Source organism: Rickettsia montanensis str. OSU 85-930 (genome assembly GCF_000284175.1).
Taxonomy (GTDB): Bacteria; Pseudomonadota; Alphaproteobacteria; order Rickettsiales; family Rickettsiaceae; genus Rickettsia; species Rickettsia rickettsii.
This window is the reverse complement of the sequence record NC_017043.1, coordinates 115,343-172,660: the sequence shown is the minus strand read 5'-3', so window position 1 is coordinate 172,660 and position 57,318 is coordinate 115,343. Positions and strand designations below refer to the sequence as shown.

Below are 57,318 nucleotides of genomic sequence, written 5' to 3'. Positions count from 1 at the left end.
AAAAGCAAAAGGTACACCGATCAATACAACAATTTTTTTTATTATATCAACCATTTTACCCTAAGTTGATTTTTGTAGTAATGATATGTAAATATAATATTTTATGCAATAAAAAAAGTTAAAAAATTAAGGTTATTATACCGAAATCATAAATTTAAGCTTACGATCATGAGATTCAATCAGAAAACTATCTATTAATTGTTCTTTTAAACAAACTCCGGCGGTTAATATATTTCGGTTATTATTAAGATATCGGTCAAAATGTCCTTTGCCGTATCCAAGTCTATAACCCTCCTTACTAAACGCAAGTCCTGGGATAATAACTAACTCAGGAATAAAAAAATCATTATTTATAGGTTCATAGGTTTTAAAAGCCCCTAAAGCCAATTGATTGTTATAATGATAAGGACAATATTTTATCTCATTTTTTATGATTTTCGGTAGGAAGAATCGTATTTCAGGATGTAAGTTTGTTATTTCAAGTAAGTTAATTTCGTATTTTAGAGGAAAGTAAAGTCCTACTGTCTTTACTTTTAACTCCTGTAATAACCGGTTAATTTTATTGATTAGAGAGTTTTTGACTAAATCGGAATTAATCTTATCTTGGTTTTTTATTAAAAATTCTTTGAAATAAAGACGCAGCTCTTGTTTGGTCATAAATATTCTTAAATTCGTCATTGCGAGCGACTGAAGGCCTTGTGGCATGGTTCGCTTCATCTCTGTCATCCCGTGACTTGTTCGTGGGATCTAGTTAAAAATACTAATATTATTAGTATTTTTAGTGGTTTTACTGGATACCGTGGTCAAGCCACGGTATGACACCAAACTGGTTTTTTAAGCCATGTAACAACGCCGCGACTGCAAGGAGCGTGGCAATCTCATAAAGCAGGACTCCTGAGATTGCTTCGTCAAAACTTACAGTTTTGCCTCGCAATGACGTAGAAATATATCACATATTAATAGTCCTCTTATCTATACTAAGCGCTGCCTCTTTTATAGCCTCGCTTAAAGTTGGGTGAGCGTAGCAGGTTCTTGCTATATCTTCTGAAGCTGCTCCGAACTCCATATAAGCCGTAAGCGCGGCAATTAATGTACCTGCATCAGCTCCTATAATATGAGCTCCTAAAACCCTATCGGTTTTACTATCGGCAAGGATCTTAACCATCCCTGCCGTACTACCGATTGTTCTTGCTCTACTATTTGCTAAAAACGGAAACTTACCGACTTTATAATTAATGCCTTTTTCTTTTAGCTGTTCTTCCGTTTCACCGACGCTTGCTACTTCAGGATAAGTATATATTACGCTTGGAATTAAGTTATAGTTAACATGTCCTGCCTGCCCTGCCATAATTTCCACGGCAGCTACAGCCTCTTCCTCGGCTTTATGAGCAAGCATAGCTCCTTTTACCACATCACCGACTGCGTAAATATTTGAAATTGCTGTTTGGAACCGGTTATTAATCTCAATGCTACCTTGCTTATCCGTAATAATACCGACAGACTCAAGTCCTAGATTTTGCGTATAGGCTTTTCTGCCCACCGCCATCAACACAACATCGCTTGTTACTACCGAACTCTTACCGCCCTCCTCTATTGTCAGATTTACTTTTCCTGACTTTACTTCAGCAGATAGCACTTTAGTATTCAGTTTAAACTCTATACCTTGTTTTTGCTGTAGTTTCATAAATTGTGTAGCAATTTCTTTATCAAGCATAGGTACAATGCTCGGTGCATACTCAATAACCGTTACTTTAGCTCCCAAACGACGCCAAACTGAACCAAGTTCTAAGCCTATATACCCTCCGCCGACTACTATTAAGTTCTCAGGTACTTTAGAAAGTTTCAAAGCACCGGTAGATGAAACAATAAATTCTTCGTCTATTTTGATATTCGGTATTTCTATGAAGCTGGAACCTGTAGTAATTAGGATATTTTTGGCTTTAATTTGCTCTTTATTTACTTCAACGATATTACTAGAGATAATTTTAGCTTCACCCTTTATCCTAGTAACTTTGTTTTTGGCAAATAGACTTTCTATACCTTTTGTAAGATCAAGAACTACTTTATCTTTATTAGCTAGCATTTTTTGTAAGTCTAGTTTTACATCTGCAGTAATACCTATATTCTCAAAATGTTTTAGAGCTTCTTCGTATTTTTCAGAAGAATTAAGTAAAACTTTCGATGGTATGCATCCTATATTTAAACAAGTGCCGCCAAGAGTATCGCTTTTCTCAATACACGCTACTTTCATACCAAGCTGAGCAGCCCTAATACTGCCTGTATAACCGGCTGGACCGCTACCTATTACTACTAAATCAAATTCTTGCATATTTGTTTGACCTTAATAAATTGTTGGATCGTCATTGCGAGCAGCCATAGGCTGCGTGGCAATCTTGTCAAATATCCTGAGATTGCTTCGTCAATTCCTTACATAATTTCCTCGCAATGACGTAATACTGCTAAAAATACATCACTATCATCTTTATAACAACTTTAATCTTGTACTATTCTTATTTGGTGAAGCAATAAAACTAATTAAATTAATATTATCTTCAAAGCCGTTTGTATAATTTTGTAGTAAAGAAAACATCTTTTTAGAAATAGCGTAATTATGACTAGTATCTAGTGAATTTGCCTCACCTATATTTTTTATTTCTCTCATTAAAGCTAAAGGATTATCAAATTTTAGCTCTATATTTTCATAGTCAACAATTACTTCGGCAAATCTTGCTTGCGAAAATAAAATCGGAACATGATCAAAATGAATAAAAGGAGCAATATGAGGAGAGTGCTTAAAATCGCTTGCTATTTCGGCATCTATTAAGGATTTACGTAAATTCTTTAAGCTATTTCCTCCGACAAAATTACCGATAAAAATACCGTCAGACTTTAAAAACATTCTTATATTAGATAAAAAGCGTTGTACATCATTTATCCAGTGTAACCCTAATGAATAAATAATTAAATCAAAAGAGTCTTTTGGCAATTCTAAATCTTCATCATCGATTAATAATTTATGATTATGCTCAAAAGAATCAAGCAATAAAGGCGACATATCTGTTACGGTGATATCGGCACTTCGATAAGCATTTTTTAGTAAGCTCGTAAGATAACCGCATTTAGCCGATATTTCTAGAATATCCGAAAAATCCTTATCAATCATCCCTAATCGACTTATTATATCATTAGCTGCATGCTTGATAAATAAGCTGTTACTTATCCCCTCTACTGTATTATTTCGGTGATTTTTTAGCTTTAGTCTGTTGAATATATAATCCTCTCCTATCTTGAATTTTTTCTCCTAAAATTGTTGGTGGCGGTCGAGAAATAAAACCCCCTAAAAAATCTCTTAGCAAACTATTTGGAACAAGTTCTCTCTGTCTTGCAGTGCGAATATCATCCCCTTTAACTCTATCTAGCCCTTCAAAATTCTCCTGAACATCTACAACTACAGGTTTCGTATTGTTATTATTAGGCGATAAAGGTTCTAAACTCAACAGGCTTTTTTCTGCAGGATTTAAATCCGAAGTTAGATCCAAATGCTCTAAGTAGACAGGTTTTAGTTGTTTATCATTACTAGAAACTTTATATAAATTTCTTTAACATAAATAACCCTGTATATTATTACAGTTAATATAAATTAAATAATATATGAATCAAGTACTGAAATAAATTAAGGGAATTATATACTTGTATAACCTATATTTTCTTTTTATTTACCCAAGATGTAAATTCAGACATACTAAACACTTCTATTAAATTACTGCCAACTTGATCCTTGAGCCATTTCAAGGCTTCTTTTTTATATCCATCACCATCAATTATTATTATAGTATCATAAATATCCTTGTTTTTTTATGTTTAGCACAAGATAAGGATATTTTTCATCAACCAATACTCCTGCTTGTTGTCACTTAGATTCTATAACTAGGCAATTGGGGTGACGTTCTGGATGATATAATATAAAATCGCATTTCCATTTAGTATCATAAATATTTTTGCCAACTTCAAACTGTCTAGTATAAATAGGCTGCTTAAGGATCCTAGCTGCACTAAATCTTTTGTTAGGTACAAAACAATACCATTCTCTTTTTAGTCGATCATGTATAAAAATCTCAAGTTCATTTCCAGTTTTATTAGCTTGTAAAATTGCAATTTGTTTTACCATTGTACTAATAATTTCTTATTAAAACTTCATTAGCGCCTTGCCTACTGTCGGATTTGCAATTTATGCTTCTTGGTGCATTTACTATATCTATACTAAAAGACTTGTATAAGTTCTTTATAAAATCGCTATCTGAATTTGAAAGCATAAAATATACACCTTTCTTATTTAATGCTCTGCATTTTTCATAAAGCTTAACCTGATCTGCCTCTGTAAAGCCAAGCTTTGTATATTTTGTAAATGAAGTATTATTAATAGGTTGATATGGTGGGTCTATATAAACAAAATCTTTAGGCTGAAATCCTGATATATTATTTCAGCATTTTGTAAAGCTTTACTACACGCAAGTATGTTATCCTTATCAAGAATATTAGGATTCATATAAGCTCCCATCGGGACATTGCACTCTCCTTTGCTATTTACTCTATAAAGACCATTATAACAAGTCTTGTTAAGGTATATGAAACGTGTTGCTATTTCAATAGGGTTATCGCTATTTGCGTTCTTTCTAACAGCATAGTAATAATCTTGAGAGTGATTAGCTTTATGCTTAGCTAATAGCTCAATTAATGCTCGAGCCTCATCCTTAACTGCCTTGTATATAATAATCAAATCTAAGTTTATATCTGATATAATAGCTTTGTCTGGAACGAGTGCAAAAAAAGTGCTCCTCCTCCTATAAAAGGCTCATAATAATTATTGTAACTGGCAGGTAAGCGTAAGCACAACTCTTTGATAAGGCTTCTTTTTCTCCTGCCCATTTTATAAATGGTTTAGGGATTTCGTCTTCTTCAACCTCTGGAGAATTAATTTTTAACGGAGCTTGACCTATCATTGCTAAAGCCTCGTTAAAAGATAATTCTCCGTTTTTAACTACTTTGAGTTTCATACCGACCTACCAAGGCTTTATAAGATAAATAATTACCTGTATTTAAAAAGTATAGCATTAAACATATTGCTTACATTATAGTTTTTATGGTTGCACCTAAATATCTCTCTATGTGTTTTTTGCTAATAGAATAAGATACGACTATACCACGCTTAAACACCGCCCAAAGGCTTTCTATCGTGTTTGTGGACACAGACTCTCTTATATATTTACCTAAGTCGTGATTTATATATTCATGATTATATAACTTTTCTAATACCTTGTAAGCTCCCCATTCATCAGATAAAATAGCTGACCCTATTAGAATATTATTTATTATTGCAATTTTTTCTATGGTCTTTGAATTAACCTTTGTTATAACTTGAGCCTTAGCGTTACCGTTTCTCTATATCATGCCGATTACAACGGTTTTTGTCTTTGTGCTACGACCTTGTGTACCTTTAGTTTTTTTATTTTGATGTTTGTTCTTTTCTTTACCACCAATATACGTCTCATCTATTTCTACAGTGCTTTTTAAAGGAATACTAAAACTTTCTAGTTTAGTCACTTCTCTAATCCTACGAAGCATAAACCATGCAGTTTTTTGGGTAACATTAATATCTCTTGAAAACTGTAACGATGATAAACTTTTTTTTGGCGTAGTAACTTGCAAAATTGCTGTAAACCATTTCTTTAAAGAAATCTTACTATTTTCAAAAATTGTGTCGACTTTGATGCTAAAACGCTTTTTACATGCCGAACATTTGTGATTCGTTCCATCCGCATAATGAAAAATCTTTTGGTTGCCGTAATACGGACAATAAGCTCCGTTAGCCCAACGTATATCAGTAAAATAATCTATGCACTTTTGTTCAGTAGGTAATCTTTCGAATAAATCAACAACACTTTTAAAATCTAACACTTAACTATACTAACACAATTTTATATAAAATTATTATATCGAAACAATTTAGGTTATACAAGATATATAGTTGCCTTAATTAATTATTTCTAAAGATATTATCTTCGTATTTTTTTCTATAATATATTTTGTAATTCTCATTTCTTATATCATTAAACAATTGGTCTTGTTGTTTTTTAATATAATAATTTAGGGAATTAGATTTACTTTTACTAGTTTGAAAATTATCTTCACAAAATTTTAAAAAACCTGATATTAAAGTTTCTACTCCACTAGTCTCAGATTTTTTCTCAAGAAATTGCATAGAAAAATTAGTAGGATTATTATGTTTTAAATAAAATTGTTTATATTTCTCATGAATTTTATTTTCTTTTTTTATTTGTTGTTCTGAAAAAGATAATTTTTCCTCTAATAATTTATGAATTTCGGTACAATCGCTCCAAGGTAATCCTGTTGTTAGTTGCTCTTCCTGATAAAAATTATCTTGAATATTGTTAAAATCGGCATTTACTTTTACCGCACTGACTAATATTAAAAAACATGTAATTAATTTAATATTCATAGAATTAATTAATCTTAGCAGGAACCGGTATCATAATACTACTTCTGTATCTTTTATTGCCACTAAAAAGTGATTTTTTTTGAACCTTGTTATTATTTACTGGAATTGTATCTTCTAAAGCTCCTTCATTATTATTTAGATAACTATGTAAGGATGCTTTATAAAGAGCCATATTATTTGCTATTTTAACTACGTCTTGTTTATATTTAAACCCTAAAGAATGTGTAGCCGAATGATAATGAGCTATCGCCTTGTGCCAACTCCTTAGTTGATCATATTTTGAACGCAAAAATTCTGCACCGTAACGAATGTTATTATTTGGATCAAATGCCTGTTCAAGGGAATTAAAAGCCCCTAAATGATGCCTTAAGTTAATCTGCATGCATCCGACATCAATACTCTCTCGCCCTTTTATAAGCTCTATTCTAACAAAACTTATGGCTTCTCTTTTTGTGTTAAAATAATAGCCTTTTCCTTCAACATTTACCGTCCAAGGCCATACTACTCTAATTTTATGGGTTGTATGTTTTTTTCCCGATTCTTTTAAAGCTATTGAATGTAACGTATTAGATGGGATATTAAATTTTTTTTCAAAGTAAGGAAAAAGTTTTGAACATTTAAAGGATTCAGCTATTTCAGGATCGGCAATAGCCGGCTTAGAGAAGAGGATAAAGGATAATAATAGGAGTAGTATGATTTTAACGTCATTGCGAGGAAAATTACGTAGTAATTGACTAAGCAGTCCAGTAAAAAATTCTGATTTACAGAATTTTTTTATTGTTTTGCTGGATTGCCACGCTCCTTGTAGTTGCTTGCAATGACAATTTTGGCATAATTCCCAAACCATACCGGCAACGCTAAAATAACTTGAGTTACAATAAGATAAACTAGTCTACCATAACTCATCTTATGAAGCAAGGGAAGTTATAGCATTTAAGAGGTAAGGATTTAATCTAAATCCCAAGCAGCATCATTAGTGTTTTGAGGATTACCTAATATATCGGGTATCATGTCCAACAAATTATTAATATCGTCTCCTGTCGCTTGCAAAAGATTACTTACTTGTATTACAAAGTCTTCAACAGTGCTACCTTGAGCATCTTGAGGATTAGTAGTCCCATCTAAAGCTTGCACTCCGGCATTAATTAATGCTACTAAATCCTTAGCTTGCATACCTAAAATAGTATCTTCTGTACCGCTCTCTCCTCTATTAGAACTAGTAGAAGATTGTATATGTGGTATTTCCTCTCTGTTAGTGTGAGCAGTTGCTTGATGAACCAAAGCTGCAAGTTGTTGATCGTTAAGATTATTTTGTTCCTTTGACATTTCTGGAGATATAGTAGAATCACCCTCAGATAGATCAATTAGATCTTCTTCTCGCAATATAGAGCTTGTATCCACACTATAGCTTAAAGCTTGTAACATTGAAAAATCATCATCTTTAATTACGCTTTCATACCATTTTTTATGTTCGTTAGCTGCATGTTTTGCATTTTCATTATTTTTATAATTATTTGGAATAGTGTATAAGCCGTATTCTCCTTTATCTGCTTCGTCTATTATGATTTTAGCTATCTTCAGCTCACCTATACTTAAGTCAATATTTTGTTTAACTTTGTTTAAAAGAAGTTTCAGTATCTGATCGCCTTGTGCTGCCTCTTTATTATTTTCCTAGCCTCTTATTAACCTACAATAATCTATACCTGATGTTTTAGCATGCTCTCATACTGCTTTTATAGCTTTCCATTGATTATTAGCTTTGTTTAAACTCCATTCTCTTCCATTTTGCTTGATTTCATTTATAGTTTCTTGAGTAAAGTTATATATGGTACTTTTTAAAAAAAAATGCTTTAAATTGTTAGGTCCTGTACACTTTTGATTAATGATTATAATTTGCAGCTAAAAATGGCCATAATTATGATTATTCTATTACAAGAGTACAGAACCTAATTGACTGATTAAATAAAAATGTTTATTATCAATCCAAATTGAATGTAAAAGTATATTTTATGAAAGTTGTTAGCTCATTAAAATCGTTAAAAAAACGTGATAAAGATTGTCAGATCGTTAAAAGAAGAAGCAAAATTTTTGTAATAAATAAAAAGAATAAAAGATTTAAAGCAAAACAAGGTTAATTAATCGTTTTTGGAGAAAAAAATATACTCGATGAACTTGAAAAATTAGCTACGTCGTCTTTGTAAGTCCTCGGATGCTGAGTGTTTATTATATGCTCCGCTCCTCGGTTTGCAGACTCCTTGCTCTTTTTCAAGTTGATCTTCGTATATTACTTTTCATTTTACTTCAGAGTATAACTACTTTTGAAAGAAAAGAAATAAATATGGCCGGTCATTCAAAGTTCAAAAATATTCAGCATCGTAAGGGGGCTCAAGATAAAAAAAGAGCAAAAGTTTTCACTAAATTAATTCGTGAAATAGTTACTGCAGCTAAAACCGGTTCTTCTAATAACCCTGAAAATAATCCACGTCTTAGAAATGCTTTAACCGCCGCACGTAGTCAAAATCTCCCTAAAGAAAGAATAGATAAAGCTATTAATAGTGCTAATGATTCTTCTAATACCGAAAATTATACGGAAATTAGATATGAAGGTTATGCACCGAATGGTATTGCTATAATAGTTGAAGCTTTAACCGATAATAAAAACCGCACTGTTGCAGAAGTACGCTCTAGTTTTACTAAATATGGTGGGAGTTTAGGCGAAACCGGTAGTGTCAATTATTTATTCAACCATTGCGGAGTTATTCAGTATCCAATAAATATAGCATCTAATGAAGATGTTTTAGAGGCAGCCATAGAAGCCGGGGGGAATGATATTATATCCGATGATACCACCCATACAATCTATACGGATATTGAAAATTTCTCTAAAGTTCTAGAATTTTTAACTGGCAAATACGGCATACCTGAAGATTCGTATATAGGCTGGATCCCATTAAATACAATAATTATAGATGATAAGGAAAAAGCTGAAAAATTACTAAAGCTTGTGGAAGTTTTAGAAGAAAGCGATGATGTGCAAAGAGTTTTTGGGAATTATGAGTTATCTGATGATGTTTACGAAATAATACAAGGAGAACCATGACTTATAACGATGCAAATTATCAAATAATTATTTTAGCAGCCGGTAAAGGTACTAGAATGGAGTCCGATTTACCGAAAGTAATGCATAAAGTCGGTGGAGTTCCAATGCTTGAAACGGTATTAAAGAATTCGCTTAACGTCACAAATGATGTAATTATAGTTTATTCAGAAGAACTTAAAAAACATTTAACGCCCTATGAAAATATGTGTCGCTTTGTACTGCAAGAAGAACCTAAAGGCACAGCTCATGCTACTTATGCAGCAATAGATTTAATTAATAAAAATAAAACAATATTAGTTTTATACGCTGATCATCCTCTTATTACTCCAAAACTTATGCATGAATTAATAGCTTATTTAAGCCTTACTAATTCTGCATTAGTGGCTTTAAGCTTTGAGAGAGCAAATCCGATGCAATATGGAAGAATAGCTACTGATAAAAATGGTGAATTTTTAGAGATAATCGAACATAAAAATGCAAGCGAAGAAGAGAAAAACATAAAGCTTTGTAATTCAGGTATTATGGCTTTCAGTAGCGAAATTTTAAATAAATACTTACCTTTATTTGCTACTAATACTAACGGTCATAAGGAAGTTTATTTAACTGAAATAGTAAAAATATGTAAAAATCACGGTGAAAAAGTTTCATATTTATTATCTACTGATCATGATTTAATGGTTGGTGTTAATACTAAAAATGAGCTAGAAAAAGCTAATAATATTTTTTCTCAGAATAAGTCTTAGCTTTGTCGTATGGATACCTGAGTCGTCATTGCAAGCGACTAAAGGCTTTGTGGCATAGATCGTTTGATGTCATTCCCGCGAAAGCGGGAATCCAGTAAAACCTACAAAAAACTTGTTTTTATAGGTTTATTTTTTTGGATCCTCGCTTTCGCTGGGATGATATCGAGTAGGCTTTTTACTCTATGCAACAACATCAATGCCTTGTGAGAATGACATAGGAAGCCATACAGGCAATGCTAAAAATTTTGGAGAGATGGCCGAGCGGTTTAAGGCGCACGCCTGGAGAGCGTGTTCACGGCAACGTGTCGGGGGTTCGAATCCCCCTCTCTCCGCCAGTTCAGTTTATGGTATACTCAAATGATTTCAAGAATTGAATTTGTTATTAAATGGTGAGTGTGTACAGCTTATACTTAATAAGTGAGTACGTGAATTCATGAAGATAACAAAGAGCAATTCTTAAAAGTAGAAGAGTATGTTATGCTCGTTTATTTTCTTTATAATACTTAGTATATTTATCTAGTAAAATCCTAATCATTTTTTGATAAGGAACATGTGCAGTTGCTGCTTCTGATTTAAAAAATTCTACGCTCTCTTTACTTAAAGAAATGGTTACTTTTACTGAATCATCTTTTAATAACAGTTCTCTAGGATGTGGTAAGCAATCTTTTACTATTTTTACTTCCCCTATTTCCCCATCAGTGTATTTTATTCTCTTGCTCATAAATTCTCTTACCTTTACGCCAGTATCCTGCTCTAAAAATTCTTATATGATTATCTCGGAATGTAAAACGGACTGTTAAAATATTACCATCAACTGTACCTAAACAAAAATATCTTTTTTCTGTAATACTAACGTACCACGCTCTAGTCTGGACAGTTAGCCAATTTTTGTAGTTTATTGAACCGGAAAGCCAAATAGTAATCAAGGTTTCCACTGTCGAGTATTTAAAAGTTTCATATGCATTTGTTATTACATTTATAAAGTCTAAAAGCTTTTTACGAAGCTTATCGTCTACTAATTACCTCATATTGATAGTCTTTTAATTGCTATTTTTACTTTTATAATAAAAATAGTTGTATATTTATATTGTTTTTTCTATTACAGCTATAATTTTATAAGTTACAATTATATACCTAATAATCAATTAATTTATATTAAGTTATGGCTCATAAAGATTTATCACATTTAACAGAAGAACAAATCAAAGATTTAATAAAACGTTATTATAACTATGAGAAAATAGCTAATTTATTAGAAGAATTTAATGTTAACGTATCGCCCAATAGTTTAGTTAGTTTATTTCCGCTTGTTACGCATCATAAATTATTCTGTAAATACTGCCGAGATACAAATTTAGTTATTAAGCTAAAGAGTAGAAATTATTATAGCTATGTTTATGGAGAAACAAGTTTTGCTCTATTGGGCCCTATATGTAATCATAACAATAACTTTAGTTGTTCATGTGATAATTGTAAGAAAGCTATAAAACAGCAAAAACAAACTGAAGAAGAAGCAAAAAGCCGTATTTTAATAGATACATTTTTGTATAAAAATATTAAAGCTCCGCCAATTGAAGAATTGACTCTAAAAGATGCTTTATATTTATTAAGTGTAGTAGAACATTCTGCTTCTGAAGGTCTTGAATTTGTAAAGCCATATTTAAAAGGACATTCTGTACCGAGTTTAGCACCGGACGAAGATTTAAATGATCATATTGTAGGACATCTAGGTCGTAGAGGTTTTGTATTAATTAATCCTTTAACAAGCAGTCTTGATGCCTTAAAATTCAATCAAGAAAAAGCATTAACAGACTATTATCCAAACTTATAAATCGTGAGGGGTATGGTGTTGCTTTAGCTAGTTTAGATAATAAAATAGTTGGATTTATTGCTTGGTCTAAATCGCTGTTTTTCGTCTCAGATAAAACTAGAATTTATATTGAAGCTTTAGTTATTGATGAGAATTATCGGGGAAAGCAAATAGGTAAAAAGCTTATGGAATATTTAGAAGAAATAGCAAAAAAATATAGCCCCGTAATCGTTGATCTTACTTCTGGTTATCGACGTGCTAAAGACAGTACGCATATATTTTATGAAGTGCTAGGTTATCATAATTCCTGAGAAATGGCTAAAGAAAAGAGTTATGAAGAATGAATCTGTAAAGAATATACGTTTAACCACTGCAACCGTTGCTGATTACCCTCTAATCCAAAATATGGCACGGTTTTATATATTTTTATATATATATGGTATATCGCGTTATTGTGGGGGTTTGAATCAGATGAATATGATTGGACATTGCCACGAGATGGTTTATATGAAGCTGATGATTACAAAAAATATTTTATAGAAACGGATAGGAAAGCCTATTGACTTAAAGTAAATGACGAAATAGCAGGTTTTATATTGCTTAATAAGGTTGGAACGCATTATAAAATCGATTGGAATATGGGGGAATTTTTTATTATAGCAAGATTTCAAAATAAAGGAGTTGGTATGCAATTAGCTAAGCAAATTTGGCAAATGCATAAAGGATTATGGGAAGTTGCAGTTATTCCTGAAAATAAACCGGCATTAATATTTTGGCGGAAAGTCATTAACGAATTTACCAAAGGTAATTATCTTGAAGAAGTTAAACTTGTTCAAATGAGTGATTATAAGGCCGAAAGAGTTATTTTTGAATTTGGTGCCAATATATTATGAATATAAATTTTACTACAACCTAATCTCTGCTTTTGCTAAATCTTTTAAAGTGTGTGATCCGGTGCATAGCATGGTAATTTTAAGTTGCTCGATTATCAATTGTATCTCTTCGGAAAGCAAGCTTTCAGAAGTATCTGCTGCTTTTAAAAATTGACCGGCAAGTCCAAAAATATTAGCTCCTATACGAATTGCTTTTGCACCGTCAATGCCGGATTTTAACCCGCCACTGGTAATAATCGTAATATCTTTTGAAACTTCCCGCACCATTTTTAGAGAATCTAAAGTCGGGATTCCCCAGTTAATAAAGCTACTAGCTATACGGTTTTGTAACGAATTTGTAGCACGATAAGCCTCCACTTGACTCCAAGATGTCCCACCGCTCCCTGCAATATCAAGAACCTTAACCCCTGCGTCAATAAGACTCTCAGCAACTTTTTTAGATAAACCGTATCCTACTTCCTTAACAATTACTGGAATAGAAAGGTAATTCACCACTTCTCTTATCTTAGGTAACAGCTTTTCCCAGTTTCTATTACCTTCCGGCTGAGTCAGTTCCTGTAACACGTTTAAGTGTAAAATTAAGGCATCGGCTTTAATAGCATCCACTAAATACTGACATTCTTTAGGTGTCACTCCGTAATTAAGCTGTACTGCACCGATATTGGCTAGTAAAGGGATATCGGGAGCTATATGCCTTACTGCAAATGTCTTGATTGTATCCGGTTCCGTTAACAAAACCCGCATAGAGCCAAGCCCCATAGCAATACCGGCTTTTTGAGCGACCTGTGCAAGTCTATAGTTAATATCTCTAGCTTTAGTCGTGCCTCCGGTCATACTAGAAATTAGGATAGGTGCTTGTAAAGATTTTCCGAGGAAAGTAGTAGTTGTATTTACGCTATCGTAGTTAATTTCCGGTAATGCATTGTGAATAAATTGAATAGATTCAAAACCGCTTTTGAGTGTAGATTCAACGTTTTTTGTAAGATTAATTTCAATATGGTCTTGCTTTCTTGCTATATCTAAATTCTTATCTTTTAGCATTTTCTCACTAATTCTTTTTACACTTAATCTATATTAATATATCTAGGTTCTGTGAAGATTTCTAATTGATTTTTTATTTTGAAGTATTTTTTAGCGAAAATTAATAAGATTTTTGAAGGAATAGTTCTTCATATTTCAAAAAAAATCTTATAATTTGCAGCAAAAAAGAGTCATAATTATGATTATTCTATTAAATGTTCACAGAACCTAAGCATTAAAGAAATAATCAAGTGCTGCAAGTTTTGAAGGTAAGTTTATTAATGGGTCTGAACGCTCAAAATCATAAGCATTGTAAATTTGGATGTATCCTATAGGAGTACGGTCTGCTTCTATAATGTAAGTGTGTATATTTTTAGGCTCATTATTTTCTAGCTTATACCCTCTAACATAGCTTAAGTATTTTTGTTCGATCAATTCTAAACTCCATTCTATATCTTTATCCCACTATAGTTTTATATGTGGCATTTCTAGCCATTTTAAAAAAAGCAAAAAATGAGAAGTAGAAAGTGGGGTAAAGCTTATGTTAATATATTTCTTATCATTAAATAACTTATATTACCTTTAAATGCCCCGCTTTGAGCTTTATATTCTCCGACCTGTTTAAAGCCGGCTTTACTATAAACATGCATAGCTTGTGGATTATTTTCATCAGGATCAATAAAGAAAGTATCGCTTAGTAGATCAATATATTTGTGGTAGAATTTTATAAAAGCTGCTAAAGTAGAGCTAGCAAGCCCTTGGCCTAAGAAGTTTTTATTACCTATACCGAAATCAAGAGTTATCATATGACCTGATTTAGACAAATATTTTCGTTGAATATCAGATAAATTGTGGTCTTTTTCAAGGCTACCCGATAATATAAAACAAAACGGTTCATTATTTATAAAACCAATCCAATAATTAGTTGTCCCGTAAAAATAATGCTGTTTTCTGCCGGTAATAAAATTAAAATGTCATTCTTATGTTCTTGACTATTGTCCCAAAATTCTTTTATATGAGGCTCTTCTAACCAATTAAAAATAATTTCTTTATGAGTTAAATTAGCTTTCTCGAAATGTATATTCATATATAATCTATAATATGGATAGATTTAGAAATAATATAATTAGTATATATAAAGAGCAAGGGGAAATCTGGCTTGAAAAATTACCTGAAATTGTAGCAGAATTAGCTAGAGAATGGAACCTATCTAAGCTTAAACCTATAGATAATTTATCTTTCAATTATGTTCTATCAGGGTATCAAAATAATAAGCCTATTATATTGAAACTAAGCTGTGTTGCTAAAGACCTAACAAACGCAGCGGAAGCTTTAAAAGTTTTTTCAGGGTTTGATGCTGCAACTATTCTAGCCCAAAAAGATAATGCTTTATTACTTGAGAGAGCGGTATCCGGTATTTCCTTAAAAGAATATTCATCAGATAACAAAATTGCTATAGCTTGTTCTGTTATGAGCAAGCTGCACAGAGCATCTATACCAAAAATGCACCAATTCCCTAATATCAAGGATCAGCTGAAAGCTTTGGATAAAGAATGGGATTTGCCTAAAACTTACTTACAAAAGGCAAGAAAATTGAGAGATAAACTTCTTCAAAATCCTGAACCTCAAATTTTACTTCATGGTGATTTACATCATGAGAATATATTACAAAATGATAAGCAATGGGTAGTCATGACCCTAAAGGAGTAATTGGATATCCTATAAATGAAGTATGGATTTTTGCCATGAATACTGAGCAAGACACAGAATTTGCAGCAAATTATTTTGGCTTTAAATTACAAGAGGTTAGAAGTTGGTATTTTGTCCAGCTTATTTTAGCTATCTGTTGGAATCTTGAGGATGGAATAGAAAATGAGTTATTTTTAAAACTTGCCGATAAAGCATATAGCCTAGTTTAATTTAATGTCAATATAAATATCAACTATTGCATTATGTGGATCACTACTTCTTGCATCATATATTTCAAAGTCAGCTATGTAAGCTCTTTCCCCTCCTAACATTGCCGCATCCATATGCCATATTTTTTGCCACATATCAATAACAACTTTAGGCATTTGATCAGGATCGGATGTAAATTTTACATAAATTTGTACTGGAAAAGTAACTTCTTCTCCAAGAAAGTACAGAAAAACTCCGAAAAAACTTTTTTCGGAGTTTTTCTATTTAGGATTTTGTCTTGTAGCTTGTCTGCAAAAAATCGCTGCATTGTTATTCCTATTTTTGCAGTATCAGCGTTCATTTCTGCAGCGTTTGAGGTGCGGGCTGTAATACCAATTAATTTAACTTCTGATAATTGTGTAATTACTTTATGCATTTTATAGCCTCTTATTAATTCACTAAGTAAGTTAAAACTAATCTAAAAAGGAATTATGATAAGATTGAATATTATCTAACTTTTTTTGAAAAGCAAAAAGTCCTTAGTTTATAATATGTTTACTGTGTAAAGTATTTATAAATTGAAATAGCAATAAGACATGGTGGAGCCAGGGGGAGTCGAACCCCCGACCTTTTGAATGCCATTCAAACACTCTACCAACTGAGCTATGACCCCAATATAGTCAATTGATTTGGATGCGCCTGCATCGTCACTCGTCGTTCTCCTATTAGTTAGGCTTAACTCCTCGCTCCTGGTGTGCAAATCCCACTGACTTGACTATAACAAGTTAATTCTCTTATACTATAATAATAAAACTAAATCTATAAGATTTTTTTATAAAATTTAATCTTTATTTTGCTAACAATGCCATAGTATCTCTAGAAGAAATTATATTATCTACTAATCCAAATTTTTTTGCTTCTTCCGGTGACATGAAATTATCACGTTCCATACTTTTTTCGATATGTTTTAACTCTTGTCCCGTATGTTTACTATACAATTCGTTAAGTAACCTTTTGATTTTTAGGGTTTCTTGAGCGTGGATTTCTATATCGGTAGCTTGCCCTTTATAACCTCCTGATGGTTGATGGATCATAATACGACTGTGAGGTAAACTATAACGCATCCCCTTCTCGCCCCCGCACAGTAAAAGTGAACCCATAGAACAAGCTTGACCTATGCATAATGTAGCCACTTTAGGTTTTATATATTGCATTGTGTCATAAATCGCAAGACCTGCGGTTACAACTCCTCCGGGGGAATTGATATACATATATATATCTTTTTTAGGATTTGCTGCCTCAAGAAACAATAATTGTGCAACAATTAAGTTTGCCATATGATCTTCAACAGTACTACATACAAAGATTATACGTTCTTTTAGCAATCTTGAATATATATCATAAGCACGTTCACCGCGTGATGTTGATTCAATTACTATTGGTACATACGACATTAATATTTTCTCCTAAAATTGATGAATTAAATAGTTTTTCGTCATTACGAGGAGGTTGTTTTAATAACCGACGTGGCAATCCCGTGAAGTAGCATAGAACTCCTGAGATTGCTTCATTGAAACTTACAGTTTCTCCTCGCAATGACTTATAATTATTACTTCTTATCTTCTAAAGCATTAGCAAGTATATCTCCCATATTGGTAGTATTATCACTAGAACCATATTCTTTGAGAGCTTTTTGACGTTCTGCTATTTTATGAGCTTTTACCGATAATAAAATTCTACCGGTTGATTTCTCGATAGAAACAACTTTTGCTTCTATTTCTTCGTCTATTTGAAACATTTCAGGCTTCTGCTCGTCTTTTTCATCCGATAGTTCAGTTCTTTTAATAAAACCTGCTACTTTATTGTTTAATAATACTTCGAGTCCCTCATCTTTAACTTCTGTTATAAGGGCTTTAACTATTGTACCTTTTTTATATTCATCACTGATTTCTTGATATGGATTCGGCGACAATTGTTTTATACCTAAACTAACTTGTTCTTTTTCAATATTAATGGCTAGAACTTTGCATTCTATTTCGTCACCTTTTTTGTATGATTTTAATAGATCCGTTCCTTTATCTTCCCAGCTAATATCACCTTCATGAATCATGCCGTCCATATTATTACCGAGTGCAACAAAAATACCGAAATCCGTAATATTTCTAATCGGTGCTTTAATTATAGTACCGACAGGATTATTTTCAGCGAACTTTGTTAAAGGATTTTCTTGGCATTGTTTAATACTTAAAGAAACACGATGCTTTTCAGTATCGACCTCTAAAACTACGAATTCTACTTCTTGCCCTATAGTTAGCGTTTTTCTAGGATTTTGATTAGATTTTAACCAACTAACTTCGCTTGAATGAACAAGTCCCTCAAGCCCATCTTTTAATTCTATAAATACGCCGTAATCAGCAAAATTTGTAACTTTACCGGTCATTTGTTTACCGACGGGGAATTCTTTTTTAATTGCTTCCCATGGGTTAGAATCAAGTTGTTTTATACCGAGTGATATTCTTTTGGTTTTTTCATCAAACTTAATAACCATTACTTTAACCTTTTGGTTAAATTCTAACACTTCTGAAGGATGGTTAACTCTTCCCCAAGAAATATCGGTTAAATGTAATAAACCGTCAACACTTCCAAGATCGATAAACGCACCGTAATCAGTAATATTTTTTACGGTTCCTTCTAATACCATGCCTTCTTTAATTTTAGATAGCATCTCATCTCTAGCTTCGGAACGTGATTCTTCTAAAATAGCTCTTCTTGAAACTACTATATTACCAAGCTTTTTATCCATACTTAAAATTTTAAATGGTTGCTTGATATTCATTATAGAAGTAGGATCTTTAATAGGTCTAACGTCAACTTGGCTTCCCGGTAAGAATGCTACTACACCGGATAAATCCACGGTAAAGCCTCCTTTTACACGACCGAAAATCGTACCGTCGACAAATTCGCCCTTGGAACACATGATTTCTAGTTGCCCCCATAATTCTTCTTTAATTGCTTTTTCACGGCTCAATATCGTTCTGCCGTTACGTCCTTCAATTTTCTCGATGAAAACTTCAACTACGTCCCCAACTTCAGGTAAAGCTAAAAATTCAGACTTAGGTATTCTACCTTCATTTTTTAATCCAACGTCAACAATAATCATATCATTTTTTATTTCGATTACTTGACCTTTAACTACCGTTTTTTCTTTTATATGACTTGTATCAACGGTTTCAAGCATTTTAGAGAAATCTTCTTCAAATTCGTGATTAATTGCTGCAAGTTGTGGAACAAATCGTCGTTTTAGTTTTATTGACATATTCTTCTCGTAATATTAGCTAAAGTGCCTAGGCTAATAAAATTTTTTTGAAAGGTTAATAAAATTGGATGCTCTTGCATGGCTAAAAAAAAAGCGTTCTATGTCATTCCCGCGTAGGCGGGAATCCAGAAAAGCGAAACTATTTGAGCTTTTAATATTAAAAATTCAGTGCGTTTTTACCTTGTAGTTACTGAATTCCCGCCTACGCGGGAATGACATAGAACGCTTTTTTTTAGCCATGCAACAACGCCATAAAATCGAATAAAATAACCTAGCACTTTTTCAAGTTATTTTATTCTTTACATAATTTGTTACTTCTTCTACGACTTCCATAGCCGAAAGCTTTGAAGTATCGATAATTAAAGCATCTGAAGCCGGTAACAACGGTGCAGCTTTTCGCTCTTTATCTCTTTTATCTCGCAAAATTATTTGCCGTAAAATCTCATCGAGTATACATGTTTTTCCTTTTGCTTGCAACTGCTTATATCGTCTTTCAGCCCTAATTTGAGGATTTGCGGTTATAAAAATCTTTAAATCGGCGTCAGGTGCAACAACGGTGCCTATATCCCTACCCTCCATAATCATTCTAGGTGTTGTTTTTATTAGATTAATCAGGTATTTGTTTAGATTATTTCTAATTTCACTTATTACGGCAATTTGCGATGCTATATTTCCTATATTCTCATTCTCTAAGTCAAAATTATTGTCGAGTTTTAATTCTTTAGATAAAGCAATTACCGCATCTATATCAGTGACATCTATTTTTTGACTAATACAGTCAAACGCAAGCTGCCTATAAACAATACTTGACTGAAAATATTTAAGAGAAAATTTCTTGGCCAGTATTAAACCGATAGTCCCTTTACCTGAAGCAGCAGGACCGTCAAGAGAAATAGTGAAATTTTGAGAAATATCAAAGGCTTTAGTTTTTAAATCCACCATAAAATTATAGACTAAATAATAAAATATTATAAATAATGGAAATAAAGCTTGAAATCTAGTACATTAATGAATTTTTTAAAAAAACAAGGGTTAAAAACTACATATAGATTTAGTAGTACACCCCTATGGGGTAATCAACAAATCAATTTTTTGATTTACAGCTTTAGCGTATTTTTGAAGGCTTAAGAAATTAGGAATATGATGTCCGCTTTCCATTCTTGCTATTTGAGCTTGAGAAGTAGACATTTTTTTAGCAACATCCGCCTGAGTCATATTAGATGCAAGATGAGCCTTTATTAAGGTGCTTGCTATCTCGAATTCCATTTTTCGTTCTTCATAAGCTTTTTTTTTACTTCAGGGTTTGATAATAACTCTTTTTTAAATTCATCAAAGTTTTTCATTAAAACCTTCCTTTAATCTTAAGTTTTAGCCATTGAAATAGCTGTTTTAGGAGTTTTTTCTGTTTTTTTAATAAATGTATGTAATATAACTATTTTTTTATCCATAGCTAAATAATAGTTCCCAAAGTTTGCCTTCTATATTTTTTGTGTGGAGCATCCCTACGTTATGTGAACTAAACTCAATAAGCAGTTCACATAGATGTAAAAAATCAGCTTGTAGATCATAAGTAAGCTTCTGTACTTTTTTCTCTGCAGCATTATTGATAAATTTTATAACCCACTTTGTCATATGTATAATATATCAAATTTGATATATTATACAACTATTTTCTATCAATATAATCTTTTTAACATATAACTTGAACTAATCAATTGACACTTATCTTAATTGTAAATATTATAAGGTCCATAATTCGATAAAGCCGAAACTACATAAAGATTAAAAAAATTATAAGGGTGATTAGCTCAGTTGGTTAGAGCATTACGTTGACATCGTAAAGGTCAGAGGTTCAACCCCTCTATCGCCCACCAGCATACAGTCAAGCTTTTTGTAATCTACTAATTTTACCTCCCTACTCCATATGCTCACTATATGCTCATTGCGTTTTTAAAAATGGTACTCTAATTCTCTTACTACCTTGACTAAACCTGATGTTTAAGTTGAGGTCTTATGCACACTATATGCTCATCACATTTTACTAATGATTGTGTAACACATGATCATGGTAATCAAAATTCAATCATTTTCTACAATTTTGTTGGTAATTTTATTCCTCCTGAATGGAGTAACCTATCCTCTAGTAATGGTAAAATTTTAAGTAAAACCTCAAGACAACTCCTATCTCTAATAGTCTTCCGCTTGCAAATCTACTATAACAATAGTATCGACGAACTTCAGGAAACCTATCATTTCTTTGAAGAACACTTAGGAGTTTGTCAAGAACGTGTCAGACAGTGCCTAATTGAATTAGAAAAGAGTGGTTTCATTAAGTTTTATAAAGCAACTATTATTAAATATGGTATTAAATGCCGCAATACTCCTTGTATTAAGCTGGCTAGAAATTTCCAGCCATTTTCTCAAAAAATTCTCAATGAAAATGAAAAAAATTTGGGCTTAACTCAAAATAAATTTGGGGTGAAACCCAAAGAAATTTTGCCTCAACCCCAAAAAAGTTTGGACCAGTACATATATATAGATAATAATAAAAATATATCTAATAAATCTAGATATAGCAAATCTATAATTTTTCAAAATGAACAAAATGAAACTGTTCAAAATCAACAATTACTACAATATTCACAACAACAAAAGCTTGCACAAGAGTTAAAATTCGCAACAACAAGATCGGCTAATAATCAGCAAGAGAGTGAAAATACCAAAACAGCCAAAAGTGATTTTATCGTTGGTCCATTACAGATTAATAAGGCATTGCAAGCAGTGCTTGATAAGGTGGATAAGGCAAGATGTAAGCAAATAGCATCACCAGCTAATAATGATTCAGCAGTAGAATCTGTAAAGAATAAAGGCTGGTTCAAAAGAAAAAAATTAATAGATTTCCATCCCTTAACTCAAGAAGAGGCCGATTTATTACAGGTAAAATCAAATCGAGAATTTAATCTTAATTTCATCAATAAGCTCTTATTGAAGCTAGCAGAACAATATCCAGAATATCATTTTGGTCATAAGAAAGTCCTACTGAACTATATGGCTAAAGCTTTAGCTCATGAGCTCAGAGAAACTACTAAAGCCAACAGCACTACATTTCAGTTTAAATCTAGCGATGTAAACAAAGCCAAAGACCGACATCTAGATAAGATAGAAAGTAGCCTTGATACTAGCAAGCAAGCTCAGCTAAAACGTAAAATTGTTGGTAGTTTTGATCCTGATACAGCTTATGAATTACTAAGTTCTTGCTACTTTATTGGGGTAGTAGGTAATAGCTATCAAATAAAATTGCTTAAAAACATTACGCTTTCAGAACATAGCCAAGATAAAATACTACAGCAAGTACGAATGATCTATGGCAGTAATATTGGGCAATTACAAATCATACCATTTGCTGAGCTTGAAGCTAAGCATAATAATACTGAAGATGAAAAACAAAATTACCTATTGCAGCTTAGCAAGCAATTAAATCCTAATTCAATATGGTACAGGGCACGGAAATTTCTTATTGAACGTTATAACCAATATATTGATTTTGGGGTATTAAGTAAATTAGTAGTGGTAGAGGAAGATATAGTCAACAACAAGGTAATCCTTAAATCAACAACGGCTTTTAATGATTACTATGTTAGAAATCGTCATATGCAAGATCTAGAAGAAGCTTTTAAGACTCAAGATTATTGCTTTGAATTAATCAAGTTTGAATATAACTAAGCTATTGTGGTAATTGATAATTTGTAATAACTACTTCATCAGATATTTTATTGTGCTCAGGCATAGAATATTTAACCTTAATAGTACTAATATTAAAATTTTTGTATAAGTTTCTAATAAAGGGAGTATTACTATTAGAAACCATTATTTTAACATTTTTATCATTGAGTTCTGTAGCAAAATCTTTAAGTCTCGTTTGCTCATTTTCATCAAAGGGTAATCTGGTATAAAACTTCTCACCTGATTTATGATAAGGAGGATCAAAATAAACAAAATCATCTTGTTGTGGTTCAATGAAAGAAAAATCCATAGCACAAATAGATGTGTCAGCTAAAAGCTGACTACACTGTTTTAATCGAGAAGCAATATCAGATTTACTATAGTTTCTACCAGAGAAAGTTTGAGCTGGCTTCCCATCAATATTAATCCGGTAAATGCCTTTAAATGAATATCTATTAAGATAGATAAATCTTGCAGTAATTTTTGCTGGGTCATTACTATCATTATTACTTCTAACTTGGTAATAATGCTCTTTGGAATGTTTTTCTTTATGAGAGTCTAATAGTTTACTGACCTTATCTGGATTCTTCTTTATTGCGTTATAGCTAGTTACTAGCTCTAGATTAATATCAGATAAATAGCATTGTTTAAATTTATCTCTAATTTGAAAAAATAAAGCCCCACCACCAAGGAATGGTTCATAGTAGTTATTCAGTGTTGATGGAAGAAACTTAATTAATTGATCGGCAATTTTTCTTTTACCACCAACCCATTGTAGGAATGGTTGTGATTTATCTGAGTTCTTTACTGACATGAAATTATTATTAAAATATTTATACTAAATTATAGTATAAAATAGGTTTAAATGCCAGCAAAATACTGTATTACAAGGGATTTTCAAGGAATTCTTGATGTTTTCTGTAACATCATTAATACTAGTTTTGATTTGTATGTAATAGACAAAGATCTGAGCTAACAAATAATAGTAATTTAGCTGTGTCTCATTTATGCAGCTCTTTATTAAATTGTGTAGAAATCTGTCAAAAAAGCTCTTAAATCCTCTGTACTTCATGGAATAGTTAGGATATCTGTCCTTGTTAAGAGCAGCCGTGGTGCAGTTCTAGTTCAGAGGTTAAATTAAAAACTACAAAATTTTAGCACTTTAACCTCTGAGCTGTTTTCTGAACTTTAACAGCAAGGAGATGCTATGACAATTAATAATCAAAATCAACCAAAAGATAATCATAATATTACTAAAACAAATTGGAATCTTCAATTATCTCCCATATCTGTCACATTAATACCATATCAGCAAGAAGAGAATATCATTAACTCGACGATCACAAATTATACTGATATAATTAAATATAAATTAGAGTTACAAGAAGCAAATAATAAATTGAAAGAATCTGAGTTATTTAAAAGAGATGTGGTGCAAAATATGGTACATGGATTAAAGATTCCATGTAATGGGATTTTTTCATTAGTAACAGCCCTTTATGAAATAGAGGATCATCCTGAAAAAAAGGATTATTTAGCTAGTGTGGTAAATTGTGCTGAAGAATTACTGGATTATTATAACAATATACTTAGTTATTTACAGAATAATTCAGGATTACCTCCTATAGTTTTTAATAAGTTTGATCCAAAACAGTTGGTAAATAAGATTATTGATAAAGCGATGCCAATAGCTCAACGTAAGGGATTAAATTTATCTTGTAATTTTCAGTATGATTTAACAAATGCTATAATTAGTGATACTTATCGAATAGGGGCAATATTAGAGCAGTTAATAGATAATTCTATTAACTTTACTAAAGAAGGTAAAGTTGTGGTAACAGTGAACATGTTTGCTATTAGTCCAGCCGTTTCAGAATCAGAACAACAAAACAGAGAAATGGTATTCCAATTTATGGTGCATGATAGTGGTGTTGGTTTGTCTAAAGAAATCAGGCAACATCTTCATGAAAAGATTGATAAATTTGATGTTGCTATGCAATATAATGGACTTGGATCAGGATTAAGTTTTGTAAAGCGTCTAATTAGTGAGCTAAATGGAGAGATTGAAGTAACAAGTGAAAAAGGTAAAAGTACTACTATTGTCTGTAATATACCAATTAAGTTACCTCTTCTTGATGATCTGATTTATGATACATAATGTTGATATTGATAAGGTTTTGATGATTATGTATTAACTAATAATGATGATTTTCTTGATTATTGTACTTCACTTGCTACACTTAAGTAAATTATAGTAAGGAAGGATATATGGCAAGAAGTCAAGAAAATCATCAAAAAACTATAGATCCTATTACAGGAAAGTTAAATTTACCTAAAGGTATAGATCTTGAGCTAGACAAAATAAAAATTACAGATCTATCAAATTGCCGATATAGTAAAAGGCTATTAACGAAGATCATGCTTATTAATAAGATGTCTAAGAACATGGTTGATCTTAATAAAATTAAAAAAGCAATTTATTTTGCTAAAAAGTATCATGGCAGGCAAAAGAGAGAAACAGGAGAATTCTATTACTCACATCCTTTAGAAGTAGCATACATGGTTTCTGATTATTTATTTAGAACAGATATCATAGTAACTAGCATATTGCACGATTGTATTGAAGATACATTACTTACTAAAGAAATGATAGTAAAAGAGTTTGGCTATAAAATCGCAGGTCAAGTTGAAGATTTAACACGAGTTAAAAAGGATAAAAAAATTAGTGCAGCAGAAGTGGTTAAAATATTATATCAGCAGAAGAAAAAAGAGTTGCTATTAATTAAGTTATTTGATCGGCTACATAATGTACAAACAATAGGAGCTAAAACCCATAAAAAAGAACAGAAAACAATTTTAGAAACTTTACAGGTCTTCTTAGCTCTTGCTACTTATCTCAAAATACCAAAAGTTGCAAGACAATTACACACACATTGTTTAAATATAACTACAAATTACAAAAAATTAAATTTATATAATAACACAGTCCCATTCTCTCCTCTTACTCCACAATAACGGTAAATTGTTATTATGCAATAAATATCTTTAATAGTCCGTCCGCCAAAACTCTACAAGCCTTGTAGGCAATAGGGTTGTAAGGCAAAAAGTAATAGTAAAATCCATAAAAAAATGAAGGGTTTTATATCAAAAGCTTATGGAAATAAGAAAAAATCGCAATGGGAAAATTGAGTGCGTTTTGGAAAATATGGTGTTTTTTTGATACAAAAATTTGAAATCAGCCATCAAAATCATAGTAATTTGCTCTAAAATCGCACTATTTTTGGGAATTAGTGCCTAAAGCGATATTTTCTTAAGTTTTAGCGGACGGACTTAATACTCTTTATTATACCTAATTGAATTTACTTAACTATAGAATGCTATTCAATTTTATTGCAGTGATGCTTTAATAGTTTTCTCTTGATTGTTAAGATAATTTAATTTATTGTTAAGATGTAATTTCTCTGCTTGTTGTTTAGCTTTACCACAATATTCCAAAGCTTTGTTGAAATCGCCTTTGCTAAAATAAGCATCTGAATAAGTTATATAAAAAAGCATTTTTATCATGTAATCAGATGTTTGCTCAATTAAGTTATTGTATTTATTAAACTCTATTATTACTTTATCCACTTGGTTAGTTAAAATAAGTAGTTGTCCATACAATCTAATTGATAATAAAAAACCTTTAGTTCTATTAGCTGCCTTAAATAAAATCATTGATTCTTGAATTGATTTAATAGCATTCTCTATTTCTAGTGTATTTATATTAGTTTTATCTGTTTTTTTACTTTTCTCTAAGACAAGATTGGCTTTATGATACACTAATCTTGCCTTCAATATTTTCATATCATTGTCTTTTTCTGAATTATTTATTTTTATATTATTGTACTCATCAAATGCTTTATTTAGTTTTTCTTCAGCCTCATGATAATTACCGATTTTATAAAAATATGCTGAATATAAGGCTAGCATTTCACATTTTAACATTTCTAAGCCGTCAATTTTCTGCAAATATGCATTAACCTGATCAAGTATCTTTAGAAAATCTTTATACTTTTCTTGATAATAGTAGATTGTAGCCACCATCAAATCCATTGTCACAAGATTTTCATTATATTTATCCTGAAATTGAGTTTTAAAGTGCTGACTAGTTTCAATAATTTGTTGAAAAGAATTAGTTAGTTTAAATTCTTGCTCATTATCTATAAAAAATTGTAATAGGGATTCAAACCACCTGAAATTTAAGGTAGGATACATATTATTGTTTTGATTTAGTATCTGATTGAACTGATGACGTAAAACTGTTTGTACTAGACGATGGACGGAAATATTATTATCGTCATCATAATTGATCATGGAATATTGCCATAATAGAGCAATATGTTTATTTAATGTTAATTCTGGCGATGATAAATCAGGATGAGCAGTTTGCAGCCATGTAAGCAATAGTTTTCGAGAGATTTTGTCTGGTGCTAAGTAAGCACATACTATTAAAAGTTCAATAGCTATTGGTGGTTCATTGTTAATTCTAGTATCTCTAACAATTTCATCTAAGGTAATGTTCCAGGTTACTGCCACTGGGTAACTATAATTATTTGTCTCTTCTAAAAAAGAATTATCTGATAATAATTCTGATTCATACTTCTTGTAAAGGCCTAAATATTCTGGAATAGTAATATGTTTTTGCTTAATATAAGCACTAGCTTGTACTAGTGCTAAGGGTAAATATCCTAAAATTTCTACTAATTCCCTTATAGCATTTTCTTCTTCTAATGCCACATTTCGCTGTATTAAAGTCTTTATTGTTTTAATAGATTCTTCTTCTGTCATGACGTCAATGGGCAATATTGAAAATTTTGTTGGCCAATGACGTTGACGAGTTGTTAAAATTACATGTCCCCCAGTTTCTGGTAAAAATGGTGCAATTTCACGATAGTTATTTACGTTATCATAAATTAAAAGCCATCCTGGATTATCAACTAGCCATTGTTTAACATAAGCGATAATGTTTTCTTTTGTATAGATGTTTTCTGTATATCCTAATAGCTTAGCGAATTCAATATATTTATTATACAAATCATCAATGTTCTCTGCAGGAAACCAAGCTTTAAATGTATACGGATGTTTTGTGTGCGTGACATATTGCAAAGTTAATTGTGTTTTTCCAATTCCTCCAAGTCCAGCACATGCACTAATTGCCACATTACTTATTCCTTCTGGTGTATGATTCTGACGTAATTTATTGTGTAAATTATTCAATAATTTTTCTCTACCAACAAAAACGTTATCTTGTCTAGGTATATTCCAAGTAGTCACATTCTTAGGAAATATTATTGATTCTTGTGGTTTAAGGTAAGGCATTTCTGCTTTTTGACTTTTAACCGTTGTTCTAACAGCTGGGTCAAATATTAAAAGATAAGTACCACAAATAATCAAAACCAATACACCAACTATTGGTAAATAAATATTCCTAACTTTAGCTTGAATATTTTTGTCTGTCAAATAGGAGTGAGGGGCAACTAAACTAGTCTGATTTGACATAATATTATTATATCTTTCCCTGAACTTAACAATAATATTCTCTACATTTGTATTAGAAAAAACTTTTGTGATAATTTCTAAAAAAATAAAATGATATTGTTTGGATAGAGAAAGATTAATATATTCAAAATTAGTTCGCTTAGGTAAAAATTCTAAACCTTGTTTTTCCTGTGTTGTAAGGAAAAATACTTTAGATATATCCTGATCATTAGACATAACAATAGATTGTCGTTTAGGTATATTAGTTTTATTTACAGATAAAACATAGATAGTACATTGCTTTTTATCTTCGCCATGTGTCCCCTTATGCATGAGAACTATAGGAACATTATCAGAATATTCTCGCAGTTCTATAAAAACTGTTATGCCTACAAGTTGTAAATCCCTACGTATCTTATAAATCATCCAGTTTAAATCATTGTTTCCTAGCATCTGCAAAACAATAAAAAAAGATATATTATAAGGCTTTGTTAATATTAAAATTTCCTTTAAGTTTTTTTTAAATTCTTGTTGAATTAATAAACTTAAATAGTAACTTTGTATTAGTTTATATTTATCGGACTTTTCCATAAAGTTTATAATGCCCTCTCGAACATTTGTTCCTATTTTCCGTTTGATGTTAGAAATATGACTTTCAATAGTTCTTGTCTCAACCTGTTTATCCTCATTTGATAAAAAATTAGCTACTCCTTTTATGTTCTTCCCATGCATAATGCATGCTATTACATCTATTTCTCTTGATGTAAATCTAATATTGTTAATTACACGTAAATGTTTTTCATATATTTCTTGCGGACACATAGTCTTTATCTTCCATAAAATCTAATTTATTTAAACTATTATTATTCTATAAGGTTAAAAGACATCGTCATATATGGATCAGTCAAAAATGCCTTCTCTCACATGATCGCTTCTCTTATCAATTACCAGTTACTACCTAACAAACCGTCTATCGACTCTTTCCTTAATTCTTGACTTATTTTAATTCGCTATTCACGTTAAATTATATAATTGTCCTAATAGGATACATTTAAATAACAATCACTCGCTATAACCAATCCTGCCTAAGAGGCTGTCTTGAAAGTGGATTGATAACAACAATAATACACTAATTCATAACAAACAGTTTAAAATCTATATAAAAAACAGTAATTTTGCTAAAACATGTAAATTTTTTAGACATAAAATAGTACTAAAAAAGTAACATGTTGAAGTACTATGTAATTAGATAATTAGTCTTTCAAGACAGGTTCTAAGTCAGATCTCAGTTTACTGTTCTTTAAATAATTACTTACTTGATTCCAGTTAATTATTTGTTCTAACTTAAGTACATTATCTTTACTTAATCTGTCTCTTCCAACAACTGTAAATATATCCATTCTAATAATTCTTAATGATTATAATCTCTTCATTAATATCTCTTTCTTATTATTGACTACTTAATTCAGTTATTTTCAGAGGTCTTTAATAGATAAATTTTTACATTAATATCTACGTGTTTTTTACTTATGTATAATACTTACTGTTTTTTTAAGAGTTGTAATAATTCTAATTTAAGTTTTAATACATTCTACCAAATTAGTAAGGTCAGGGAGTTAAATATTGTACTTAAGTTACTGTAAAATAATCAGCTTTTTCCCTCCATAAATTTAAAAGTAAAGTTCCAAGAGTTATATCTCTTTATGGAGTTTAGTGTACTAATGTGGAGTTAATAGTTAATTACAGGGATCAAAAGCTGATTATTTTATAACAAACGTATTATAATTTATTATAAATGTTAATTATGCAAGGTATAAATACTAATGATTTACATAATATCATAGCTGCTATTAGCACTAAACTATATAAAGCTAATATAGCTGCTGAAATACATTACAGATTAAAATCTCCTTGTTCTGTTTTAAAGAAGATATTTAAAAAAGCTACCACTGTGAAAGAATTGAAGGACCTAATTGCTTTTAGGATTATAGTTAATAAAAAAGAAGACTGTTATAAAGTATTAGATATTATTTACAATATTTATTCTGTTGATGTAAAGAAGTTTAAAGACTATATTACTAATCCTAAGGATAATGGCTACCGTTCCTTACATGTCATAATTAATATCTATAAACGTAATATAGAAATACAAATACGTAGCAGAGAGATGCATAATATAGCAGAATTTGGTACAGCAAACCACGATGAATATAAAAAGACACAGGAAACAAGATTAAGAAAGTTACTCTCTAATTATAGGTTTAATACAGCTTATATTAATATTAACATCAATAATGCCTATAATATTTTGAGTCGATTTAATTGGACTATGTCACAACTCCTTGCATATGAGCAGATACTTGAGAATCTTTGTCATCATTTGGATTGCCGTAACGGAACATGCGAAAAGCGAAAAGTGGACTATCCATCGGATGGCTTTTAGCTGATACGCAATTTTGCTAAATGCGAAACTCCTGAAAGTGTTATGTGTATTAATATCAGCGAACTGTTGAAAAAGTATTTTTGTAGTCATTTTGTTTGTATAAACCACTGTAGTTTTGATAAATAAGCATATATAGTATAACTTTTAATTTATTTTACTATAATGTATTTAAATTACTTAAAACTTTTTCAACAGTCCCATTAAGATAATGGACGTTAATTATTTAATTTTTGATCAAAAATATTTTTGCCGATTTTAGTCCAGTGATCTTGGATATTAGGATTTTGTATTAATTTTTCTTTTAAAGAAACAAAAGCTCCTAGTAAACTGTTAGTGGGTAAATCATCAAGTTTAGCTTTAACAACTAAGCCGCCGATTTCAATTAAACGACGAGTACGAGCTTTTCTTTCTTGAATTTTAAGTCTTGCTTCTTCAGTAATAATTTGAGTTTTTTTTTGTTCTAATTTCAATCTACGTTTTATGACATTATCCATATAGATAGTTTTCATTTTTTATTGTTATAATCATCATGAATCATCAATAAATTGTGGAAGTCAACTTCATAATTATAAGTGCTACAGAAATTCTACAAATTTTTTTCTAAAACAGACTAATGTTGGATACAACTCTAAGATTGCATAGTCTAAGATTAGTGATGGAATAAAAAAGCCATTCAAGATCAAGATAATCCCCATACCTAACCGAACCAGCAAAACTAAGATCAATAAAGACAAATATTTAGTTAAGGAACGTAAGCAACAAAGGTTTCAAAACTTACGCTATGTTATAGCAAATATGCTAAAAACTCTTATTACACAGCAATGTTTTATAGTGAAGCACTTCATAATATCCCTTAATTCATGGGCATTATATCAAACATAGCGTAAGTTTTGGTTTAACAAAGCTCTTTAGAGCGAGGTTAACGCAATATATAAACCTGAAGGTTTATTATTTGCTTATTTGTGCTGATTCAATGGATGATGAAAAACATTCATGCTAATGTAATGCAGGATTGTAATAATCATAAGAAGAATCATGGCAATACAGTTTGCAAGAATAGAAATAGTGAGTAGGAGTTCAGGAGGAAATGCTTGCCTGAAAGCTGCCTATAATGCCAGGCTGATTATTAAAGATGAGAGAACTAACGTTACTTATAATTTTAGCAAAAAAGGCGATAATGTTTACCATGCAGTATTATTGCCTAATTATGTAGATAAAAGATTTAAAGACCCAAGGGTCTTGATGAATGAAGTAGAACGTCTAGAGACAAGAAAAAATAGTCAATTATTAAAAGATATAGTTATAGCACTGCCTGATGATAAAGAGCTAGATTTAAATGATAGGATAGCCATTACTCATGAAATAATCGAAGAGATGGGGTGGGTAAAGAATGGTCTAGGAGTTCAAATTGATATTCATCAGCCACATGATGGAGATAAGAATTGGCATGCCCATTTGCTTGTTACTACCAGAAGATTCACAGAAGATGGTAAATCTTTAGGAGCTAAGGCAGTAGATTTAAATCCTAAATTTGCCAAAGTTAAGGGCAAAGCATTCATTATCCCAGAGGAGGAAATAATACATAAGAGAGTTAAAGAAGTAATCAATAAATATTTTGCTAAGTTAGGTTTAGAAATCCAAGTAGACCCGATAAGTTTTATGCCTCAGCAGCATGTTGGTCCTACTAGAATGCGAAGTATTATCAATGAAATAGCTGAGCAAAATAAAATATGTAAATTAGCTCATCTGGAAATTATTAAAAATAGTGATGGAGTGTTAAATCGTATTATTCGTCATCAAGCTATTTTTACTAAATTGGATATAGAAAAAGCAATAAAAGAGATTCCAGAAGAAGTAGAAAAGTCAAAACTAATAAGGGAGGTATTAAATTCAGATAGGCTGGTAAAACTATATAATGAAGATGGCACGGATACTAAATACTATACTACTAAAGACATAAGGGATGAAGAATTAAGGTTACTTAGAATAGCATATAAGGTAAATAACCAGATTCATTTTAATAATATTATTAAGCTTAAAAGTGCTATCGATAATCTTGCAAGTGTTAATGAAGCACAAAGAGAAAGTCTACAGCATATTTTAATTAATAATCAAGGGATTAGGATTTTACAAGGTAGAGCCGGTACCGGTAAGTCACAAGTACTTGTGCAGGCTTATAAAATTGCCACTAATCATGGGCAAAATATTATAGGGCTTAGTCCTACTCATAAAGCAGCATCAGAGCTTAAAAGTAAAGGTTACCGGCAATGTTATACAGTAAAAGGATTTTTATTTAAATTATATAATGGCAAAGCTGATCTACCAAGAAATAGCCTGCTAGTAGTAGATGAAGCAGGGATGGTAGGTAATAGTGATTATTTAGAATTACTAAAAGTAGCAAGGAGTAACAATTGTAATCTAATACTGGCTGGAGATGAGAGACAACTCACTTCCGTTGAGCGAGGAGGAATGTTTGCAGTATTGGCTAGTAAATTTGGCTCATATGAGTTAAGTAGAATTAGAAGACAGAGTAAAGCATGGGCAAGAGAAATGGCTTCATGCTTTGCAAGATCAGATATTACTGGTGGCTTGCGTTTACTTGCACAACATGATGGTTTAAAGATTGATCATACGCTAGAAGAATCAATGGCAAGATTAATTAATGATTGGAGCAACAGCAAATTTGCTCTAAATGAGCGTTTAATAATTACCATGCGTAATGCTGAAGTAGATAGTATTAATCAAGGCATCAGGGAGTTACTAAAAGCTAGAGGCTTACTTACCGGTAAAGAATATAGACGTTATCTATCATCTGAAAAGCATGAAGATTATATGGCAGGAGATCGTATTTTGTTTAAAAGTACAAATAAAGATTTACAAATAGAAAATGGTGAATTTGCAACGATAACTTCAGTAAGTAATGATAAATTTATTGCTAAAACAGATAGCGGGAAAGAAATAGAATTTAATCCTCAAGATGTAAGCTTTAAACATGGCTATGCTTCTACAGTGTATAAAGCACAAGGAGCCTCAATTAAAAATGTCTATGTATTACATAATTTAGCAGGAAATAGCAGAAATTCTTATGTAGCCATGACTAGACATATAGAAGAGGTAAAACTTTACTATAATAGGAAGGCTACCAGGAATATGGCCAGTTTAATATCGCAACTTAGCAAAATAGATAATAGGCTATCTAGCATTAATTTTAAAACTTTAGAAGAATTAGTAGCGATTCAAGATCAAGAAAATAAGAGTCCTAATATTATAGATAAAGTAGGTGATTGGTTTAAAGGGGTAGTAGAAGATATTAAGGATAGATTACACAGTAATGATAACTATTACCACTTAAGAGTGAGATCAAGATCATCTGCTAAGGTAGCAGAAATCCTAAGAAGCACTAGCACAAATTTTGCCACAAGCCATAAAGCCCAAGAAGAGCGAAAAAGCTCTTCTTATAACCTTACGAATTGTAATAAACAAGATACAACAATAAGTGTTAAATTACAAGAGGATATTATGGCAAAGAATAAAATAGATTATAATGCTATTAATAAACAAAAAGCAGTAGAATTAAAGCAACGATTATCATTTAAAGCGGAAGAAATAGGTAGAAATTTGCTAGGCAGTCCAAATAACCACTTATCGAGTAGTCACATATTACGCTGGGGAAAAGATGGTAAGATAGCGATGAAGATAAATGGCAGTAAAGCTGGCAGATGGTATGATTTTAGTAAAGGAGAGGGAGGAGATTTATTTACCTTAGTACAAAGAGAAAAAAATTGTGATTTTGTAGAAGCTAAGAAATATTTACAAGATATGGTTGGTATATCAAACAATAGCAAGTTATTAGAAGATAAGATAAAAGAGCAATTTGACCAAAAAGTTAAGAATCAAGATCAACAAGCGAAATATGCTGAAATATCTAAGATAAAGAGAGCTGAAGAATTATATGAAAAATCAGATTCTATAATCTATACGACGCCAAATAATATAGCAAAAAAATATTTATTAGAACATCGTGGAATTAAAAAAATATTAACAGGATATCAACTAAATAATGATCTTAGAACCAATATGATGTGGGACAGTAATAGCAAACAATATTATCCTGCATTAATTGCTTTTGCTAGAAATAAAGATGGTAATATTACCGGTGGACAATCAATTTATTTAAACAAAGAAACAAATAATAAAGCTGATATTGAGGTTAATAAACGTTCATTTGGTAGAATCAGAGGTTCTTTTGTTGAGATTAATAAAACTAACGAACAGCAGAACGTACAAAGCAGGAACGTACAAAGCAGTAAAGATGGCAATAATTCAGTTAGTAATATAACGATTATAGCAGAAGGGGTAGAGACCGCTTTAAGTATTAGGGAAGCTGGTATTAAAGGCAAAATTCTTTGTAGTTTAGGTGTAAGTAACATTAGGAACTATGAGCCTATCAAAGGAGAAAGAATAATAATTGCTGCCGATAATGACGGCAAAGACGCAGTATCAGTTAATACTGTAATTAAAGCACAGGAAGAATTAATTAGGCAAGGAGCGACGGTAGCAATAATACGACCACCAGAAAAAGGCGATTTTAATGATATGTTAAAATCCCAAGGAGCAGAATCTATAAACAAGCTTATAGAAGCTGAAATAGCAAAATTAACAGCAGCTAGCAAAGTAACAGAACTTAAATCATCCTTAAAAGCAAGTGATGATAGAAAATCACAAATTAAATCTATAGAATTATTATTTTCAAAATTTGCAAATAACGATAATAACGGACTAAATAATTTGCAGCAACAGCAAATAAAAGCTCTAGCAAAGTTTGGCACAGCAGAAAATATCGATACTGCTTTACAAATCTACAGAGAAAAAGGTATAGATTCTTGTACTGCTTATAGTAACAAGATTTGCATAGCAGCAATAGAGCAGAAGATACAGAAAGATTTACAAATTATGCAGAATAAATTTGATCCTAATTATAATCTTGGTGATAAAAAATTTTGTGATATAGTAGTACATGATTTTCAAGGCAAAAGCCATCTCGTCCCTGAAGATTACTTAAATGCCATAGGAAGAGATAAACAAGTAATGCAATATATAAGTCCAAGCTCAGAAATAGGTAAAGAAATAAGAAGTGCGGTAAAGCAAGTATCTGAGATCAAGCTAAATCAAGGAATAAGAGTTTAGAGTGTAGTGTAATAATATTTTATCAAGTTAAAAAATATAAATATATGAGTGAACAAGGAAACCTGCTGGGTGATCCAGATAAGGATAAGAAGAAAGCTAAGCATGATAAGATATTTCGTAAGGCACTAGAGAATCCTCTAGTTGCCCATGAATTCTTTAATGCACATTTGCCCCCAAATATTAAAAGTTTAATAGATTTTCCTAGTTTAGCAATGGAAAATACCACTTTTGTAGAAAGCTCTTTAAAAGATTCTATCTCTGATGTTTTATTCTCATGCAAATTTGATAAACAAGACGGATACTTATTTTTGCTTGTCGAGCATCAATCAAAAGCAGATCATTTTATGGCTTTTAGGTTATTTAAATATATGATTAATATTTGTGAGCGATATTTAATACAAAATCCTAAAGCTAAGACTTTACCATTAATATACCCGATGATATTTTTCAATGGTCAGGAAAAATATAATGTTGCAAGGAATTTGTGGGATTTATTTACTAATAACAAATTAGCAAAAGAATTATGGATTAATGATTACCAGTTAGTGAACGTCCATGAAATTCCTGATGAAGAGTTTAAACAAAGGATATGGTCAGGGATATTAGAATTTTTTCTCAAACATATACATGAGAGAGAGTTGTTAAAAAGATGGCAAGAAATATCAGATATATTACCGGAATTAACCAAAATAACGATAGGTTATGATTATCTAGAAATGATATTATATTATACATTGACGAAGATAGAGCAAGCTGATAAAATAAAGCTAAAGAATTTATTATCAACAAAGTTAAATCCGGAAATAGGGACAAGGCTTATGAGAAGTTTAGCAGAGCATTGGCAACAAGAAGGGAAAGAAATAGGTATTCTTGAAGGCTTACAAGTTGGTGAGGCTAAAGGTATCCAAATTGGTGAAGCTAAAGGTATCCAAATTGGAAAAGCTGAAGGTATCCAAATTGGAAAAGCTGAAGGTAAAGCTGAAGGTAAAGCTGAAGGGGAATATAATAAAGCAGTAGAGGTAGCAAAGAAAATGTTAACTCAAGGTTGTAATGTTTCTTTAATTTCTAGTGTAACCGGTCTTGATGAAGCTTTTATTAGTTCTTTAGAGTAAACATATTTCTTGTAAAATTTACTCTGCTGTTTGAAAAATAATTTATAAAAAATTCTGAAATGACAAAAAAGTTTTTTATACACAGCTTACCTCTAAAACTCGTATACTAAATTAGTCCGTCCGCCAAAACTCAAAAAAATATCACTTGTGGCACTAATTTCCAAAAACAGGGCAATTTTAGAGCAAATTACTATGATTTTGAGGGCTAATTTTAAATTTTTGTATCAAAAAACACACTATGTCCCAAAACGTACTCAATTTTCTCGTTGCCATTTTTTTGTATTTCCATAAGCTTTTGATATAAAACCTTTCATTTTCTTATGGATTTTACTATTACTTTTTGCCTTAAAACCTAGTATCTATAAGGTCTGTAGAGTTTTGGCGGACGGACTAAATTAGCGATTTAAAGGGGCATTATAGTAGGATTTTTCTTTATAAGGTAATCCCCTATCAAACAATTGAAATCTTTTAAAAATACCATTAAAATGGTTTCTATATTTTTGCATTTAAATCAAGTTTGTAAATTCATTTGTAATTTAGTAATTGGGATGTTACCCGCAAGTTTTACATAACAGGTAAGATCTTCTAGATTCATAATTTCAGATGGCATTACTAATAATTTTCTTTTCTCTAAGCTATGCATATTTACTCCATCACGCATGGAGTTAGCACCATAAGAGAGATTCTCTTGAGTTTCAATAATTTCTTGCTCACCAAGCATTAAAGCTGATTTATGTGCTGTTTGTTGATCACTTACCCGAAAAATAAATTTGCTACCAAATAAATCAAGCATTGAAGCTGTTCCAGCAGAACCATATATCTCCTCTAATTGATGAATGTTTTGCATACCTGCAACAACGCAGCCACCATATTTCCTGCTTTCAGCCAAAGCTATAGGGAGTGAAGATATCTTTTGTAAAGCTGGCAGCTCATCAATCACAAACCACATATTACTATGAGTATTATTGATGTTCCTATTCATTAATGCTTTTATCGCTATGCTAATCCATGCAGCAATAAGTGGTCGAAGCATTACTCTTTGATTAGGAGTACTAGTTATAAATAACCAACCTTTGTCCGCAGTAAACCACTTTCTAATACTAAACTCACCTTTAGGCTTTAAATGTTGCAACACTTCAATATTTTTACTAACAGTTGCTTGAATACCTGAAGAAGTCTCAGGGGCACTACTGCTAATTATACCAGATACTGCACTATTTTTAAAACTTTTTGCAAATTCTTTATTATTTGCATAAAGAATAGTATTTATTAGCTTTTTGATGTCTTTACTATCCTGATATAATCTTAATCCTTCAGCGAGTACCAACTCAGCACTTTTAGCAAAAAAATCATCTAATTTGGGATTATAGTTACTAAAGTTACTTGCCATATCATTATAATCCCAAATTTCATGACAATCATTCCAAGGCAACCAATGCTCTGTATTCTCTTGCAAAGGATTAAGTAGCTTATCACATTTGGGATCAAAAAATCGATCAGTAAAGCTACCTGTTAAATCAACAATAATTGCTCTACCTTGCTCTTTTCTAATCTGAGGTAATAGCTCATTTAACATATTAGTTTTACCACTACCAGTAGTACCGGTAATAAGAATATGCCTCCTTTCGCTATTTTTAACTAATGGCAATCCAGAAAAACAAATATTAGCAGCTTGTTTGTTTTTATGAAGCATTCTCGCTAAAGTTTTTGCTTCCACCAAATCTGCTCCCCTGATCTTATCTTGTATAACAGCTTTTTTACCTCGATACATAAAAAAGATGATGGCAGTAAACATGCTAATAGTAAAAACAATAATACCTTCTGGCCAAGCTGAATGCAATAAGAATTGCCCAAATTGATTGATATTATGCGAATGCGGTGTAACATGCCAAAATTTATGCACAAATTCTTCAGCATTACGATAAACCCAAGCTTTTTGTTCTAAATAATAGAATTTAATACCTATTTGGCTTATAGGGTAAAAATACTCTCCTATGGCAAGTTTTAATTGTGCGTATCGCTCTATGATAAAATAATATAAGCTTACTAAGGACAATTTCTGATATGTACGCCACATTAGCCAAACTACAGTAAATATTAATCCAATAGTTAAAGCATTAATACTGCCTTGCCCAAGCATTCTCATCTGATGAGCAAAAATCTGTGAACCACGAGTAAAATTATTTTGATTTTGTTGCATCAAATTACAAATTATCTTGCATTATCTTTAATTTTTCTTCAAACTCGTCAGCCCTTAATAGGATTGCCACTCGTGAGTACTAATTTTCCTATTTTTGATTTAGCCCACTTAACTTGCTGCTCATCATCACCATCAATAAATATTAAAGCTTTTCCCCAGCTTATTTTCTCCAAAGGATTTACATTTGTGCCAACTTTTACTATGATGTTTCCTGCTTGATCTTTTACATCTGTCTTTTGTATAAAGCTCGGATCATAGTGCCAATTTCGGTTTATGCTTGCTTTTGCTAGAGCCAATACCGGAGTTGGTCTTGATATTTTTTGCTGTACCTTATTTTTAAATTCTTCCTGCATTTTCTCTAAAACGCCATTTTGTTTTGCTATTTGAAGTTTAGCCATAATGACCTCTAGTAATGACTCTTCAATAATTGGAAATACATGACCTTGGACTTCATAATCTCTAATTTCTATTTTAGAATTATTATCTATGCTTATAGCCAAATTATTATTGTGTGCATTTACATAACTTACCTTCAACATAATAACAAATAAAACAAAGGAACTTATAATAATAATTTTTAGATCTAAATACCCTGTCATATTTTGCCACGTTTTTAAGCTGTTAGCAACGGAAGTAAAATGATACAGAACAACGGATAAAAATTGATACAGTATTATCATTCAAAATTTATGCTATGTTGCTCCAAGATGATTTTAACCCCTATAAAAGTATATTTTGATAAGGAATAACTGTAATAATATCTCAATATTAAGCAATTAATTATTCAACATAGCATAGTGTGTGCTGTATTAATTTTCAACCATTGTAATATTAGAAATCTGTATCATTTTTCAGCCGGTATTGACAAAAAAAACTCTCTCATCCAGTATATTATTGATGGCATCTGTAACGCTCATTCCTGCGATCATTCTATCTTCTATGGCTTGGTAATCCCTAGCATTAGTAGATGTTAGCATCAGAGTAAATGGGTCTAACATTAACCTTGCTACAACTCCGTTAACACTTGGTCCATAAATCGCTGCTTCACTATAATGCGGCGGGTTTGAATGAATTGATTGTAGTAAATTTAGCTTCCAGTCCTCATCGACAAAACCTGCAAGCTTAGGGCTTGCTCTCATTGCTTTAAAGCTCTCAGGATTTTGCTTTAAAATAACTTTATGTGATGAGTTCTCAAAAGCTTTTTCAGCTGCTGATCCTTCCTCTCTAAAGTAATCAGTTAATTGCTGAGTAGCAAGAGTAATTGAGCCGTTATATTTTCTTGCAATTCTTCCTGCTTCTTCAATAAATTCTCCAGATCTTTTGCCAGATAGTAATTTCCATGCTTCATCAATCATGATTAGAAAAGGACGCTTCCTATCACCTTTAACCATGCTCTGGTTAATATGAACAATCATGATTTGTACAATTACTGCAAGTAGTGCCGGGCTACTACGAAGATGATCAGTTTCAATTACTACTATATCTGCGTTTAAGGATAATTTTGCCTTACCACTAAAAAACTTGCCATATTGTCCATCTCTGGTGAACGGAAATAACATATTACCAAGTTCCTGTGCGTAAGATTCTTCTCTTTTAAGCAACCAATCTGCTATGTCAGTTATCTCAACTTTATTGCCTTTTTCTTGCCACACAGCTATTAACGCCTTTTGCAGCATTGGTTGTTGCAAATCATTAGTTCCATATTGCGGAGCTGCCATAGTAGCTAGAATCGATGGAAAACTTGCTAAAAAATCTGCCTGTGCTTCAATTGAGCCTTCGCTGCCGTCTGCTGGAATTTCTGAAAATGGATTAATAGAAATAGGATTTTTTACATCAAATTCAATATAATTACCGCCCAGTAGCAAACAGGTTCTTTTAAATGATCTACCATAATCAAGAACAAACACTTTGCCGCCAGTGCCTAAGACCGATAGCATTAGTTCTTGCATAAACACTGACTTACCAGAGCCTGGCACTCCTGCTATACAAAGATTAAAATTTTCATTTGGAGTTGCAGCTGTGCTATATAAATTTGAGCCAATTAATGCTGAGCCAAAGGGAGACCAATACATTATCTGTCCTCTTCTACCAGTAAGCAGCATTCCAGGAGAGCTTAAATCCCCTTTCCATTCACCAATAATAGGAAGTAACACCTTACTTTCTGAAGCAATAGTTTTTATGCCTCTACCAAGATTTGATAATGCTATGCCAACTCCCCGAGTCTTTTTATTAAATATGTTATTGAATCTATTAAATTTACCCACTAAAGAATTAGGTGCTGCTTCAACTAACTGCATCGGTAAACTAGCAAGTACCACCGCTAAATGATCATATTTACAAGGGACAAAATACCAACCACTTCGACGAAGCTGTGAGCAAAACTGTGATGCTGCCCCTTTGGCTTTGTTCTTCTTATCCCACATAATGACATTTAAGTGGATATTTACTACTCTATCGCCACTTTGCAAGCACGCTACTGCTCCTGCTAAATCTTGTGCTTCACTAGCTAAGTTAGGAAAGAATTTACCCATCCCAGCATTAATATTTCTCTCTAAAGCTTCTCTTTTAGTAATTGCTGCTGTTTTTGCTATCACTTGATTAGGCACTATTTGCAAACCAAAATGAATCAGAAAATTTGATCTAATATATTCATCTCGTCTTAGCTCATTACCTAAAAACAAATCCATGGCTGATAAAAGCCACTCTGCCGGTCTTTTTCCTGCCTCTAAGCTTATAAATATTTGATTATCATTAAGACTTACATAATCTTCCTTTTCATATAAAGAAAAATTACCAGGTAAAATCTGCTCAGATAATATTTCATAAGGATTAAGTTCAGGATGTTCTTCTTCCCTCCAACCAAATATTAAACGGACAAATTTTAATAGCAATGTTGCCTCAACATTGTAAGTAGCAAGCCCAATTGATTTAAATGTATCTTGCAATACTTCTCTTCTTCGTATCATCTCATTAATATCAATCGTCAGCGTCGGAATAGTTACGGAAATTAATAACACGACATCTTTGATATTCCCCTCTGCCTTTGCTTTTTGCTCTAAAAATTTTGTTCTTCTACTACTAAGCTCAGCAAAAATTGTCCCTTTTCTATGTAATTGCCAGTTATCTAGATATTCTCTTATATGATCAGAGCCAATCATCAATATTTGAAAACTACTTCCTGCCGGTAAATTCTCATCACTTTTTAAAAATTCAGCTATCTCTCCTTGAGCTTGCAAGCTTGTCCCAACCAGTGGCCAGCCAAGCAGGACAAATCCTACTGAAGCTCTATTAAAAAACAAGCTACTCTCCTCATCATATGATTCATAAACAAAATGTTTAGCTAGTCTTTCCCGAGCAAAATCTTTATCAATTCCTGATATCATTATTATACCTTCCAAAGCATCTAGTAGAGCATATCGATTTAAAATTAGGCTTGTCATTATTATTATTTGGATTAAACATATTCTGATCAGCCATTTTATTTACTTCATATAAAGCTTTACATTTTAGTCCTTGGGGCAGCGGGCAATCAAAATCGCTTCTATATGGCATCAACTTACAATTAGCAACGCTAAAGCTTAACATCGATAACAAAAGCAGATTAATTATTTTATTATTCATTAAAAATTACCCGGATGTTGTTGTTCTGACTGCAAATCAATATCCGTCATCTCATAATCATCATTATCCCGAGTAAAACGTTCTTGCAATTTAGTTTTTGCCTTAGTAAAACTTGTCACTTTATTCCCGGCATAATTTTGATAATTACTATAATTTGCTTCCTTTTGCGAATAATCAGTAGTAGTTGGTGGTAGTACTCTATCTACTTTAGCAGCTTCTTTATTCTCTCTTAAATTAAAACCTTTTCTAAATACAACATCTATTACTCTACCTGAAGTGACAACAATTACCGGACTCATACTTTCTGCTCGTTTAATTGCAAAATCAGCAAGCTTTTCTAAAGCATTACCGGTACCGGAATAAACACCGGCTTTAAGAGAGTCAGCAGCTTTTAAGGCATTTTGCTGACCGGTAATCGGTGACACCGGAAATATGCCATTGCTTGCCTGGTTCTGAAAAAATTGTGCTATCCCGCCAAGTACGCCGTTAAGCACCGCCATCCTTGCTACATCTGATGATCTATCAACAACTATCCCTTTAATTCCAGGTCTACCATCTTCTCCTATTAACCATCCTTCTACCGGTTTTTCAATGATCTCTCCATTACTATTTAGTAAAGATACCGTCTCTAACCGGCATTTAGCCCGCTCCGATGATATATCCCCGCTGCAAGAACCAATTAAAATTGCTTCTTTGATTTGCTCCGTTTTATAGCCTTTAGAAAAAATAGCTGTATCAACAAGCCTTATCATTATGGGCTCAGGCGAAGCTGCATTATTAGTGCCAGTTCCAACCACCACACCAGTAAGCAGCACCCCCCGTGCAAAGCTACCAGTAGTAATATAATCTTTAAAATCTTTTTTGAGTTCCACATCAGCTCTTTTTACGTAACCAAGTAATCTTTTTACTGGAGCAGTAGGAGCAGCAGCAATGCTTTGCTCAAAGTTATTATCTAATAAATCTTCTATCTTTTGATCATTATTAAAATCATTGCCATCATATAATATAGTTTCTTTAAGAGGCTTCTCTAATGATTCTAACTTTTGACTAAAATCATCAATTTTAGTTTTAGTTTCTAAATATTTATTCTCTATTAGCTTTTCCAAATGATTCTGCATGTTTTTGACTTCATTTAATATTTCTGCAGTCCATTTAGCCCTTGGATCTATTGCCTGCTCTATCCCTGATATTTCCCTTGATTGTCTATCTTCTTGTAAACCTCGGGAAGTTTTGACCTCATTTTCGGCAAATTCATAAAATACCAAAACCATTATCACGCCTATGCAAGCTAAAGTTACTAATGGTCTGTTTTTAATTATCTCTATGAGTTCTGATAATCTTTTACTAAATGTAGATGGTAATTTATGATCCTCTACTGTACTTTGTAATTCTTCCTGCTTATTGAACTCTTGATCCATTGCTTTTAATCAATATCCTAATTATCTAACTGATTTTCATACCACTAGAGACCCACTCTAAATAAAACCCTAAAATAATACCAATAGCAACGATTGCTCCAGCAAGCCTTAAATTACCCCTGACCACTGCCCAGATTGATGACAAAATCGTTGCTCCTGATATCCCGATAGTTTTCAGTTTACCGGTAGAGAGTCCACCAATGCGGTCTAACTGTCCTTCTAATGTTTCTCCTAAAGCTACTTCAGATAGTATCACATTTACACAAAAAATTAATAATACCGGCAATAAAGGATATATTATTCTTAAACACTGTTTTTTATTTTCTTTTTCTATTACATCTTTGTTTTTTACATTCATGATGCTTCTCTTCTTTGTTATTAGTTAACTTTATTACTTCTTGTTCTAAACCAAACTTAATAAGTCTAATTGGTGTTGGTTTGATTTTAGTAAAATTCAACATTAAATCTTGGACCGTACCATTTTCTCCAATTAGAGTGAGATACAGTTTACTGCTATCTTGCTGTGGCAAAATAAATAAACAACCTGAATTATGCACTGCTACTTCTGCGGCGATTTGAGGATGAATAAAAATATCATTGATCTTTTCTCCTTCTATGTTAATTCTAGTTGGAGCATCTTTAGCTATTTGCAGCTCTAACAAAGAATCAGCATGTAACATATAGCTTATCCCATAAGCATTACTACTAAAGCTTGCAAGCATTATTCCAATAAACACTACTAAGATTTGTAACTCTGACTTCAAACTTTTCATTACTTATTTACCTCTTCTTCTTTAATTCCTGTAAGTAATAATAAATGATTTGCTCCTCGCTTATAGGTTAACAAATAAGTTTTATCAGTTGCTATATGCTTATTCTCAGAAAACCAATAACGAAATGTTCCATTAATTAATACTCCATCCTCAATGACTTTTACCTTTTTAGGAAAAAATACTGAGCAAATTCCAGAGCCCTTAACAAAATCTAAATGTTCCTTAAAAAATTTATCCAGCTGCTCTGTATTACTAGACACCACCTTCATATCTGCTATTTGCCTCTCTACTTCCTCAGGCGAAGTAGTAAATAATTCCTTCATTACAAACACTGCCCATTCTTTAAGATAAGTCTCATGATAGCTTTTGGATGATACTATCATCCGACGATCTGGCTCTATTGCTGGAATTAATAACCATTTTTCTTCCGTGCTAATTGTTTTAATCATCCCAAGAAGACTCGTAACTGCAAGCAGCAATGTAATAAGCAATAATCTCTTATTATATTTAACTAGCTGCTGAACCCCGCTTTGCTTAAATAAATGATCCATTACTTACCTACCTTTTTACCAAGTAAATTAGGATAAGAAGTAGGAGCATATAGCCATTTCTTAGCGACTAAATAACTCTTAAGTACAAAATATTCCGATAATTTTTTAAACTTCTTAAATGCATAACAAAGTACAACTCCAGCTATAATGCATATCATCCCAAGCTTAGCATGTCCGCTATTCAGTAACACTATCCCAGGTACTATACCAAGTAAGATAACTAACCACTCATCTAAGCTTAAGGCCATATATTTTAGGGGAGTAGAGAGTGACCAATATAATCTTTGATTAGCACAATTATTATTCATATTAATTAAGTGATATTTCCATTAATAGATAAGTTTTGCTAGTCATGACATTAACATCCTAATTTTTACATTGCCAGTGGAGTTTTAAGCCATAATAAAAAAAACTGTAATTCATATAAAACTGTGGATATCTGGAGATAGAATCTATAGCTCTATCCATGAATTTGTTGATAACTAGCAGTAATTTTGCTAATATTAACGAAATAAATTATTGGTGAGTTGTGTATGTTTAGAAATGATGTAGAGTTAAAACTAGAATGTTTAAAACTTGCTATCCAGTCTTGCTGTAGTTATGATGCTGTGGATATTGCAAAACAATATTATCGTTTCCTTATAGAAAATAATGAAAATGTACCAATTCAATTTTCTATCAATAAAGTAAGTTTAAATTAGGTTTATTATTAATTTTACTTAAAAGATTCTGATCCTAACAAATCTATAATTTCCTGTACACCATCAATTTCTTGATGACTTTGATAATAAGCAATTATTTCTTCTTTTTTATTCGGTTCAAGCTGTTCATTATATAAAGGCATACTATATTTATCTAACATCTTGTAAATATATGGATGTAAAATTTCCTGGTTTTCATCTACATAATATAATACCCTATGTAATAATAGATTTTGAACAATATCATACAGTTTCATATCTTCAAATTGCTTTACAAGATTTACATAGTTATAATTGTCAAATAATTCTACTAAATCCGGTAATTTACTATCAATAAATGTATTAAATTTGTTCGGCATTATTGCTATAAACTCATTAATCTTGTTCATTATATTAAAATCATAATCATTACCATGATCCTTTTTACACATCATATCGAAAATATGTACCTTAGAATTTGGATTATCATTTAAAATTCTAACCAAAAAAGCATATTGATCAATATCAACATGAGGGTATGTATTCTTTCTAGGTACAATAAATTCAAACTCATTACTCATAGGATCTAGTGATACTAATTCTTTAAATACATTACGTATTTCATATGCAATAGAAGTAGTATTTCTTGGTATGCTATAAGGCCATAGTTTGGTTCCTTCTTCTAATCCTGTCTCTATATTATTGCAATGTAAATTAACCCAAGATATATTGGTATTATCAACAACATCAATAAGATATTGATATCCTGCATATTCAATCATATTGCCATGAAGATGAATACCAGTGACTTGGCTATATGGCAAACCATCTGCTAGATATCTAGCACCATCAGCTCCTATACTATTATTGCACAAATCTATAAAAAGAATTTTAGAATTTTGTAAGATTTCAGCTAAATATCTAGCTCCTTCAGCTTCTATATCATCCCAAGCAAGATCAATATACATAATGTCACTATTTTTAAGTGCTGGTGCTAAATATTTCATACCTTCATCTCCTATGTAATTTAGACGAAGATCAAGATCTAAAACTTTAACCTCTTTTAAAAATTCAGCTAAATACTTAACACCTGTAGTTCTTATTTTTTCTGCATGTACATTTAACTTGGCAATTTGACTATCTTTAAATGCTTGAACTAAATATTGAATACCATTAAGTTGCATAATATGATTGTAAGACATTTTAAGCTCACTAATTTTAGTATCTTTGAAAGCTTGAGCCAGATATTGAGCATCATCGGCTTCTAAGTTTTGACTATCAAGTGTAAGCTCAGCAATTGCAATATTTTGAAAGGTTTTATTTAGATATTGAGCACCCTTAATGCCTATTTTATTATTATGGATAGTAATATGAATATTCTTAATATCACAATATGATCTTTGAGATATATACTTATTAACATCACCATCTTCTGTGTAATGGATATCAAGATAAAGAGACCTCATTTTAGTATTACTCAGCATCTTATTTAAGTATTGTGCTGCATCGCTTCCAATTTTATTTTCACTCAAATCAAGTTCAGTAATTTGTATTTCTTTTAGAGATTCAGTAAGATATTTTACACCTTCATCCATTATATTATTATTTTTAAGATTAAGTGTGGTAATTTGAGTGTCTCTCAAAATTTGAGTTAAATACTTAAGACCATTACATCCTATGTTATTATTACTAAGATCAAGTCTAGTAATTTGAGTACCTTTTAGAGCTTGAGCTAGAGATTTAACATCGCCTTCTCCTATATTACTAAGAGATAAACTGTGATTATCTTTTAAGTTATCAATCATTGTTTTATATGGCATATATGTACCCTCCTAGCTATATAAGTTTTACTATATTTATTACTGTTGAACTGTAGAGATCATTTCATTAATGGCTCTTTGCATATATTCTCGAGCAGTATCAGTGGCAAGTCTAGTATAAACTGCCGTTGATCTTGGATCTCTATGATTTAGAAGCTGTCCTATTACATATTGATTTGCTCCGGTCATTGCCATCCAGCTTGGTATTGTTCTTCTTAAATCATGGATTCTTAAATTTTCTATTCCTGCCTTTTTACAAATCCTCTTCCATGCTTTCTTTGGTTCTTGCAAATGACCACTACTGCTTGTCTCACTTGGAAATACCCAAATGCTATCAGATTGCTCTTTCCTGGCTTTTAATATTTCTACTGCCTGATCTAATAAAGGTAAACGGTGAGGATCACCATTCTTAGTATCTGGAAGATATAACTGTTTATCAGCAAAACTAATCTGTTCCCAACGCATAGTAAGTACATTATCCTTACGAACTGATGTATACAAAGCTATTAAGAAAAAGTCCTTCATTACCTGGTTTTGCTCTTCTGATATTGCTGTAAAAAATCGTGGTATTTCTTCCCTAGTTAAATATCGATCTCTAGATTGTTCCTTGTGCTTCTTTATGCCAATAACTGGATTTACTGTTAATAATTCCCATTCTATTGCTTTACTAAATACAGGACTTAAAACTTCAAGAAATCTATTAGCTCCATATTTACCAGTTTTCGTCAATTTATTAAATAATTCTTGAATATCTGCTTTTTGAATGGTTGATATTTTTCTATTATATAAATGTTTTGCATATCTATCTACAGAAGCAGCATAATCTTTCCATCTTTTATTATTAATTTTACTGTATTCATCAAGGTATCTATCATAAAACTCTTTAAAGGTAGGCTCTTTAGATAATCTAGCTTTTTCTTCTATAGGATTATATCCTTGAGCAATTTTCCCTTTTAACTCAGATGCTTTGAGTCTTGCATCAATAATAGATAGATAGGGAAATACTCCTATTTTGATTCTATGATACTTTTTACTAAGTACCACTCCTAAATAAAATATTTTACTACCACCGTATGAGACGATTAGCAATAATCCTTTTTCTTTGGTATCTTTATATATATCTCGCTTTGCTTCTGGAGCTTTTATTTCTTGAAGCATTTCTTTAGTAAAAAGTAATGATTTAACTGGCATAATATTACCTACCATAGCTTAACCGAAATATATATTTAAAACTGTAGTATGTTTTAATTGTAATAGCAAATTCTATATCAAATATAATTACAATGAACTTGATTATTACTTTTACAATATAAACAACTAATAATTGTAATTATTGATTCATAAATTCAAAAGGTCCAAGTAAATTGCAAGGTAAAAATTGATCATAAAATTTGACTCGCTATATGCTCATTATATCCATATCCTATTTTAAAATTTCTAATATTTTTTAAAGATTGACAAATTATTGCAACTCTACTAAAGTTAAAGCATAGTATTGGTAGTAAGAAAAAACCCTTAACATATAAAGAGTTGTGAGGTATAAATTGGTTTATAAGAAAAAGGCAAAAAGTAAGGTAAAACGAACCGTTACATTGACATCGTAAAGGTCAGAGGTTCGAGCCCTCTATCACTCACCATTCTCCATTTTTCGGTATTTCTACAAAGGTATCAAACGGCGAACGCAGCATAAAGTAGAGGTTTTTCAGTGTTCAAAGAAAAGTTAGAGAATATCAATTAGATAGATAAATCAATTCAGGATAAGATTTATAAACCTTCGGTAGAGCAAATCTCCAAATGGTGACCGTTAATAAATACTTCAGCTTCTTTATGGTTGGTCTCATAATCAAAATTTATTAATAACTCTTTTCTTGTGTTTTCATAAATTTTATCCGTTAATATACGTTTACCGGCGTTAATTTTTATTTCAACAGCATTCTCCTTCAAAAATTTAACTCCATTTATTCCATATTGATGATGTATTATTCCTTGCTCCATAGCTTTCTCAAACCGTGGCGGTAAAGAATCAACAGCTTTCTTTATTCTTTATTTTTTCATCAATAATACTATAACAATCTTGACCTTTATATTTTTACCTATACAAGTAGCTTCAGTATTTTTAATATACCCTTTCTCTGGAATATTCCATGAAGTGATATAATGAGTAATTTTATGACTTAATATATGAAGCTGTTGTTTTTTTAAGCTGATAATACTGGTGAATTTTTTTGCATCATATTGCTTAAATAATTGATCTAAATCCTCTGCGTCATTAACCTCTCCAAAATCATTTGTAAAAATTTCTTCTTGTTTTTCCTTACTTAATTGGTTTGCATATTCCTTAGCTTTATTTATGTCATTATTAAGTAAAGCAGCATTTATTCCAATTTCTAAAGTTTCTTCATTTTGAGGGGCGTCTTCTAAAACTTTCTCTACATTTTGTAAAACTTTTTGAGCATTTTTAGAAACAAATTCTTTTGCATCTTCTGCCATTAGCGAGATGCTGGTAGCGTTAAGGACTTCTGTTATTTCTTCTTTTTTTAATGTATTTGCATTATAAATTATAGAATTTGGATCAGGAAAAGCTGCTAAAGTAGATAAATTTTAACTTTTATAAATAACAATATCGTTGTTAGGAATGTTATTTAATAATTACGTGCTATATCCAATTATTTTGTATAAATGGCAACCGAAAGTACAAGTAACTCATATTTAAATCCTTTGCTAAACGTATTTTGTGTGCAATTTTTCTCTCATCTGAAAGAGCATTATATTTAGCGGTATATTTATAAAGCTCAAACCTTTGAACGTGGTAAGGTAATAAATTTTTAGAATTCATTGTCTCTAATTTGTCATTGGTGATATTATTTAAGTCTCGACCTAATTTTAGTAAAGCTTTAAGGCTACCTTCAGGCATTTTATTTAGTAAATTTTCTATATTTTTTGAATCAGAGTGATAACCATAGATAGTCCATAAATTATATATGATTTCTTCCTCTTCAGGTAACCTATCTATTGCACTATTATAATATTTTATAGCAAGTTCTAATTGACCAGTTTTATAATAAACAACCCCTAAGTTATACTGGCACCAACCTATATCTTTGGCATTTACTTGATCATCTATAGTGATATTGCTAAGTGCTGCCGTAAGCAATTCTTTAGCTTCATCTAAGTGATTATTATTAATTAACATGGTAGAGATTGTATATGTAATATTGTAATAATGCTTTATATGAGGTGTTAAATCTTTAATAATTTTATCTCCATACTCCATTGATATAAACTGATTGACTAACTCAAATAAAGTATTGGTATAAGCTTTATGAATTTGAAATTCGTATTGGAAATATATTAAATTTAAATCTATGTTTGCTTTTGACAATATATCTATAAATAATTTTTCTGCTACTTCCAAATGGTTATTCATTATACTGCAATGTATAGCAGTGATCATCCCTTGAAGTTGAAGAAAAATATTTATAAAATTAATAGTTTCGGGTTCTTTATTTACAATAGGAGTACTATAAGTTTTGGGGCTTATAAAAATGCTAATTTCTTTATTCGCTTTTAATGCAACATGATATTTGCTTAAGGCTTCTTTCAGCACTTTATGTTCTTGAATATTTTTATATTCATAATTATCAAATAAAGTTTTTAGTGTATTAAGTTTTAGGCTTGTTACTTGTGGAATACCCAATTTTTTTGTTGTTTTGCTATCTAAAGAGTTTAAAAGAGTTGTTGCTATTTCTGCACTGGCATCTATAGAACTTTTTACATTTTTTGGTTCTATTCATTCCCCCGCTACAATTAAAGACTTTTTTGATTTAAACTCTATTATTTTATTGTGTGACAATGCTATAGGATTAAATTTTGAGACTGCTGAAGATTTAGGATTTTTTATCATAATAAATACTTATTAATAAATAGGCATGCATTATAAAGTAAATCCACTATTTTGTAAAGAAAATACTAATTTTTAATTAAAGTTAATAACTTGAAGCATTTCTATTGGTATTGCACTTCTGCTATTTTAACTCTTAATAAACACCAATTCGTTATCGGATGAGTGTTTAGTACTAAATGCATAACCTAAATATGAAAAATTCTTAAGTAGCTCAGGTGAGTCAATTAGGTTGTTAGCAATAACCTTGATCATCACCCCTCGAGCTTTTTTAGCATTTATACCGATTGTTGAGAATTTACCGTTCCTATTTTCTTTAAAATGAACGTTAACTAATTGATATTTAAGTTTATTTGGGTTTATTACAGATGAATATTCTTGTGATGCTAGGTTGAGTAAATATTTATTTTCCTGTTTAGCAAGAATTTTATTAATATAATTAGTGACTTCATCTTGCCAAAAGTTTGTTAAATTTATTTCATTTAATTTTGTTGCCATTTCTAATCTATACGGCTTAATAGTATCTAGCGGTTTTAAGACTCCGTAAAGTCCTGATATAATAAGCAAATGTGATTGCAGGAAATTTAATTCATGATTAGTTAATTTTTCTATATGTATATTATTAAAAACATCTCCTGCATAAGCAAAAATAGCCGCTTTACTCTCTTGATTGTCAAAATCCTTAAATCTTTCTTTATTTATATGTGCAAGTTTTGCACTTATATTCATTATTTTCGATAATTGATTCTCAGAATAGCTTTGGAGTGTAGAAAGTAGTTGATTAGTTAACGTAAGGGACATTGGGGTCGTCAGCTCCGTCTTGGGAGCTAACTGCTCGAAATTTAGAGTTTTAGCAGAAGCAATAATAGCAAGCATTTCTATCTAGCCGGAGTACTCGGAAGAGATGAAGTAGTGTTAGCGATATTTCTGTTAGTACTATCGATTGTTTGCATAATTGCATAGCTTGGATCACCGTCAAGCTCTACTACTTCTTTGGGTTTCGTAGTTTTTTGACCGGTACAGCCAATTAAAGCTATAGAAGCAAATAAAATCATTAAATATCTTATCATAAATACCCTGTTTTAATTTTACGCTTAAGATAGCTGCCTATTATTATAATGTCAAGTGAGAGGAAAATTTTATTACCCTACCCTATAACCTTTCAGTAATAGTCTAAAGATTCTTCATAATATTTTAAATCTAATTCTGCATAATTTAAATTAGGTTCATCTTCGCTTATTTCTATCTCGGGTTCAGGTTTAGGCTTATCATAATTTTTTCTAGTTTTTAAATAATATTCTAAAGTTTCTTCATATTCCCATCTAGGTAGAGGGTGATTATCGGATTCTTTTTCTAAATATATCATTATTGATGATGTTTTTTCCTTTAAAGATTCATTACATAATTCTTCAACAATAGGATAATATTCTTTCTTATTCAGATACTAAAGGCATGATTGTTGATTTACTATCATTTAAGTTAATTAATATAATCCTTCAAAAAAAGAATCATATTTCCCATTACCTATAATATCGTGATATATAAAAGAGTCTATATTAAGTGCTTGAATAACCAGTTTCCCATCTATCGATAATATTTTTTTGAAGAGTTCTAAATCTTCAATATGAAGAGCTATGGAAAAAATATTATTATTTAGTACCATGCTTTTTATTATTTGCCACTTCTCTTAGTACTATATTTAGCCCATTCCATAACTTATTTACTCCTTAAATAAATTTTTAGGCATTCTGTAATAAACCGTATTATAGAATTTTTCGCTTTCAGGAAATTTGCGTTTGCGGATAGAGAAATTACCGAAATTTCTGATTTCAACACGCTTTTGTTCTTTAAGAGATTCGTTTAAATAATCTAAAATTAAATCTACTGAATCTTTAACATCTTCTTTAGAAAGATAATTCAGCTTATCATGTACTTTATCTATTAAATAATTCTTAGTAATCATTATTAAAAAATCGCTTTGATTCCGTTAAAACTATTTTTAAAAAAACTAGGTGCTATACTATCAAAATCTTCAAGTATTATGTCCATTAATTTTGGTTTTAATTGATAATCTTTAACTAGTAGATTAACATTAATTTTCTGAACTTCCTGTAACCATTTTAATGCAGTATCTTCCGAGCCTATAGCATCCACAAGCTTTAACTTTAAAGCCTGACGACCTGAATATACTCGTCCGTCTGCGAGCTTTTTTACTTCTTCTATAGGAAGATTACGCCTCTCTGAAACAAGTTCAAGGAAGAAATTATAAGTATCTTCTATATTTTCCATAATAGTTACCCGCACTGCTTCCGTCAGTTTTTCGGTAGGATTTGGGACAGCTTTTAATTCACCCGATTTGAAATTATTAAACTTAATCCCCAATTTTTGAGCAAGCTCCGTTATCTCGGCTGTTTGTAGTATTACACCGATTGAACCCGTAATGGTTCCGTTATGGCTGATAATATAATCACCTCCAAGAGAGATTAAATAACCGCCACTTGTAGCCATTGTTCCCATAACTATCACTACCGGCTTTTTTGCGGATATTTTACGTAGAATATTATAAATTTTTTCAGAGCCGACTACCGTACCGCCGGGAGAATTTACGTTAACTATTAAAGCTTTAATATGAGAATCATCGATTATTTTTTTGAGCTTTTTGTCACGCTTTTCGTCTTCAAGAATTATTTCATCTATTAATACGGAAGCTATATAGTCTTCATTACTATTAATAGGTAAAACCTCTTTTGGAGCAAAATCTTTACCGACTAGTAAGAATACGATCGCAGTTAAAATAATAGCTGCTAGCTTCCAAATTAACAAACGAGATTTTATTTGTCTTCTTTCAATTAAATAATCAGGTGTTATACTCATGATTTTATATACTTTTTTAGAATACTATAGTCAATTCAGACCTATACTGTAACAGGCGTGAGGAGCGAAGCCTATAATAATAGGCAAGCCGATTAACAACGAAGCGCAATATAGGTATCAATTGACTATAGACCGTTCTTAGGACGTTCAGGACTCTTCATCATCTCAAAAAACTCACCGTTAGTTTTAGTATTTTCAAGTTTTTTGAGTAAAAATTCCATTGCTTCACTGCTACCCATCGGATCGATAATACGACGAAGAACCCACATTTTATTTAATATTATTTTATCTACTAATAAATCTTCTTTTCTAGTTCCTGATCTAGTTATATCAATAGCCGGATAAATACGCTTATCGGCAATCTTACGATCTAGAATTATCTCGGAATTACCTGTACCTTTAAACTCCTCAAAAATTACCTCATCCATACGAGAACCGGTTTCAATTAAAGCCGTACCGATTATAGTAAGTGAACCGCCGTTTTCAATATTTCTTGCTGCTCCGAAAAATCTTTTAGGTCTCTGAAGAGCATTAGCATCAACACCGCCCGTTAATACTTTACCTGATGACGGCACTACGGTATTATAAGCACGAGCTAAACGTGTTATCGCATCTACTAAAATTACCACATCTTTTTTATGTTCTACTAAACGCTTTGCTTTTTTGATAACCATTTCTGCAAGCTGCACGTGCCTACTTGCCGGTTCATCGAAAGTAGAGCTAACAACCTCCCCACGCACGGAACGTTGCATATCGGTTACTTCTTCAGGTCTTTCATCTATTAACAGTACTATTAAAAATACTTCCGGATTATTGGTTGTAATTGCATGTGCTATATTTTGTAATAATACGGTTTTACCTGTACGAGGCGGTGCTACTATTAATGCACGTTGTCCTTTACCCATAGGGGCAACAAGTTCAATAACCCGTGTACTAAAATCCTTACTATCTTTACTATTATTTTCAAGTTCTAATCCTAATTTTTCATCAGGATATAAGGGGGTTAAATTATCAAAATGAACACGATGATAAGCTTTAGAAGGGTCTTCAAAATTTACTCTATTGACTTTCAGTAAAGCAAAATAACGTTCTCCGGCTTTTGGAGCTCTGATCTGACCTTCTACAGTATCACCGGTACGCAGACCAAAGCGACGAATCTGACTAGGAGAAATATAAATATCATCAGGGCCTGCTAAGTAGTTTACTTCCGGCGAACGTAAAAAACCAAATCCGTCAGGTAGTACTTCAAGTACCCCCTCTCCCACTATTAAACCTCCCTGCTCTACGGATTTTTTCAAAATTGCAAAAACTAATTCTTGTTTAAGTAATGAATTAATATTTTCAATTTTTAATTCTTCTGCTTGAGCTTGTAGTTCCTCCGGTAATTTACGTTTTAATTGTTTTAAATTAATAATATTACCGTTCTCTGCAAAATTATTATGATTGTTATTGGATTCGGTATTGTTAAGTTCTGCTGTGGATTCTTTATTAGTTGTGTTCATTATTTTATTATTAATAGATTATAATTGAAAAGTTGAGTTAGCAATTAAGTTTAAAGGTAAGTAATATACTTATTTAAATTAGGAATCAAATTAGATTTTTAGAAAGTTTTATTTATTCTTGCGGTTTGAAGAATTATTTATCTTGTTAGCTTATAAGAGCTGCCTATGTATGTAAAAACATACTAACAACGTTAATAGCACATTGTCAACCCAAATCGTCATTGCGAGCAGGTAATAATGGTCATTGCGAGAAAATGACGAAGCAATCTTGGGAGTTTATTATTATTTCATGAGATTACCGCACAGCTTACGGTTGCGTAGCTTATGACGACCCTGGTAACCTCTTCTCGCAATGACGGATAAATCAATCCACGTAACTCTAGCAATCCTTTGATTTTAACAATAACACATTTGTATTAAGTAATGGAATGCATACGTTTTTAACTTCATTTAATAAGGCCTCATTGCTTATTTCTTGATTTAATTCGCTGCGTACCGCATCAAATATTTCTCTTAAACTTTTCTCTTCTACCATATATTTAAAAATATATTTAGTGCTTCTAAATATCGACATTGAGATATTAACATTATTTAATATCCCATTATTAATAGTAAAATTAATAGCGTTATTTACTGCTGAAGGATTAGATTCCAAATGTTCATAAATTTGTTTAGCAAAATTGGCAATATTATGGAAG

General features: G+C 31.4%; 61 protein-coding genes, 3 tRNA genes and 6 pseudogenes (2 of these 70 only partly in view). 18 read left to right on the top strand and 52 right to left on the bottom strand.

Annotation, left to right across the window (positions count from 1 at the left end):
* The 13 genes and pseudogenes from MCI_RS09325 to MCI_RS00870 all read right to left on the bottom strand — a co-directional run.
* A pseudogene (locus MCI_RS09325) lies at positions 1 to 24 on the bottom strand (hypothetical protein) (it extends 260 nt beyond the left edge of the window).
* A gap of 111 nt (positions 25 to 135) precedes the next feature.
* A complete protein-coding gene (locus tag MCI_RS00920; protein WP_014409275.1) occupies positions 136 to 657 on the bottom strand; it encodes a 5-formyltetrahydrofolate cyclo-ligase in 522 nt (173 codons plus the stop codon).
* Between the two features lie 292 nt (positions 658 to 949).
* Positions 950 to 2,329 carry a dihydrolipoyl dehydrogenase gene (gene lpdA / locus MCI_RS00915; RefSeq protein ID WP_014409274.1) on the bottom strand — a complete coding sequence of 460 codons (1,380 nt, stop codon included), beginning with the start codon at positions 2,327 to 2,329 and terminating at the stop codon, positions 950 to 952.
* A 153-nt stretch (positions 2,330 to 2,482) separates the two neighbouring features.
* Positions 2,483 to 3,163, bottom strand: coding sequence for a methyltransferase domain-containing protein (locus tag MCI_RS00910; protein WP_014409273.1), 681 nt, complete (start codon positions 3,161 to 3,163; stop codon positions 2,483 to 2,485).
* Positions 3,164 to 3,233: 70 nt separating this feature from the next.
* Positions 3,234 to 3,539 carry a hypothetical protein gene (locus MCI_RS00905; protein WP_014409272.1) on the bottom strand — a complete coding sequence of 102 codons (306 nt, stop codon included), beginning with the start codon at positions 3,537 to 3,539 and terminating at the stop codon, positions 3,234 to 3,236.
* A 160-nt stretch (positions 3,540 to 3,699) separates the two neighbouring features.
* Positions 3,700 to 3,792 (bottom strand): hypothetical protein, encoded by a 93-nt coding sequence (locus MCI_RS10425; protein WP_331370609.1) that lies wholly within the window; start codon positions 3,790 to 3,792, stop codon positions 3,700 to 3,702.
* A 118-nt stretch (positions 3,793 to 3,910) separates the two neighbouring features.
* Positions 3,911 to 4,168 (bottom strand): PD-(D/E)XK nuclease superfamily protein, encoded by a 258-nt coding sequence (locus MCI_RS00900; protein WP_014409271.1) that lies wholly within the window; start codon positions 4,166 to 4,168, stop codon positions 3,911 to 3,913.
* A gap of 4 nt (positions 4,169 to 4,172) precedes the next feature.
* A pseudogene (locus tag MCI_RS09320) lies at positions 4,173 to 4,926 on the bottom strand (DNA adenine methylase).
* Complete coding sequence (locus MCI_RS08300; RefSeq protein ID WP_014409268.1) at positions 4,842 to 5,054, bottom strand: hypothetical protein; 213 nt, start codon at positions 5,052 to 5,054, stop codon at positions 4,842 to 4,844. Before MCI_RS08300 ends, MCI_RS09320 begins: the two are co-directional and overlap by 85 nt.
* Positions 5,055 to 5,124: 70 nt before the next feature.
* Positions 5,125 to 5,955: pseudogene (locus MCI_RS09315) on the bottom strand (IS1595 family transposase).
* Positions 5,956 to 6,034: 79 nt separating this feature from the next.
* Positions 6,035 to 6,517, bottom strand: a complete 483-nt coding sequence (locus MCI_RS00880) for a DUF2532 domain-containing protein (RefSeq protein ID WP_014409266.1) — start codon at positions 6,515 to 6,517, stop codon at positions 6,035 to 6,037.
* 4 nt (positions 6,518 to 6,521) lie between these two features.
* A complete protein-coding gene (locus tag MCI_RS00875) occupies positions 6,522 to 7,364 on the bottom strand; it encodes a lytic transglycosylase domain-containing protein (protein ID WP_014409265.1) in 843 nt (280 codons plus the stop codon).
* A gap of 101 nt (positions 7,365 to 7,465) precedes the next feature.
* Complete coding sequence (locus tag MCI_RS00870; protein ID WP_014409264.1) at positions 7,466 to 7,942, bottom strand: hypothetical protein; 477 nt, start codon at positions 7,940 to 7,942, stop codon at positions 7,466 to 7,468.
* Positions 7,943 to 8,526: 584 nt separating this feature from the next.
* Between MCI_RS00870 and ykgO the strand changes: the two genes are divergently transcribed.
* The 4 genes from ykgO to MCI_RS00850 all read left to right on the top strand — a co-directional run bounded on the left by ykgO (position 8,527) and on the right by MCI_RS00850 (position 10,695).
* Positions 8,527 to 8,652: a type B 50S ribosomal protein L36 gene (ykgO, locus tag MCI_RS00865; protein ID WP_008579439.1), complete on the top strand. Its 126-nt coding sequence runs from the start codon at positions 8,527 to 8,529 to the stop codon at positions 8,650 to 8,652.
* A 203-nt stretch (positions 8,653 to 8,855) separates the two neighbouring features.
* Complete coding sequence (locus MCI_RS00860) at positions 8,856 to 9,617, top strand: YebC/PmpR family DNA-binding transcriptional regulator (RefSeq protein WP_014409263.1); 762 nt, start codon at positions 8,856 to 8,858, stop codon at positions 9,615 to 9,617.
* Positions 9,614 to 10,360, top strand: coding sequence for a sugar phosphate nucleotidyltransferase (locus tag MCI_RS00855; protein ID WP_014409262.1), 747 nt, complete (start codon positions 9,614 to 9,616; stop codon positions 10,358 to 10,360). Before MCI_RS00860 ends, MCI_RS00855 begins: the two co-directional genes overlap by 4 nt.
* 247 nt (positions 10,361 to 10,607) lie before the next feature.
* Positions 10,608 to 10,695: transfer RNA gene (locus tag MCI_RS00850), tRNA-Ser, on the top strand.
* Positions 10,696 to 10,835: 140 nt separating this feature from the next.
* On the opposite strand, the gene MCI_RS00845 is transcribed toward MCI_RS00850, so the two are convergent.
* Complete coding sequence (locus MCI_RS00845) at positions 10,836 to 11,081, bottom strand: CopG family transcriptional regulator (protein ID WP_014409261.1); 246 nt, start codon at positions 11,079 to 11,081, stop codon at positions 10,836 to 10,838.
* 441 nt (positions 11,082 to 11,522) lie between these two features.
* Between MCI_RS00845 and MCI_RS09310 the strand changes: the two genes are divergently transcribed.
* The 4 genes and pseudogenes from MCI_RS09310 (at position 11,523) to MCI_RS00825 (ending at position 13,063) form a co-directional block, all read left to right on the top strand.
* Positions 11,523 to 12,191, top strand: a complete 669-nt coding sequence (locus MCI_RS09310; RefSeq protein ID WP_014409260.1) for a hypothetical protein — start codon at positions 11,523 to 11,525, stop codon at positions 12,189 to 12,191.
* Positions 12,185 to 12,481, top strand: a pseudogene (locus MCI_RS00835) (GNAT family N-acetyltransferase); the annotation flags it as partial. The gene MCI_RS09310 and the pseudogene MCI_RS00835, both read left to right, overlap by 7 nt.
* 22 nt (positions 12,482 to 12,503) lie before the next feature.
* Positions 12,504 to 12,733: pseudogene (locus MCI_RS00830) on the top strand (hypothetical protein).
* Between the two features lie 33 nt (positions 12,734 to 12,766).
* Positions 12,767 to 13,063 (top strand): acetyltransferase, encoded by a 297-nt coding sequence (locus tag MCI_RS00825; protein ID WP_014409257.1) that lies wholly within the window; start codon positions 12,767 to 12,769, stop codon positions 13,061 to 13,063.
* Between the two features lie 12 nt (positions 13,064 to 13,075).
* Here the strand turns inward: MCI_RS00825 and fni are convergent, their stop codons facing one another.
* From fni to MCI_RS07140, 4 genes are all read right to left on the bottom strand, one after another.
* Positions 13,076 to 14,104: a type 2 isopentenyl-diphosphate Delta-isomerase gene (fni, locus tag MCI_RS00820; protein ID WP_014409256.1), complete on the bottom strand. Its 1,029-nt coding sequence runs from the start codon at positions 14,102 to 14,104 to the stop codon at positions 13,076 to 13,078.
* Positions 14,105 to 14,311: 207 nt separating this feature from the next.
* Positions 14,312 to 14,518 carry a hypothetical protein gene (locus MCI_RS00815; RefSeq protein ID WP_014409255.1) on the bottom strand — a complete coding sequence of 69 codons (207 nt, stop codon included), beginning with the start codon at positions 14,516 to 14,518 and terminating at the stop codon, positions 14,312 to 14,314.
* Positions 14,519 to 14,622: 104 nt separating this feature from the next.
* Entirely contained in the window at positions 14,623 to 14,889 is a 267-nt protein-coding gene (locus tag MCI_RS00810) for a GNAT family N-acetyltransferase (protein ID WP_410526312.1), read from the bottom strand.
* Between the two features lie 95 nt (positions 14,890 to 14,984).
* Complete coding sequence (locus MCI_RS07140; protein WP_083837057.1) at positions 14,985 to 15,170, bottom strand: hypothetical protein; 186 nt, start codon at positions 15,168 to 15,170, stop codon at positions 14,985 to 14,987.
* 14 nt (positions 15,171 to 15,184) lie between these two features.
* On the opposite strand from MCI_RS07140, the gene MCI_RS00805 reads away from it, so the two are divergent.
* Together MCI_RS00805 and MCI_RS00800 are read left to right on the top strand one after the other, a co-directional pair.
* Positions 15,185 to 15,793, top strand: coding sequence for an aminoglycoside phosphotransferase family protein (locus MCI_RS00805; protein ID WP_014409254.1), 609 nt, complete (start codon positions 15,185 to 15,187; stop codon positions 15,791 to 15,793).
* Positions 15,766 to 16,002 carry a hypothetical protein gene (locus tag MCI_RS00800; protein WP_014409253.1) on the top strand — a complete coding sequence of 79 codons (237 nt, stop codon included), beginning with the start codon at positions 15,766 to 15,768 and terminating at the stop codon, positions 16,000 to 16,002. The genes MCI_RS00805 and MCI_RS00800 overlap by 28 nt, the downstream gene beginning before the upstream one ends.
* Here the strand turns inward: MCI_RS00800 and MCI_RS09305 are convergent.
* The 9 genes from MCI_RS09305 to MCI_RS00765 form a co-directional block, all read right to left on the bottom strand.
* Positions 15,994 to 16,158 carry a hypothetical protein gene (locus MCI_RS09305; RefSeq protein WP_232202676.1) on the bottom strand — a complete coding sequence of 55 codons (165 nt, stop codon included), beginning with the start codon at positions 16,156 to 16,158 and terminating at the stop codon, positions 15,994 to 15,996. The genes MCI_RS00800 and MCI_RS09305 overlap by 9 nt on opposite strands.
* Positions 16,159 to 16,181: 23 nt before the next feature.
* Entirely contained in the window at positions 16,182 to 16,418 is a 237-nt protein-coding gene (locus MCI_RS09300; protein WP_232202675.1) for a hypothetical protein, read from the bottom strand.
* Between the two features lie 161 nt (positions 16,419 to 16,579).
* Positions 16,580 to 16,655, bottom strand: a tRNA-Ala gene (locus tag MCI_RS00790).
* A gap of 175 nt (positions 16,656 to 16,830) precedes the next feature.
* Positions 16,831 to 17,436, bottom strand: coding sequence for an ATP-dependent Clp endopeptidase proteolytic subunit ClpP (clpP, locus tag MCI_RS00785; protein WP_014409252.1), 606 nt, complete (start codon positions 17,434 to 17,436; stop codon positions 16,831 to 16,833).
* A gap of 155 nt (positions 17,437 to 17,591) precedes the next feature.
* Positions 17,592 to 19,298 carry a 30S ribosomal protein S1 gene (locus MCI_RS00780; RefSeq protein WP_014409251.1) on the bottom strand — a complete coding sequence of 569 codons (1,707 nt, stop codon included), beginning with the start codon at positions 19,296 to 19,298 and terminating at the stop codon, positions 17,592 to 17,594.
* A gap of 282 nt (positions 19,299 to 19,580) precedes the next feature.
* On the bottom strand, positions 19,581 to 20,240 hold the full coding sequence (gene cmk, locus MCI_RS00775) for a (d)CMP kinase (RefSeq protein WP_014409250.1): 660 nt from the start codon (positions 20,238 to 20,240) through the stop codon (positions 19,581 to 19,583).
* 123 nt (positions 20,241 to 20,363) lie between these two features.
* Complete coding sequence (locus MCI_RS00770) at positions 20,364 to 20,564, bottom strand: helix-turn-helix transcriptional regulator (protein ID WP_014409249.1); 201 nt, start codon at positions 20,562 to 20,564, stop codon at positions 20,364 to 20,366.
* A 95-nt stretch (positions 20,565 to 20,659) separates the two neighbouring features.
* A complete protein-coding gene (locus tag MCI_RS10600) occupies positions 20,660 to 20,746 on the bottom strand; it encodes a type II toxin-antitoxin system RelE/ParE family toxin (RefSeq protein WP_014409248.1) in 87 nt (28 codons plus the stop codon).
* Complete coding sequence (locus tag MCI_RS00765) at positions 20,739 to 20,930, bottom strand: hypothetical protein (RefSeq protein WP_014409247.1); 192 nt, start codon at positions 20,928 to 20,930, stop codon at positions 20,739 to 20,741. Before MCI_RS00765 ends, MCI_RS10600 begins: the two co-directional genes overlap by 8 nt.
* Positions 20,931 to 21,095: 165 nt before the next feature.
* Here MCI_RS00765 and MCI_RS00760 point away from each other — a divergent pair.
* A tRNA-Val gene (locus MCI_RS00760) sits at positions 21,096 to 21,172 on the top strand.
* Positions 21,173 to 21,311: 139 nt separating this feature from the next.
* On the top strand, positions 21,312 to 23,021 hold the full coding sequence (locus MCI_RS00755) for a hypothetical protein (RefSeq protein WP_008579937.1): 1,710 nt from the start codon (positions 21,312 to 21,314) through the stop codon (positions 23,019 to 23,021).
* A 1-nt stretch (position 23,022) separates the two neighbouring features.
* On the opposite strand, the gene MCI_RS00750 is transcribed toward MCI_RS00755, so the two are convergent.
* Positions 23,023 to 23,835, bottom strand: a complete 813-nt coding sequence (locus MCI_RS00750) for a DNA adenine methylase (protein WP_011477104.1) — start codon at positions 23,833 to 23,835, stop codon at positions 23,023 to 23,025.
* Positions 23,836 to 24,228: 393 nt separating this feature from the next.
* On the opposite strand from MCI_RS00750, the gene MCI_RS00745 reads away from it, so the two are divergent.
* Positions 24,229 to 25,179 (top strand): sensor histidine kinase, encoded by a 951-nt coding sequence (locus MCI_RS00745; protein WP_008579934.1) that lies wholly within the window; start codon positions 24,229 to 24,231, stop codon positions 25,177 to 25,179.
* 110 nt (positions 25,180 to 25,289) lie between these two features.
* A complete protein-coding gene (locus MCI_RS00740; protein WP_008579933.1) occupies positions 25,290 to 26,036 on the top strand; it encodes an HD domain-containing protein in 747 nt (248 codons plus the stop codon).
* 372 nt (positions 26,037 to 26,408) lie between these two features.
* On the opposite strand, the gene MCI_RS00735 is transcribed toward MCI_RS00740, so the two are convergent.
* Both MCI_RS00735 and MCI_RS08765 read right to left on the bottom strand, forming a co-directional pair.
* Complete coding sequence (locus MCI_RS00735; RefSeq protein WP_014409246.1) at positions 26,409 to 29,360, bottom strand: NB-ARC domain-containing protein; 2,952 nt, start codon at positions 29,358 to 29,360, stop codon at positions 26,409 to 26,411.
* Positions 29,361 to 29,791: 431 nt separating this feature from the next.
* Positions 29,792 to 29,938 (bottom strand): hypothetical protein, encoded by a 147-nt coding sequence (locus MCI_RS08765; protein ID WP_008579931.1) that lies wholly within the window; start codon positions 29,936 to 29,938, stop codon positions 29,792 to 29,794.
* 395 nt (positions 29,939 to 30,333) lie between these two features.
* On the opposite strand from MCI_RS08765, the gene MCI_RS00730 reads away from it, so the two are divergent.
* Positions 30,334 to 30,981: a bifunctional (p)ppGpp synthetase/guanosine-3',5'-bis(diphosphate) 3'-pyrophosphohydrolase gene (locus tag MCI_RS00730; protein ID WP_008579930.1), complete on the top strand. Its 648-nt coding sequence runs from the start codon at positions 30,334 to 30,336 to the stop codon at positions 30,979 to 30,981.
* Positions 30,982 to 31,196: 215 nt separating this feature from the next.
* Here MCI_RS00730 and MCI_RS00725 read toward each other — a convergent pair whose 3' ends face one another.
* Entirely contained in the window at positions 31,197 to 31,490 is a 294-nt protein-coding gene (locus MCI_RS00725) for a conjugal transfer protein TraD (RefSeq protein ID WP_008579929.1), read from the bottom strand.
* Between the two features lie 526 nt (positions 31,491 to 32,016).
* On the opposite strand from MCI_RS00725, the gene MCI_RS00720 reads away from it, so the two are divergent.
* Positions 32,017 to 36,168, top strand: coding sequence for an AAA family ATPase (locus MCI_RS00720; protein WP_011477106.1), 4,152 nt, complete (start codon positions 32,017 to 32,019; stop codon positions 36,166 to 36,168).
* A gap of 44 nt (positions 36,169 to 36,212) precedes the next feature.
* Positions 36,213 to 37,280, top strand: coding sequence for an Rpn family recombination-promoting nuclease/putative transposase (locus MCI_RS00715; protein WP_011477107.1), 1,068 nt, complete (start codon positions 36,213 to 36,215; stop codon positions 37,278 to 37,280).
* 511 nt (positions 37,281 to 37,791) lie between these two features.
* Here MCI_RS00715 and MCI_RS00710 read toward each other — a convergent pair.
* The 13 genes and pseudogenes from MCI_RS00710 to MCI_RS09285 all read right to left on the bottom strand — a co-directional run bounded on the left by MCI_RS00710 (position 37,792) and on the right by MCI_RS09285 (position 52,040).
* Positions 37,792 to 39,480: a type IV secretion system DNA-binding domain-containing protein gene (locus MCI_RS00710; RefSeq protein WP_008579926.1), complete on the bottom strand. Its 1,689-nt coding sequence runs from the start codon at positions 39,478 to 39,480 to the stop codon at positions 37,792 to 37,794.
* A 53-nt stretch (positions 39,481 to 39,533) separates the two neighbouring features.
* Positions 39,534 to 40,079, bottom strand: a pseudogene (locus MCI_RS00705) (type-F conjugative transfer system protein TraW); the annotation flags it as partial.
* A gap of 252 nt (positions 40,080 to 40,331) precedes the next feature.
* Complete coding sequence (locus MCI_RS00700) at positions 40,332 to 42,863, bottom strand: TraC family protein (protein ID WP_012152046.1); 2,532 nt, start codon at positions 42,861 to 42,863, stop codon at positions 40,332 to 40,334.
* Between the two features lie 237 nt (positions 42,864 to 43,100).
* Positions 43,101 to 44,519 carry a TraB/VirB10 family protein gene (locus MCI_RS00690; protein ID WP_008579912.1) on the bottom strand — a complete coding sequence of 473 codons (1,419 nt, stop codon included), beginning with the start codon at positions 44,517 to 44,519 and terminating at the stop codon, positions 43,101 to 43,103.
* 25 nt (positions 44,520 to 44,544) lie between these two features.
* The gene (locus MCI_RS00685) at positions 44,545 to 44,877 is read right to left on the bottom strand and encodes a hypothetical protein (RefSeq protein WP_008579911.1); all 333 of its coding nucleotides are present in this window, start codon (positions 44,875 to 44,877) and stop codon (positions 44,545 to 44,547) included.
* Positions 44,837 to 45,292: a hypothetical protein gene (locus MCI_RS00680; RefSeq protein ID WP_011477114.1), complete on the bottom strand. Its 456-nt coding sequence runs from the start codon at positions 45,290 to 45,292 to the stop codon at positions 44,837 to 44,839. Before MCI_RS00680 ends, MCI_RS00685 begins: the two co-directional genes overlap by 41 nt.
* A complete protein-coding gene (locus MCI_RS00675) occupies positions 45,292 to 45,843 on the bottom strand; it encodes a TraE/TraK family type IV conjugative transfer system protein (RefSeq protein ID WP_008579909.1) in 552 nt (183 codons plus the stop codon). The genes MCI_RS00680 and MCI_RS00675 overlap by 1 nt, the downstream gene beginning before the upstream one ends.
* A complete protein-coding gene (locus MCI_RS00670; protein WP_008579908.1) occupies positions 45,843 to 46,151 on the bottom strand; it encodes a hypothetical protein in 309 nt (102 codons plus the stop codon). The genes MCI_RS00675 and MCI_RS00670 overlap by 1 nt, the downstream gene beginning before the upstream one ends.
* 407 nt (positions 46,152 to 46,558) lie before the next feature.
* Positions 46,559 to 48,343, bottom strand: coding sequence for a hypothetical protein (locus tag MCI_RS00665; RefSeq protein WP_008579905.1), 1,785 nt, complete (start codon positions 48,341 to 48,343; stop codon positions 46,559 to 46,561).
* Positions 48,344 to 48,382: 39 nt separating this feature from the next.
* Complete coding sequence (locus tag MCI_RS00660; protein ID WP_008579904.1) at positions 48,383 to 49,549, bottom strand: tyrosine-type recombinase/integrase; 1,167 nt, start codon at positions 49,547 to 49,549, stop codon at positions 48,383 to 48,385.
* 558 nt (positions 49,550 to 50,107) lie between these two features.
* Entirely contained in the window at positions 50,108 to 50,338 is a 231-nt protein-coding gene (locus MCI_RS09295) for a hypothetical protein (protein ID WP_041404089.1), read from the bottom strand.
* A 48-nt stretch (positions 50,339 to 50,386) separates the two neighbouring features.
* Positions 50,387 to 50,833 (bottom strand): hypothetical protein, encoded by a 447-nt coding sequence (locus tag MCI_RS09290; protein WP_232202674.1) that lies wholly within the window; start codon positions 50,831 to 50,833, stop codon positions 50,387 to 50,389.
* Positions 50,834 to 50,999: 166 nt separating this feature from the next.
* On the bottom strand, positions 51,000 to 52,040 hold the full coding sequence (locus MCI_RS09285; protein WP_232202673.1) for a tetratricopeptide repeat protein: 1,041 nt from the start codon (positions 52,038 to 52,040) through the stop codon (positions 51,000 to 51,002).
* A 13-nt stretch (positions 52,041 to 52,053) separates the two neighbouring features.
* Between MCI_RS09285 and MCI_RS09280 the strand changes: the two genes are divergently transcribed.
* On the top strand, positions 52,054 to 52,263 hold the full coding sequence (locus MCI_RS09280) for a hypothetical protein (protein ID WP_041404088.1): 210 nt from the start codon (positions 52,054 to 52,056) through the stop codon (positions 52,261 to 52,263).
* A gap of 110 nt (positions 52,264 to 52,373) precedes the next feature.
* On the opposite strand, the gene MCI_RS00635 is transcribed toward MCI_RS09280, so the two are convergent.
* From MCI_RS00635 to MCI_RS00600, 8 genes are all read right to left on the bottom strand, one after another.
* A complete protein-coding gene (locus MCI_RS00635; protein WP_014409244.1) occupies positions 52,374 to 53,120 on the bottom strand; it encodes a YaaA family protein in 747 nt (248 codons plus the stop codon).
* A 2-nt stretch (positions 53,121 to 53,122) separates the two neighbouring features.
* On the bottom strand, positions 53,123 to 53,314 hold the full coding sequence (locus MCI_RS00630) for a hypothetical protein (RefSeq protein ID WP_014409243.1): 192 nt from the start codon (positions 53,312 to 53,314) through the stop codon (positions 53,123 to 53,125).
* A 92-nt stretch (positions 53,315 to 53,406) separates the two neighbouring features.
* Entirely contained in the window at positions 53,407 to 53,610 is a 204-nt protein-coding gene (locus tag MCI_RS00625; protein WP_014409242.1) for a hypothetical protein, read from the bottom strand.
* A gap of 117 nt (positions 53,611 to 53,727) precedes the next feature.
* Entirely contained in the window at positions 53,728 to 53,907 is a 180-nt protein-coding gene (locus MCI_RS00620; protein ID WP_014409241.1) for a hypothetical protein, read from the bottom strand.
* 57 nt (positions 53,908 to 53,964) lie between these two features.
* A complete protein-coding gene (locus MCI_RS00615; RefSeq protein WP_014409240.1) occupies positions 53,965 to 54,207 on the bottom strand; it encodes an HU family DNA-binding protein in 243 nt (80 codons plus the stop codon).
* Positions 54,208 to 54,209: 2 nt separating this feature from the next.
* Positions 54,210 to 55,118, bottom strand: a complete 909-nt coding sequence (gene sppA / locus MCI_RS00610; protein WP_014409239.1) for a signal peptide peptidase SppA — start codon at positions 55,116 to 55,118, stop codon at positions 54,210 to 54,212.
* Positions 55,119 to 55,243: 125 nt separating this feature from the next.
* Positions 55,244 to 56,620 (bottom strand): transcription termination factor Rho, encoded by a 1,377-nt coding sequence (gene rho, locus MCI_RS00605; RefSeq protein WP_014409238.1) that lies wholly within the window; start codon positions 56,618 to 56,620, stop codon positions 55,244 to 55,246.
* Between the two features lie 379 nt (positions 56,621 to 56,999).
* Positions 57,000 to 57,318 carry the 3' end of a class I SAM-dependent methyltransferase gene (locus MCI_RS00600; protein ID WP_014409237.1) on the bottom strand. It continues 1,004 nt past the right edge of the window, so only the last 319 of its 1,323 coding nucleotides appear in the window; its start codon lies off the right edge, out of view; the stop codon is at positions 57,000 to 57,002.

Excerpts from the sequence above, each read along its gene's own strand:
- MCI_RS00920 (WP_014409275.1), bottom strand. The coding sequence starts at position 657 with ATGACCAAACAAGAGCTGCGTCTTTATTTCAAAGAATTTTTAATAAAA.
- lpdA (WP_014409274.1), bottom strand. The coding sequence starts at position 2,329 with ATGCAAGAATTTGATTTAGTAGTAATAGGTAGCGGTCCAGCCGGTTAT.
- MCI_RS00910 (WP_014409273.1), bottom strand. The coding sequence starts at position 3,163 with ATGATTGATAAGGATTTTTCGGATATTCTAGAAATATCGGCTAAATGC.
- MCI_RS00900 (WP_014409271.1), bottom strand. The coding sequence starts at position 4,168 with ATGGTAAAACAAATTGCAATTTTACAAGCTAATAAAACTGGAAATGAA.
- MCI_RS08300 (WP_014409268.1), bottom strand. The coding sequence starts at position 5,054 with ATGAAACTCAAAGTAGTTAAAAACGGAGAATTATCTTTTAACGAGGCT.
- MCI_RS00880 (WP_014409266.1), bottom strand. The coding sequence starts at position 6,517 with ATGAATATTAAATTAATTACATGTTTTTTAATATTAGTCAGTGCGGTA.
- MCI_RS00875 (WP_014409265.1), bottom strand. The coding sequence starts at position 7,364 with ATGGTTTGGGAATTATGCCAAAATTGTCATTGCAAGCAACTACAAGGA.
- MCI_RS00870 (WP_014409264.1), bottom strand. The coding sequence starts at position 7,942 with ATGTTACAAGCTTTAAGCTATAGTGTGGATACAAGCTCTATATTGCGA.
- ykgO (WP_008579439.1), top strand. The coding sequence starts at position 8,527 with ATGAAAGTTGTTAGCTCATTAAAATCGTTAAAAAAACGTGATAAAGAT.
- MCI_RS00860 (WP_014409263.1), top strand. The coding sequence starts at position 8,856 with ATGGCCGGTCATTCAAAGTTCAAAAATATTCAGCATCGTAAGGGGGCT.
- MCI_RS00855 (WP_014409262.1), top strand. The coding sequence starts at position 9,614 with ATGACTTATAACGATGCAAATTATCAAATAATTATTTTAGCAGCCGGT.
- MCI_RS00845 (WP_014409261.1), bottom strand. The coding sequence starts at position 11,081 with ATGAGCAAGAGAATAAAATACACTGATGGGGAAATAGGGGAAGTAAAA.
- MCI_RS09310 (WP_014409260.1), top strand. The coding sequence starts at position 11,523 with ATGGCTCATAAAGATTTATCACATTTAACAGAAGAACAAATCAAAGAT.
- fni (WP_014409256.1), bottom strand. The coding sequence starts at position 14,104 with ATGCTAAAAGATAAGAATTTAGATATAGCAAGAAAGCAAGACCATATT.
- MCI_RS00810 (WP_410526312.1), bottom strand. The coding sequence starts at position 14,889 with ATGATAACTCTTGATTTCGGTATAGGTAATAAAAACTTCTTAGGCCAA.
- MCI_RS07140 (WP_083837057.1), bottom strand. The coding sequence starts at position 15,170 with ATGAATATACATTTCGAGAAAGCTAATTTAACTCATAAAGAAATTATT.
- MCI_RS00805 (WP_014409254.1), top strand. The coding sequence starts at position 15,185 with ATGGATAGATTTAGAAATAATATAATTAGTATATATAAAGAGCAAGGG.
- MCI_RS00800 (WP_014409253.1), top strand. The coding sequence starts at position 15,766 with ATGGGTAGTCATGACCCTAAAGGAGTAATTGGATATCCTATAAATGAA.
- MCI_RS09305 (WP_232202676.1), bottom strand. The coding sequence starts at position 16,158 with ATGCCTAAAGTTGTTATTGATATGTGGCAAAAAATATGGCATATGGAT.
- MCI_RS09300 (WP_232202675.1), bottom strand. The coding sequence starts at position 16,418 with ATGCATAAAGTAATTACACAATTATCAGAAGTTAAATTAATTGGTATT.
- clpP (WP_014409252.1), bottom strand. The coding sequence starts at position 17,436 with ATGTCGTATGTACCAATAGTAATTGAATCAACATCACGCGGTGAACGT.
- MCI_RS00780 (WP_014409251.1), bottom strand. The coding sequence starts at position 19,298 with ATGTCAATAAAACTAAAACGACGATTTGTTCCACAACTTGCAGCAATT.
- cmk (WP_014409250.1), bottom strand. The coding sequence starts at position 20,240 with ATGGTGGATTTAAAAACTAAAGCCTTTGATATTTCTCAAAATTTCACT.
- MCI_RS00770 (WP_014409249.1), bottom strand. The coding sequence starts at position 20,564 with ATGGAATTCGAGATAGCAAGCACCTTAATAAAGGCTCATCTTGCATCT.
- MCI_RS10600 (WP_014409248.1), bottom strand. The coding sequence starts at position 20,746 with ATGGATAAAAAAATAGTTATATTACATACATTTATTAAAAAAACAGAA.
- MCI_RS00765 (WP_014409247.1), bottom strand. The coding sequence starts at position 20,930 with ATGACAAAGTGGGTTATAAAATTTATCAATAATGCTGCAGAGAAAAAA.
- MCI_RS00755 (WP_008579937.1), top strand. The coding sequence starts at position 21,312 with ATGCACACTATATGCTCATCACATTTTACTAATGATTGTGTAACACAT.
- MCI_RS00750 (WP_011477104.1), bottom strand. The coding sequence starts at position 23,835 with ATGTCAGTAAAGAACTCAGATAAATCACAACCATTCCTACAATGGGTT.
- MCI_RS00745 (WP_008579934.1), top strand. The coding sequence starts at position 24,229 with ATGACAATTAATAATCAAAATCAACCAAAAGATAATCATAATATTACT.
- MCI_RS00740 (WP_008579933.1), top strand. The coding sequence starts at position 25,290 with ATGGCAAGAAGTCAAGAAAATCATCAAAAAACTATAGATCCTATTACA.
- MCI_RS00735 (WP_014409246.1), bottom strand. The coding sequence starts at position 29,360 with ATGTGTCCGCAAGAAATATATGAAAAACATTTACGTGTAATTAACAAT.
- MCI_RS08765 (WP_008579931.1), bottom strand. The coding sequence starts at position 29,938 with ATGGATATATTTACAGTTGTTGGAAGAGACAGATTAAGTAAAGATAAT.
- MCI_RS00730 (WP_008579930.1), top strand. The coding sequence starts at position 30,334 with ATGTTAATTATGCAAGGTATAAATACTAATGATTTACATAATATCATA.
- MCI_RS00725 (WP_008579929.1), bottom strand. The coding sequence starts at position 31,490 with ATGAAAACTATCTATATGGATAATGTCATAAAACGTAGATTGAAATTA.
- MCI_RS00720 (WP_011477106.1), top strand. The coding sequence starts at position 32,017 with ATGGCAATACAGTTTGCAAGAATAGAAATAGTGAGTAGGAGTTCAGGA.
- MCI_RS00715 (WP_011477107.1), top strand. The coding sequence starts at position 36,213 with ATGAGTGAACAAGGAAACCTGCTGGGTGATCCAGATAAGGATAAGAAG.
- MCI_RS00710 (WP_008579926.1), bottom strand. The coding sequence starts at position 39,480 with ATGCAACAAAATCAAAATAATTTTACTCGTGGTTCACAGATTTTTGCT.
- MCI_RS00700 (WP_012152046.1), bottom strand. The coding sequence starts at position 42,863 with ATGATATCAGGAATTGATAAAGATTTTGCTCGGGAAAGACTAGCTAAA.
- MCI_RS00690 (WP_008579912.1), bottom strand. The coding sequence starts at position 44,519 with ATGGATCAAGAGTTCAATAAGCAGGAAGAATTACAAAGTACAGTAGAG.
- MCI_RS00685 (WP_008579911.1), bottom strand. The coding sequence starts at position 44,877 with ATGAATGTAAAAAACAAAGATGTAATAGAAAAAGAAAATAAAAAACAG.
- MCI_RS00680 (WP_011477114.1), bottom strand. The coding sequence starts at position 45,292 with ATGAAAAGTTTGAAGTCAGAGTTACAAATCTTAGTAGTGTTTATTGGA.
- MCI_RS00675 (WP_008579909.1), bottom strand. The coding sequence starts at position 45,843 with ATGGATCATTTATTTAAGCAAAGCGGGGTTCAGCAGCTAGTTAAATAT.
- MCI_RS00670 (WP_008579908.1), bottom strand. The coding sequence starts at position 46,151 with ATGAATAATAATTGTGCTAATCAAAGATTATATTGGTCACTCTCTACT.
- MCI_RS00665 (WP_008579905.1), bottom strand. The coding sequence starts at position 48,343 with ATGCCATATAAAACAATGATTGATAACTTAAAAGATAATCACAGTTTA.
- MCI_RS00660 (WP_008579904.1), bottom strand. The coding sequence starts at position 49,549 with ATGGTAGGTAATATTATGCCAGTTAAATCATTACTTTTTACTAAAGAA.
- MCI_RS09295 (WP_041404089.1), bottom strand. The coding sequence starts at position 50,338 with ATGGAGCAAGGAATAATACATCATCAATATGGAATAAATGGAGTTAAA.
- MCI_RS09290 (WP_232202674.1), bottom strand. The coding sequence starts at position 50,833 with ATGGCAGAAGATGCAAAAGAATTTGTTTCTAAAAATGCTCAAAAAGTT.
- MCI_RS00635 (WP_014409244.1), bottom strand. The coding sequence starts at position 53,120 with ATGCTTGCTATTATTGCTTCTGCTAAAACTCTAAATTTCGAGCAGTTA.
- MCI_RS00630 (WP_014409243.1), bottom strand. The coding sequence starts at position 53,314 with ATGATAAGATATTTAATGATTTTATTTGCTTCTATAGCTTTAATTGGC.
- MCI_RS00625 (WP_014409242.1), bottom strand. The coding sequence starts at position 53,610 with ATGATATATTTAGAAAAAGAATCCGATAATCACCCTCTACCTAGATGG.
- MCI_RS00620 (WP_014409241.1), bottom strand. The coding sequence starts at position 53,907 with ATGGTACTAAATAATAATATTTTTTCCATAGCTCTTCATATTGAAGAT.
- MCI_RS00615 (WP_014409240.1), bottom strand. The coding sequence starts at position 54,207 with ATGATTACTAAGAATTATTTAATAGATAAAGTACATGATAAGCTGAAT.
- sppA (WP_014409239.1), bottom strand. The coding sequence starts at position 55,118 with ATGAGTATAACACCTGATTATTTAATTGAAAGAAGACAAATAAAATCT.
- rho (WP_014409238.1), bottom strand. The coding sequence starts at position 56,620 with ATGAACACAACTAATAAAGAATCCACAGCAGAACTTAACAATACCGAA.